43 protein-coding genes and 5 pseudogenes (2 of these 48 running past the window's edge) are annotated in these 57,671 nt (G+C 71.2%); 21 read left to right on the top strand and 27 right to left on the bottom strand.

From position 1 onward, the window contains the following. A protein-coding gene (locus tag E4N62_RS35020) for a serine/threonine-protein kinase (RefSeq protein WP_230220925.1) crosses the window boundary here: on the top strand, positions 1-987 show its end. 1,407 nt of this gene lie to the left of the window's left edge; the window shows 987 of its 2,394 coding nt (coding positions 1,408-2,394); its start codon lies beyond the left edge, outside the window; it ends in the stop codon at positions 985-987. Between the two features lie 157 nt (positions 988-1,144). On the opposite strand, the gene ilvD is transcribed toward E4N62_RS35020, so the two are convergent. From ilvD to E4N62_RS35000, 4 genes and pseudogenes are all read right to left on the bottom strand, one after another. Further along, positions 1,145-2,998 carry a dihydroxy-acid dehydratase gene (ilvD, locus tag E4N62_RS35015; protein WP_230220923.1) on the bottom strand — a complete coding sequence of 618 codons (1,854 nt, stop codon included), beginning with the start codon at positions 2,996-2,998 and terminating at the stop codon, positions 1,145-1,147. A gap of 173 nt (positions 2,999-3,171) precedes the next feature. Then, positions 3,172-3,657 carry a TetR family transcriptional regulator gene (locus tag E4N62_RS35010; protein WP_230220978.1) on the bottom strand — a complete coding sequence of 162 codons (486 nt, stop codon included), beginning with the start codon at positions 3,655-3,657 and terminating at the stop codon, positions 3,172-3,174. Positions 3,658-3,786: 129 nt separating this feature from the next. Beyond that, a pseudogene (locus E4N62_RS35005) lies at positions 3,787-4,605 on the bottom strand (sugar phosphate isomerase/epimerase family protein); the annotation flags it as partial. A gap of 189 nt (positions 4,606-4,794) precedes the next feature. Continuing rightward, positions 4,795-5,724 (bottom strand): Ppx/GppA phosphatase family protein, encoded by a 930-nt coding sequence (locus E4N62_RS35000; RefSeq protein WP_230220921.1) that lies wholly within the window; start codon positions 5,722-5,724, stop codon positions 4,795-4,797. 71 nt (positions 5,725-5,795) lie between these two features. Here E4N62_RS35000 and E4N62_RS34995 point away from each other — a divergent pair, with 71 nt between their 5' ends. Beyond that, a complete protein-coding gene (locus E4N62_RS34995; RefSeq protein ID WP_230220919.1) occupies positions 5,796-6,707 on the top strand; it encodes a hypothetical protein in 912 nt (303 codons plus the stop codon). 25 nt (positions 6,708-6,732) lie between these two features. Here E4N62_RS34995 and E4N62_RS48905 read toward each other — a convergent pair. Continuing rightward, a pseudogene (locus E4N62_RS48905) lies at positions 6,733-8,548 on the bottom strand (hypothetical protein). A gap of 249 nt (positions 8,549-8,797) precedes the next feature. On the opposite strand from E4N62_RS48905, the gene E4N62_RS34985 reads away from it, so the two are divergent. The 3 genes from E4N62_RS34985 to disA all read left to right on the top strand — a co-directional run bounded on the left by E4N62_RS34985 (position 8,798) and on the right by disA (position 13,083). Then, complete coding sequence (locus tag E4N62_RS34985) at positions 8,798-10,192, top strand: alpha/beta hydrolase (protein ID WP_230220917.1); 1,395 nt, start codon at positions 8,798-8,800, stop codon at positions 10,190-10,192. 275 nt (positions 10,193-10,467) lie between these two features. After that, positions 10,468-11,877 carry a DNA repair protein RadA gene (gene radA / locus E4N62_RS34980; RefSeq protein ID WP_230220915.1) on the top strand — a complete coding sequence of 470 codons (1,410 nt, stop codon included), beginning with the start codon at positions 10,468-10,470 and terminating at the stop codon, positions 11,875-11,877. An 81-nt stretch (positions 11,878-11,958) separates the two neighbouring features. Next, on the top strand, positions 11,959-13,083 hold the full coding sequence (gene disA / locus E4N62_RS34975; protein ID WP_045562654.1) for a DNA integrity scanning diadenylate cyclase DisA: 1,125 nt from the start codon (positions 11,959-11,961) through the stop codon (positions 13,081-13,083). Between the two features lie 132 nt (positions 13,084-13,215). On the opposite strand, the gene E4N62_RS34970 is transcribed toward disA, so the two are convergent. Continuing rightward, on the bottom strand, positions 13,216-14,067 hold the full coding sequence (locus E4N62_RS34970; RefSeq protein WP_230220913.1) for a hypothetical protein: 852 nt from the start codon (positions 14,065-14,067) through the stop codon (positions 13,216-13,218). Positions 14,068-14,383: 316 nt separating this feature from the next. On the opposite strand from E4N62_RS34970, the pseudogene E4N62_RS34965 reads away from it, so the two are divergent. From E4N62_RS34965 to cseC, 6 genes and pseudogenes are all read left to right on the top strand, one after another. Then, positions 14,384-15,499 (top strand): annotated as a pseudogene (locus E4N62_RS34965) (LLM class flavin-dependent oxidoreductase). Positions 15,500-15,690: 191 nt separating this feature from the next. Further along, positions 15,691-16,614: an A/G-specific adenine glycosylase gene (locus E4N62_RS34960; protein WP_230220911.1), complete on the top strand. Its 924-nt coding sequence runs from the start codon at positions 15,691-15,693 to the stop codon at positions 16,612-16,614. A gap of 308 nt (positions 16,615-16,922) precedes the next feature. Next, positions 16,923-17,474: a SigE family RNA polymerase sigma factor gene (locus tag E4N62_RS34955; RefSeq protein WP_230220909.1), complete on the top strand. Its 552-nt coding sequence runs from the start codon at positions 16,923-16,925 to the stop codon at positions 17,472-17,474. Then, positions 17,462-18,142 (top strand): hypothetical protein, encoded by a 681-nt coding sequence (locus E4N62_RS34950; RefSeq protein WP_230220907.1) that lies wholly within the window; start codon positions 17,462-17,464, stop codon positions 18,140-18,142. The genes E4N62_RS34955 and E4N62_RS34950 overlap by 13 nt, the downstream gene beginning before the upstream one ends. A 99-nt stretch (positions 18,143-18,241) precedes the next feature. After that, the gene (gene cseB, locus E4N62_RS34945; RefSeq protein WP_230220905.1) at positions 18,242-18,949 is read left to right on the top strand and encodes a two-component system response regulator CseB; all 708 of its coding nucleotides are present in this window, start codon (positions 18,242-18,244) and stop codon (positions 18,947-18,949) included. Beyond that, positions 18,838-20,427, top strand: coding sequence for a two-component system sensor histidine kinase CseC (cseC, locus tag E4N62_RS34940; protein ID WP_230220976.1), 1,590 nt, complete (start codon positions 18,838-18,840; stop codon positions 20,425-20,427). Before cseB ends, cseC begins: the two co-directional genes overlap by 112 nt. A 267-nt stretch (positions 20,428-20,694) precedes the next feature. On the opposite strand, the gene E4N62_RS34935 is transcribed toward cseC, so the two are convergent. Further along, positions 20,695-22,308: an MDR family MFS transporter gene (locus tag E4N62_RS34935; protein WP_230220902.1), complete on the bottom strand. Its 1,614-nt coding sequence runs from the start codon at positions 22,306-22,308 to the stop codon at positions 20,695-20,697. Between the two features lie 165 nt (positions 22,309-22,473). On the opposite strand from E4N62_RS34935, the gene E4N62_RS34930 reads away from it, so the two are divergent. Next, positions 22,474-23,094, top strand: a complete 621-nt coding sequence (locus E4N62_RS34930; RefSeq protein WP_230220900.1) for a TetR/AcrR family transcriptional regulator — start codon at positions 22,474-22,476, stop codon at positions 23,092-23,094. Between the two features lie 144 nt (positions 23,095-23,238). On the opposite strand, the gene E4N62_RS34925 is transcribed toward E4N62_RS34930, so the two are convergent. Together E4N62_RS34925 and E4N62_RS34920 are read right to left on the bottom strand one after the other, a co-directional pair. Continuing rightward, positions 23,239-23,841: a M23 family metallopeptidase gene (locus E4N62_RS34925; protein WP_230220898.1), complete on the bottom strand. Its 603-nt coding sequence runs from the start codon at positions 23,839-23,841 to the stop codon at positions 23,239-23,241. 455 nt (positions 23,842-24,296) lie between these two features. Further along, positions 24,297-26,822 (bottom strand): ATP-dependent Clp protease ATP-binding subunit, encoded by a 2,526-nt coding sequence (locus tag E4N62_RS34920; protein WP_184905063.1) that lies wholly within the window; start codon positions 26,820-26,822, stop codon positions 24,297-24,299. A gap of 430 nt (positions 26,823-27,252) precedes the next feature. Between E4N62_RS34920 and E4N62_RS34915 the strand changes: the two genes are divergently transcribed. Continuing rightward, positions 27,253-27,906, top strand: a complete 654-nt coding sequence (locus E4N62_RS34915; protein ID WP_230220896.1) for an SCO3374 family protein — start codon at positions 27,253-27,255, stop codon at positions 27,904-27,906. Here the strand turns inward: E4N62_RS34915 and E4N62_RS34910 are convergent. The 9 genes and pseudogenes from E4N62_RS34910 to rimP form a co-directional block, all read right to left on the bottom strand. Then, entirely contained in the window at positions 27,885-28,220 is a 336-nt protein-coding gene (locus E4N62_RS34910; RefSeq protein WP_033524724.1) for an Lsr2 family protein, read from the bottom strand. The two genes, E4N62_RS34915 and E4N62_RS34910, sit on opposite strands and share 22 nt — an antisense overlap. Before the next feature lie 280 nt (positions 28,221-28,500). Beyond that, on the bottom strand, positions 28,501-29,034 hold the full coding sequence (locus tag E4N62_RS34905; RefSeq protein ID WP_045562639.1) for an amino-acid N-acetyltransferase: 534 nt from the start codon (positions 29,032-29,034) through the stop codon (positions 28,501-28,503). 9 nt (positions 29,035-29,043) lie between these two features. Then, entirely contained in the window at positions 29,044-29,505 is a 462-nt protein-coding gene (locus tag E4N62_RS34900) for a BlaI/MecI/CopY family transcriptional regulator (protein WP_230220893.1), read from the bottom strand. Positions 29,506-29,633: 128 nt separating this feature from the next. Next, complete coding sequence (locus tag E4N62_RS34890) at positions 29,634-30,563, bottom strand: hypothetical protein (protein WP_374117133.1); 930 nt, start codon at positions 30,561-30,563, stop codon at positions 29,634-29,636. Between the two features lie 252 nt (positions 30,564-30,815). After that, positions 30,816-31,613 carry a type III pantothenate kinase gene (locus E4N62_RS34885; protein WP_230220889.1) on the bottom strand — a complete coding sequence of 266 codons (798 nt, stop codon included), beginning with the start codon at positions 31,611-31,613 and terminating at the stop codon, positions 30,816-30,818. A gap of 38 nt (positions 31,614-31,651) precedes the next feature. Next, a pseudogene (locus E4N62_RS48265) lies at positions 31,652-33,726 on the bottom strand (translation initiation factor IF-2); the annotation flags it as partial. A 147-nt stretch (positions 33,727-33,873) separates the two neighbouring features. After that, positions 33,874-34,170 (bottom strand): YlxR family protein, encoded by a 297-nt coding sequence (locus E4N62_RS34865; RefSeq protein ID WP_184899991.1) that lies wholly within the window; start codon positions 34,168-34,170, stop codon positions 33,874-33,876. A 134-nt stretch (positions 34,171-34,304) separates the two neighbouring features. Continuing rightward, positions 34,305-35,291 carry a transcription termination factor NusA gene (nusA, locus tag E4N62_RS34860; RefSeq protein ID WP_033527005.1) on the bottom strand — a complete coding sequence of 329 codons (987 nt, stop codon included), beginning with the start codon at positions 35,289-35,291 and terminating at the stop codon, positions 34,305-34,307. A gap of 2 nt (positions 35,292-35,293) precedes the next feature. Then, positions 35,294-35,812, bottom strand: coding sequence for a ribosome maturation factor RimP (rimP, locus tag E4N62_RS34855; RefSeq protein ID WP_184899989.1), 519 nt, complete (start codon positions 35,810-35,812; stop codon positions 35,294-35,296). 285 nt (positions 35,813-36,097) lie between these two features. Between rimP and E4N62_RS34850 the strand changes: the two are divergent. From E4N62_RS34850 to E4N62_RS34840, 3 genes and pseudogenes are all read left to right on the top strand, one after another. Further along, positions 36,098-36,621: pseudogene (locus tag E4N62_RS34850) on the top strand (hypothetical protein). Further along, positions 36,618-37,073, top strand: a complete 456-nt coding sequence (locus E4N62_RS34845; RefSeq protein ID WP_230220885.1) for a ferritin-like domain-containing protein — start codon at positions 36,618-36,620, stop codon at positions 37,071-37,073. The pseudogene E4N62_RS34850 and the gene E4N62_RS34845 overlap by 4 nt, the downstream one beginning before the upstream one ends. Positions 37,074-37,101: 28 nt before the next feature. Continuing rightward, entirely contained in the window at positions 37,102-38,034 is a 933-nt protein-coding gene (locus E4N62_RS34840; protein ID WP_230220883.1) for an aminoglycoside phosphotransferase family protein, read from the top strand. 113 nt (positions 38,035-38,147) lie between these two features. Here E4N62_RS34840 and E4N62_RS34835 read toward each other — a convergent pair whose 3' ends face one another. The 6 genes from E4N62_RS34835 to dxr form a co-directional block, all read right to left on the bottom strand. Next, positions 38,148-39,851 (bottom strand): proline--tRNA ligase, encoded by a 1,704-nt coding sequence (locus E4N62_RS34835; protein WP_184899983.1) that lies wholly within the window; start codon positions 39,849-39,851, stop codon positions 38,148-38,150. Positions 39,852-39,952: 101 nt separating this feature from the next. Beyond that, positions 39,953-40,483: a GNAT family N-acetyltransferase gene (locus E4N62_RS34830; protein WP_230220880.1), complete on the bottom strand. Its 531-nt coding sequence runs from the start codon at positions 40,481-40,483 to the stop codon at positions 39,953-39,955. Between the two features lie 130 nt (positions 40,484-40,613). Further along, positions 40,614-41,468 carry a GNAT family N-acetyltransferase gene (locus E4N62_RS34825; protein ID WP_230220878.1) on the bottom strand — a complete coding sequence of 285 codons (855 nt, stop codon included), beginning with the start codon at positions 41,466-41,468 and terminating at the stop codon, positions 40,614-40,616. A gap of 190 nt (positions 41,469-41,658) precedes the next feature. Next, entirely contained in the window at positions 41,659-42,816 is a 1,158-nt protein-coding gene (gene ispG, locus E4N62_RS34820) for a flavodoxin-dependent (E)-4-hydroxy-3-methylbut-2-enyl-diphosphate synthase (RefSeq protein WP_215449257.1), read from the bottom strand. A 152-nt stretch (positions 42,817-42,968) separates the two neighbouring features. After that, complete coding sequence (locus E4N62_RS34815) at positions 42,969-44,273, bottom strand: RIP metalloprotease (protein ID WP_230220876.1); 1,305 nt, start codon at positions 44,271-44,273, stop codon at positions 42,969-42,971. After that, on the bottom strand, positions 44,270-45,553 hold the full coding sequence (dxr, locus tag E4N62_RS34810; protein WP_230220874.1) for a 1-deoxy-D-xylulose-5-phosphate reductoisomerase: 1,284 nt from the start codon (positions 45,551-45,553) through the stop codon (positions 44,270-44,272). Before dxr ends, E4N62_RS34815 begins: the two co-directional genes overlap by 4 nt. A gap of 192 nt (positions 45,554-45,745) precedes the next feature. Between dxr and E4N62_RS34805 the strand changes: the two genes are divergently transcribed. Beyond that, positions 45,746-46,201, top strand: a complete 456-nt coding sequence (locus E4N62_RS34805) for a lamin tail domain-containing protein (protein WP_230220872.1) — start codon at positions 45,746-45,748, stop codon at positions 46,199-46,201. Positions 46,202-46,335: 134 nt separating this feature from the next. On the opposite strand, the gene E4N62_RS34800 is transcribed toward E4N62_RS34805, so the two are convergent. Continuing rightward, entirely contained in the window at positions 46,336-48,276 is a 1,941-nt protein-coding gene (locus tag E4N62_RS34800) for an acyl-CoA dehydrogenase family protein (protein WP_230220870.1), read from the bottom strand. A gap of 357 nt (positions 48,277-48,633) precedes the next feature. Between E4N62_RS34800 and E4N62_RS34795 the strand changes: the two genes are divergently transcribed. From E4N62_RS34795 to E4N62_RS34780, 4 genes are all read left to right on the top strand, one after another. Continuing rightward, positions 48,634-49,647 (top strand): LacI family DNA-binding transcriptional regulator, encoded by a 1,014-nt coding sequence (locus E4N62_RS34795; RefSeq protein WP_184899969.1) that lies wholly within the window; start codon positions 48,634-48,636, stop codon positions 49,645-49,647. An 87-nt stretch (positions 49,648-49,734) separates the two neighbouring features. Beyond that, complete coding sequence (locus tag E4N62_RS34790; RefSeq protein WP_230220868.1) at positions 49,735-51,786, top strand: glycoside hydrolase family 31 protein; 2,052 nt, start codon at positions 49,735-49,737, stop codon at positions 51,784-51,786. A gap of 274 nt (positions 51,787-52,060) precedes the next feature. Beyond that, positions 52,061-53,197: an AI-2E family transporter gene (locus E4N62_RS34785; RefSeq protein WP_230220866.1), complete on the top strand. Its 1,137-nt coding sequence runs from the start codon at positions 52,061-52,063 to the stop codon at positions 53,195-53,197. A 151-nt stretch (positions 53,198-53,348) separates the two neighbouring features. Continuing rightward, positions 53,349-54,536: a sulfotransferase gene (locus E4N62_RS34780; RefSeq protein ID WP_230220864.1), complete on the top strand. Its 1,188-nt coding sequence runs from the start codon at positions 53,349-53,351 to the stop codon at positions 54,534-54,536. A gap of 83 nt (positions 54,537-54,619) precedes the next feature. Here E4N62_RS34780 and E4N62_RS34775 read toward each other — a convergent pair whose 3' ends face one another. Together E4N62_RS34775 and E4N62_RS34770 are read right to left on the bottom strand one after the other, a co-directional pair. Further along, the gene (locus E4N62_RS34775) at positions 54,620-57,094 is read right to left on the bottom strand and encodes a CBM35 domain-containing protein (protein WP_230220862.1); all 2,475 of its coding nucleotides are present in this window, start codon (positions 57,092-57,094) and stop codon (positions 54,620-54,622) included. Between the two features lie 92 nt (positions 57,095-57,186). After that, positions 57,187-57,671: the end of a LacI family DNA-binding transcriptional regulator gene (locus E4N62_RS34770; protein WP_230220860.1), read on the bottom strand. Its footprint extends 700 nt past the window's final position; only the last 485 of its 1,185 coding nucleotides appear in the window; its start codon lies off the right edge, out of view; its stop codon occupies positions 57,187-57,189.

Below are 57,671 nucleotides of genomic sequence, written 5' to 3'. Positions count from 1 at the left end.
GCCGGGAAGCTGCTCTGCTCCCAGCCGGGGCTGGTCTCCGCGCTGGATCCGGCGGACGGCAGCGTGCTGTGGCGGCACACCGTCGAAGGCGTGGGCGCGCCGGGCACGGGTGCCCCGCCCGTCGAGGCCGGCGGGCTGGTGCACGTACTGACAGACCACAACCGCCGGGTCCAGGCGCTCGATCCGCACACCGGCAAGGCGCGGTGGGAGCGGGACCTCTCCGTGTACGGCGCCCAGCGGTTCGCGGGCGGCATGCTGCTGCTGACCTCAGCCGACGGAACGGTCACCGGGGTGGACGGCGCCACCGGCGACACCGTGTGGAGCCGCCGGATCCCGGGGCAGCCGGAGGCGTACTTCACGTCGTTCGACGGCGACCGGTCGGCCTACGTGGCGAGCGTCACCGGCGCGGGCACGGGGGCTCGGACCCGGGTCACCGCGGTGGACCCCGAGACGGGCGACGTGCGGTGGGACGCCCGGCTGGACGGTCAGCTGGAACCCGTGGGGGCCCAGGACGGCTCCCTCCTCTTCGCCGCGATCGGGGGCGCCTACCCCGACACGGTCGCCGTGGTCCGGTACGACCCCGGCACCGGGAAGACCGTCCGGGTCGAGCTGCCCGTACGGCTCGAACAGGCGCACGCGGTGGTGCGGGGTGATGTCGTGTACCTGCTGAGCGGCGCGAGCGGCGCGCTCGTGGCCGTCGACATGAAGGCCCGCGCGCAGGTGTGGCGGACCGAGACGGGGGTCGCGCGGAGTTCGACACCCGTCGTCGGCGACCGGTATGTGTACTTCACCTCGTCCGACGGCCGGGTGCTCGCGGTCGACGTGCGCAAGGGACGGATCAGCGGGGACACACCGGCACGGCTCGGCGAATCGGACCGCCTCACCGGCGCCCTGCCCCGGCCGGTGGTGATCGACGGCCGAGTCTGCGCGGGCGCGCTCGACGGGACCGTGCTCGGCCTGGACGGAACCGACCCGGCGAGCTGGTGAGACGGCGGCCGGCCCCACAAGCCGTACACGACCCGTACACGACCGAGGGCCGTCCCCACCGGGGAACGGCCCTCACTCGTACGGGACTCGTGCAGCCGTCGCTTTCGTACAGCCACAGCCGTCGTGCGGGACGGCGGACCGCGGACGGCGCCGGCCCTCAGCCCAGCTTGCTGACGTCCCGGACCGCGCCCTTGTCGGCGCTGGTGGCCATCGCGGCGTAGGCGCGCAGCGCGGCAGACACCTTGCGCTCCCGGTTCTTCGGGGCGTAGACGCCGTTCAGCGCCTGCTCGCGGCGGGCCAGTTCGGCGTCGTCGACCAGCAGCTCGATCGAACGGTTCGGGATGTCGATGCGGATGCGGTCGCCGTCCTCGACGAGGGCGATCGTGCCGCCGCCGGCCGCCTCGGGCGAGGCGTGGCCGATGGACAGTCCCGAGGTGCCGCCGGAGAAACGGCCGTCGGTGATCAGCGCGCAGGACTTGCCCAGGCCCCGGCCCTTGAGGTACGAGGTCGGGTAGAGCATCTCCTGCATGCCGGGGCCGCCCTTGGGGCCCTCGTAGCGGATGACGACGACGTCGCCCTCCTTGATCTCCTTCAGCAGGATCTTCTGGACGGCCTCCTCCTGCGACTCGCAGACGACCGCCGGGCCCTCGAAGGTCCAGATCGACTCGTCGACGCCTGCCGTCTTCACCACACAGCCGTCGACGGCGAGGTTGCCCTTGAGCACCGCCAGGCCGCCGTCCTTGGAGTAGGCGTGCTCGGCGGAGCGGATGCAGCCGCCCTCGGCGTCCTCGTCCAGGGCCTCCCAGCGCTCGGATGTGGAGAACGCCTCGGCGGAGCGGACGCAGCCGGGGGCCGCGTGCCACAGCTCGACGGCCTTGGGCGACGGGGAGCCCCCGCGCACGTCCCAGGTCTTCAGCCAGTCCGCGAGGGAGGGGCTGTGGACGGAGTTCACGTCCTCGTTGAGCAGGCCCGCGCGGTGCAGCTCACCCAGCAGGGCCGGGATGCCGCCGGCGCGGTGCACGTCCTCCATGTAGTACGTGCGGTCCTTGGCGACGTTCGGCGCGACCTTGGCCAGGCACGGCACGCGGCGCGAGACGGCGTCGATCTCGTTCAGGCCGAACGGGACGCCCGCCTCCTGGGCGGCGGCCAGCAGGTGCAGGATCGTGTTGGTGGAGCCACCCATGGCGATGTCGAGGGCCATCGCGTTCTCGAAGGCCGCGAAGTTCGCGATCGACCGCGGCAGGACCGTCTCGTCGTCCTGGTCGTAGTAGCGGCGGGTGATGTCCATGACCGTGCGGGCCGCGTCGATGTACAGCTGCTTGCGGGCCGTGTGCGTGGCCAGGACCGAGCCGTTGCCCGGGAGGGAGAGGCCGATGGCCTCGGTCAGGCAGTTCATCGAGTTGGCCGTGAACATGCCGGAGCAGGAGCCACAGGTCGGACAGGCGTTCTCCTCGATACGGAGGATGTCCTCGTCCGAGATCTTGTCGTTCACGGCGTCGGAGATCGCGTCGACCAGGTCGAGCGTGCGGACCGTGCCGTCGACGAGGGTGGCCCGGCCGGACTCCATGGGGCCGCCGGAGACGAAGACGGTCGGGATGTTGAGCCGCAGGGCGGCGTTCAGCATGCCCGGGGTGATCTTGTCGCAGTTGGAGATGCAGATCAGCGCGTCGGCGCAGTGGGCCTCGACCATGTACTCGACCGAGTCCGCGATCAGGTCGCGGGAGGGGAGGCTGTACAGCATGCCGCCGTGGCCCATCGCGATGCCGTCGTCCACGGCGATCGTGTTGAACTCGCGCGGGATGCCGCCGGCCTCGCGGATGGCCTCGCTGACGATCCGGCCCACCGGCTGGAGGTGGGTGTGGCCCGGCACGAACTCGGTGAAGGAGTTCGCGACCGCGATGATCGGCTTGCGGCCGATGTCCGCGCCCGGTACACCGGAGGCGCGCATAAGGGCGCGGGCGCCCGCCATGTTGCGGCCGTGGGTGACTGTGCGGGACCTCAGCTCGGGCATCGTCGCTCGCCTCGCTCCTTCGGAGAGTAATGACTGAAGTCGAGCGTACGCCGGTCATCCAGGGGATGGACACGATGACCGAAATATGGGACGCCCGTCTCGGTTTCCGAGTACGAGCCCGGCCCCGTTGCTCCTGCTCCCGTCGGCCCCACCCCTGCCCCTGCCCGCTGCCCCTAGGAGGGCGCGGTGAGGTGTGCCTGCACCACGGGAGCCACCCTTGCGATGATCTGCTCGGGATCCGCCGACGCCAACGGCTCCACCTTGATCACATACCGCAACATCGCGATGCCCACCAGCTGCGCGGCGGCCAGTTCCGCCCTCAGCTCCGCGTCCGGTACGTCCAGGCGGTCGGCGATGCGGCGGAGCACCTGCGTGGCGATGATGCGGCGGAAGACGGCGGCCGCGGCCTCGTTGTTCACGGCGGAACGGACGATCGCGAGCAGGGGCGCACGGGTCGCCGGGTTCTCCCAGACGCCGAAGACGAACCGGGTGAGCCGCTCGCCGGCATCGCCGAGCGGACCCTCTTCGACGGCCTGCGGAGCCTGCATGGCGGGGCCGAAGGAGAGGGTGATGGCGGCCTCGAACACCTGCTCCTTCGTGCCGAAGTAGTGGTGCACCAGGGCCGAGTCCACCCCGGCGGCCTTGGCGATGCCGCGTATGGACGCCTTGTCGTAGCCGCGCTCGGAGAACTCCTCGCGGGCCGCCGCCAGGATGCGGTCGCGGGCGGCGGGCGTGTCGGCCGATTCCGTACGGGAGGGCCGGCCCCTGCGGCGGGGGTGCCCGGGGTCACGGTCGGGGACCCGCGCGGCGGAGGCGAGATGCAGCCGGGTGAAGGCGAGCGCCTCCGCCAGGTCGGCCTCGCGCTCGGCGGCGGACATGGCGCGGCGAGTGTTGACCTCGATCACGACGTGACCGTCGAAACCGCTCAGGGCGAGACGTTCCAGCAGCTCGGCGCAGGGCTGGCTGCCGCGGCCGGGGACGAGGTGCTCGTCCTTGGCCGACCCCTTGCCGTCCGCCATGTGCACATGGCCGAGGCGGTCGCCCATGCGGTCGACCATGTCCAGGGCGTCGGTGCGGGAGGTCGCGGCGTGGCTGAGGTCGATCGTGAAGTGCCGGTAGTCGTCGTTCGTGACGTCCCAGTCGGGGGCGTACGCGAGCATCTCGCGGTCGCGGTAGCGCCAGGGGTACATGTTCTCGACGGCGAACCGGACGTCCGTCTCGTTCGCCATCCGCCAGATCCCGGTGACGAAGTCACGCGCGTACTGGCGCTGCCAGCGGAACGGGGGGTGCACGACGACCGTGCTCGCGCCGAGCTTCTCGGCGGCGGCCTGGGCGCGCTGGAGCTTGACCCACGGGTCGGTGGACCACACGCGCTGGGTGATCAGGAGACAGGGCGCGTGGACGGCGAGGATGGGGATCTGGTGGTAGTCGGAGAGGCGGCGCAGGGCCTCCAGGTCCTGGCTGACCGGGTCGGTCCAGACCATGACCTCCACGCCGTCGTACCCGAGGCGTGCGGCGATCTCGAAGGCCGTGGCCGTCGACTCCGGGTACACGGAGGCCGTGGACAGGGCGACCTTCGCGTCCGGGATCCGTACGGGTTCTGCCACGCGGCACAGCCTAACGGGGTGGGTTTGCTCGTGTGGGCCTGGGGCTGGTTGTCGGCCGGGGTTGCCAGCTGCTTGCCGGGGCGTGCGTACGAGGGTGGATTAGCTCGATCCCGGCTCTTCAGGGGCGCGGGGAACCGCGCGAGAAGCCCCACCGGACCCGCACCCGCCCACAAACCAGTCCTGCCTCCCCTACGCCGTCCCCATGTGATCCAACCGCCGCAGGATCACACCCTCCCGAAGCGCCCAGGGACAGATCTCCAGCGTCTCCACCTCGAACAGATCCATCGCGGCCTCCGCCACCAACGCCCCCGCGAGGAGCTGGTTGGCCCGCCCCTCGGACACGCCGGGCAGGGCGGCTCGTTGCGCGGTGGTCATACCGGCGAGCTTGGGAACCCAGGACTCCAACGCCTCGCGCTTGAGGTCGCGCTGGACGTAGAGGCCCTCGGCGGAGCGGGCGGCGCCGCCGATACGGGCGAGCTGCTTGAAGGTCTTGGACGTGGCGACGACGTGGTCGGGGGCCCCGAAGCGGCTGAACTCCCCGACCGTACGGGCGATCTGGGCCCGGACATGACGGCGCAGGGACCGGATGTCGTCGGGGTGGGCGGGTCCCGGGGAGCCAGCCGGCGGTGAGGCGGCCGGCCCCAGGGGCAGCGAGGCGGCGGCGTCGGGCTCCTCGTCTATGCCGTAGGCGATCTCCAGCGAGCCGCCGCCGATGTCGAGGACGAGGAGCTTGCCGGCCGACCAGCCGAACCACCGGCGGACGGCGAGGAAGGTCAGCCGGGCCTCCTCGGCGCCGGTGAGGACCTGGAGCTCCACGCCGGTCTCGTCCTTGACACGGGTGAGGACGTCGTCGGCGTTGCTGGCCTCACGCACAGCCGACGTGGCGAACGGGAGCAGCTCCTCGACTCCCTTGTCCTCGGCGGCCTGGAGCGCCTCGTGGACGACGGCTATGAGTTTGTCGACCCCTTCGGGGTCGATGGCCCCGGCCTCGTCGAGGAGTTGGGCAAGGCGCAGTTCCACCTTGTGCGAGTGCGCGGGCAGGGGGCGCGCGCCCGGGTGTGCGTCCACCACCAGCAGATGCACCGTGTTCGATCCCACGTCGAGGACACCGAGTCTCATGGGCGGAACGCTACTGCCAGCGGAGGCGTGCGCCGTCCTCGATGCGGCTTCGGGCGCCGTACCCTGGACGGGTGCCAAAGACGAAAAAGGCAAAGGCCGACAAGTCGGCAGCGGGAGCGGCGTCGGGGACGGCTGCGGCCGGCGGCTCTTCGCGGGCGAAGGCGGCGACCAGACCACCGAAGTCGACGAAGGGCTCGGCGGAGTCCACCGCACCGGACGAGAAGGGGCTCGATTTCGCGCGCGCGTGGGTGGAGTTCCCTGATCCGGCGGACGACGAGCAGGTCTTCCGCTGCGATCTGACATGGCTGACCTCTCGCTGGAACTGCGTCTTCGGCAGCGGCTGCCAGGGCATCCAGGCGGGCCGCGCGGCCGACGGGTGCTGCACCCTGGGTGCCCACTTCTCGGACGAGGACGACGAGAAGCGTGTCGCCGAACATGTGGCGAGGCTCACTCCGGAAATCTGGCAGTTCCACGATGTGGGCACGGAGACGGGCTGGGTCTCGAAGGACGAGGACGGCGACCGTCAGACCCGCCCGTACAAGGGGTCGTGCATCTTCCAGAACCGCCCGGGCTTCGCCGGGGGTGCGGGCTGCTCGCTGCACATCCTGGCGCTCCAGGAGGGGCGCGAGCCGCTGGAGACGAAGCCGGACGTCTGCTGGCAGTTGCCGATCCGCCGCACGTACGACTGGATCGACCGGCCCGACGACACACGGGTGCTCCAGGTGTCGATCGGCGAGTACGACCGTCGCGGCTGGGGCCCGGGCGGTCACGACCTGCACTGGTGGTGCACCTCGGCGACCTCGGCGCACGGCGCGGGCGACCCGGTGTTTGTCTCGTACCGCCCGGAGTTGATCGAGCTGATGGGCAAGGAGGGGTACGACCGCCTGGTCGAGCTGTGCGAACAGCGGCTGGCGTCCCGCCTGCCCCTGGTGGCACCGCACCCGGCGGATCCGACTGCTCCTGCGGAGCCTGCGGGCCGGTGAGCGGGTTGGCGGCGCCCCCGCCGGTCTACGGCCCCGGTGGCGGGTCGCCGCCTCCGTCGCCCGGTGGTGTCGTGGGGTCGCCCGGGTCCGTGGGGGCCGGGTCGGTCGGGGTCGGCGTGGGATCCGGCTGGGCCGGGCCGGTCGGCGTGGGGTCCGGGTCGGCGGTCGGCGGTGGGGCGGTGGGCCTCGGGGGCCCGGGTCCGGGACGGGCGCGGTGGGCCGGGGTCGACCGGCGGTGTCGGCGCCGGACCGTAGCCCTCGATCGTCACCACGGCGTCCGCCGGAGCCAGGTTCACCCGCGCGGTCCAGTACCCGGAGGGCTCGCTCAGCTGGTCGACGTACACCTTGATCGTCACAGACTCGCCGGGTTTCAGGGTGCCGGAGGACTGGCTGAGGTAGAGCCAGTCGGCGCCGGTGCGGGCGGACCAGCGGACGGGTGCGTCCCCGGTCGCTTCGAGGGTGATGAGGGTGGTGTCGCCGTCGTTCGCGGCGGTGATGGAGAGCGCGCCCCGCCCCTTGCCCTGGGTGACCTCCACGGACACGTCGTCCGACGCGTGCTTGCCTCGGCCGTGGCGGGCGTCGGACCTGTTCCGGGCGTTGCCGGCGGTCTGGTAGGCGTCGCCGCTGCCGTCGCCGACGGTGCCGTCGCCGTCGCCCTGCTCCTCGCCCGCGCTGACCGAACGGCCGTCGCCGCCCTCGCCGATGAGAGGGGCGCCCCGATAGGCGGCCCAGAGCGCGAAGACGGGCGCCGCGACCACGGTGGCGACGACGGTGGTGGTCACGGCCCGCGCGCGCAGCCGCTCCCGCCGGGCCGCACGGTCCCTCGGGTCCATGGGGAAGCCACGCCGGTCGAAGCGCGGGGCGCCGCCACGTGCGCGCGTGAGGTGGGCCATCGCGGGCCCCAGGGCGGCACGCGGCGCTTCGAGCACCGGCAGCGCGGCGGGCGTGACCGTGGTGCCGGGCCAGCGGCCGGGGACGGCGCGCTCGGCGGCGCGCCGGCAGACGGGGCAGTCGTCGACGTGCCGGACGAGTTCGCGGCGCAGGGTGGCGCCCAGGACGAGCTGATGGTCTCCGGTCAGCCGGGCGACGCTCGGACAGGCGCGGGTCTCGACGACCGCGAGGGCGGCACGGGTGCGCTCCACCTCGCAGGCGGCGGAGGCGAGCAGCTCCCGCGCGGCGGTCGGGTCCATGCCCAACACGGCGGCGACCTCGTGGGCGGTGAGCTGATGCCGTACGGCCAACTCCAGGGCCTCGCGCTGCTCGGGCGTGGTGCCGGCGGCCTCGGGCCAGGCGAGCAGGGCGAGTTCACGCCGTCGCTGCCGCTCCTCGTCCTCGGAGAGCGCGACGGCCCGGACGGCGGCGCTCTCGACGGCGCCCGCCTTCCCCGAGCGCCCCTTGTCCGGACGCTCTTTCTCCGAGCGCCCTTTCTCCGAGCGCCCTTTCTCCGAGCGGCCCTTGTCGGGATGCGTGTTGTCGGTCCCACCGCCGTGCCCCGGTGTGCGCGTGGAGGCATGCGCGGCCGGCCGCTTCTGCCGTACCTCGGCGAGCTTGCGCAGACATGCCCAGCGGGCCAGTGCGTACAGCCGGGCACGGCGGTCGTCGGCGGTGTCCGGCCCCCGGCGCCGCTCGGCGAGCGCGAGCACGTCGGCGAGCGCCGCGGTGGCCGCGTCACGGTCGCACAGCACGGACATGCAGTAGGTGAACAGGCCGTCCAGGTACGGCTCGTAGCGCGTCGACGGGTGCTGCGCCACCGCGCGCGCCGCGGCCCGATCGCGCGCCTCACGGTGCGCCCGGTGTGCGCCGGTGGTGCGGGTCGAGGTTTCCGGACTGATGCTCATCATTCATGGACGGTAGGCGCCCGGAACCAGCACCTTCTCGCCCCTTGAGCACATTTACTCCGTACGGGTGAAACGATCCCTCATAAGGGGACAGGAATCCCGCATTCCGCGGCGCACACGGAGCTTGGCCAAATGTTGTGCACTTAATTGACTGTCACTAGAAATTAGCCCTACCTTCCTCTCGGGAACCGAGTTACTGCCCAGTAAGAGCGAGCAACGTCCCCACCTCCGCGTCGACAGGAGCCCCACCCCATGGCCGTACGCACCCGACGCTCCACCCGCCGCTCCACCCGCCGCGCCCTCGCCGCCCTGGCCGCGACCGTGGTCCTCTCCCTGACCGGCGCCTCCGTCTCCGCCGCCGCCCCCCGGAGCGCCGCGCCCGCCGTCGAACGCCTCACCGGCACCCTCCCCGACGGCGCCGCCTGGATAGCGGACGTCCCCGAGAACTGGAACGGCACTCTGATCGTCTTCAGTCACGGCTTCGGCGTGACGGTGCCCCAGAACGCCCCCCGCGAGGCCGTACGCCTCCGCCTCCTCGAAGAGGGCTACGCCCTCACCGGCTCCTCCTACGACGTCAGCGAGACCCTCTGGGCCCTGGAGAGCGCGGAGCGCGACCAGGTCGCCACCGTCGCGGCGGTCACCGAGAGGATCGGCGAACCCACGCGCACGCTCTCCATCGGCCAGTCCATGGGCGGGCTGGTCAACGCCCGGCTGGCCCGCTCCGGCGCGGGCGGGATCGACGGCGCGCTGGGCCTGTGCGGTCTCGTGGCAGGAGCCAACGACCTGCACACCTACCAGCTCGACGCCGAGTACACGATCGCCCGGCTCCTGCTCCCCGACACTCCCGTGAAGCTGGTGGACTTCGCCTCCGAGGCGGAGGGCGCCACCACCGGCCGGCAGCTCACCGACGCCGTCGTCGCCGCCCAGAAGACCCCGCAGGGACGCGCCCGGATCGCCCTCGCCGCCGCCTACCTCAACCTGCCCGCCTGGGCGCCCGGCAAGGACCGCCCCGCCGCCGGCGACCGGGACGAACAGCAGGCCCAGCAGTACGCGTGGCTGGCCCAGGGCGTCCTCAATCGCGTCGAGCCCGCCCGCTTCCACGTCGAGAAGGCCCTCGGCGGCAACAACTCCGGGAACAAGGGCGTCGACTACGCGCGCGTGCTCGCGGGCTCCCAGCACGCACCCCTGGTCAAGGCCCTCTACAAGAAGGCCGGCCTCGACCTGCGCGCCGATCTGCGCGACCTGACCACCAACGCGAACATCACCGCCGACCCGGACGCCGTCGCCGCAGGCCTCCGCACGTCCTCCGCCGGCCAGGGCCTCGCCGTCCCCCTTCTCGACATCCACACCACCGCCGACGACCTCGTCCCCGTCGAGCAGGAGTCCCGCTTCGCCACCCGGGTCCGCGCCTCCGGCGACGCCGCGCAGCTCCGCCAGGCCTACGTCGAACGCCAGGGCCACTGCGCCTTCACCACCGCCGAGACGGTGGCCGCCCTGCACGCCCTGGAGTCCCGCCTGGACACCGGCCGCTGGGGCGCCTCGGCCACCCCGGCCGCCCTCCAGTCGGCGGCGACCGCCCTCGACCTCGACGGCGCGGCCTACATCCCGTACACCCCGGCCCAACTGACCATCGGCCGCCGCCCGTAGCGAACCGAGGATTCGCCGAGACGGCGAACCGGCCGCGAACGCGCGGAAGGGGCCGTGCCGGTGCGCAGCAGCCCGTCCCGCTCACAGCGGGCCCGGAGAACGGCTCGCCCTTGCCCCCGAGCAGTAGGGCAACACACGACGGGCTCTACGCACCGGCACGGCCCCGCCCACCCAAGCCGCCCCCGAACCCCACCGCAGCCCCTCCCAAGGCCCTCCCCACGCCCCCGTCCGGCCGACCGTCGAAGACTGTCAGTGCCCTCCGTTACGGTTCGTCCATGGCTGCCCGTACGAAGACCACGAAGGACCGCCCGTCCTACCGCTGCACGGAATGCGGCTGGCAGACGGCCAAGTGGCTGGGCCGCTGCCCCGAATGCCAGGCCTGGGGCACGGTCGAGGAGTACGGCACCCCGGCCGTCCGCACGACGTCCCCCGGCCGCGTCACCACCTCCGCCGTCCCCATCGCCCAGGTCGACGGCCGCCAGGCCACCGCCCGCTCCACCGGCGTCCCCGAGCTCGACCGCGTCCTCGGCGGCGGCCTCGTCCCCGGCGCCGTCGTCCTCCTCGCGGGAGAACCCGGCGTCGGCAAGTCCACCCTCCTCCTCGACGCCGCCGCCAAGTCCGCGAGCGCCGAGCACCCCACCCTGTACGTCACGGGCGAGGAGTCCGCCAGCCAGGTCCGCCTCCGCGCCGACCGCATCAACGCCCTGCACGACCACCTCTACCTCGCCGCCGAGACCGACCTCGCCGCCGTCCTCGGCCACTTGGACGCGGTCAAGCCGTCCCTGCTGATCCTCGACTCGGTCCAGACCGTCGCCTCGCCGGAGATCGACGGCGCCCCCGGCGGCATGGCCCAGGTCCGCGAGGTCGCCGGCGCACTGATCCGCGCCTCCAAGGATCGCGGCATGTCGACGCTCCTCGTGGGCCACGTCACCAAGGACGGCGCCATCGCGGGCCCCCGCCTCCTTGAGCACCTTGTCGATGTCGTCCTGCACTTCGAGGGCGACCGGCACGCCCGCCTCCGCCTGGTCCGCGGCGTCAAGAACCGCTACGGCGCCACGGACGAGGTCGGCTGCTTCGAGCTGCACGACGAGGGCATCACCGGCCTGACCGACCCCAGCGGCCTCTTCCTCACCCGCCGCGACGAACCCGTCCCCGGCACCTGCCTGACGGTCACGCTGGAGGGCCGCCGCCCCCTGGTCGCGGAAGTGCAGTCGCTCACAGTCGACTCGCAGCTCCCCTCCCCCCGCCGGACCACGTCCGGCCTGGAGACCTCCCGGGTCTCGATGATGCTCGCGGTCCTGGAGCAGCGCGGCCGCATCAGCGCCCTCGGCAAGCGGGACATCTACTCGGCGACGGTCGGCGGCGTGAAGCTGTCGGAGCCCGCCGCGGACCTCGCGATCGCCCTGGCGCTGGCCTCCGCGGCGAGCGACACCCCCCTGCCCAAGAACCTGGTGGCGATCGGCGAGGTGGGTCTCGCGGGCGAGGTCAGACGGGTCACCGGGGTGCAGCGCCGCCTGGCCGAAGCACACCGCCTCGGCTTCACGCACGCGCTCGTTCCGTCCGATCCCGGCAAGGTTCCTCCCGGTATGAAGGTCCTGGAAGTGGCCGACATGGGGGACGCGCTCCGGGTACTGCCCCGATCGCGTCGGCGAGAGGCCCCACGGGACGCGGAGGACCGCCGGTAGACTTTGCCCAGGTCTCGCCCGTCCGTACGAACCACGAGTGCGAAACGGGAGCGCCCCAGAACCTGCGACCGGAGGAGTGCAGTGGCAGCCAACGACCGGGCAGCAGCTCCCGGAAAGTCCGGTGGGAGCTCCGGTGCCGATGGCCTGATGCGCGCCTCACTGAGCGCCGTGGCCCCAGGCACGGCCCTGCGCGACGGGCTTGAACGGATTCTCCGCGGCAATACCGGCGGACTCATCGTGCTCGGCTTCGACAAGACCGTCGAGCCGATGTGTACCGGTGGTTTCGTCCTGGATGTCGAGTTCACGGCCACGCGCCTGCGTGAGCTGTGCAAGCTCGACGGCGGCATCGTGCTGTCCTCGGACCTGTCCAAGATCCTCCGGGCGGGTGTCCAGCTGGTCCCCGACCCGATGATCCCGACCGAGGAGACCGGCACCCGCCACCGTACGGCCGACCGCGTCAGCAAGCAGGTGGGCTTCCCCGTCGTCTCGGTCTCCCAGTCGATGCGCCTCATCGCGCTCTACGTCGACGGGCAGCGCCGCGTCCTGGAGGACTCGGCGGCGATCCTGTCCCGGGCGAACCAGGCCCTGGCGACCCTGGAGCGCTACAAGCTCCGCCTGGACGAGGTGGCGGGCACTCTCTCCGCGCTGGAGATCGAGGACCTGGTGACGGTCCGGGACGTCTCGGCGGTCGCCCAGCGACTGGAGATGGTCCGCCGTATCGCCACCGAAATCGCCGAATACGTGGTCGAACTGGGCACAGACGGCCGTCTTCTGGCCCTCCAGCTCGACGAACTGATCGCGGGCGTCGAACCGGAGCGCGAACTGGTGGTCAGGGACTACGTCCCCGAGCCCACCGCGAAGCGCTCCCGCACGGTGGACGAGGCCCTCCACGAACTCGACGCCCTCACCCACGCCGAGCTCCTCGAACTCCCCACGGTCGCCCGCGCCCTCGGCTACACCGGCTCCCCCGAGGGCATGGACTCGGCCGTCTCCCCGCGCGGCTTCCGCCTCCTCGCCAAGGTCCCGCGCCTGCCCGGCGCCATCATCGACCGCCTGGTGGAGCACTTCGGCGGCCTCCAGAAGCTGCTCGCCGCCAGCGTCGACGACCTCCAGACGGTCGACGGCGTGGGCGAGGCCCGCGCCCGCAGCGTCCGCGAGGGACTGTCCCGCCTGGCGGAGTCCTCCATCCTGGAACGCTACGTCTGACCGACCGCCTTCAGCCCACCCGGGCTCACCCGGCCCCGCCCGACCTCTGACCGTCAGCCAGCCCTTCGACCGTCAGCCCTTCGACCGTCAGCCCTCTGACCGTCAGCCCTGGACCGTCAGCCCTTCTGACCTTCAGTCCTTCTCCAGCACGAAGGACGTGCGAGCCGTGGCCAGCCCCGGCGCCTTCGCCTCGACGAGGTAGGTCCCGGCGGTGGCCGAACCGGCCGACGGAGTCGCGCAGTTGGGCGCGCTCGGGTCACGGTTCCACTCGACGGTGTACGTCACCCGGTCACCGGCCGGCACCTTGAACATCAGGCTGCCCGCCGTCTCGTGGCAGTCGTCGGACGCCCAGAACGCGTCGTCGTCATCGGCGTCGGCCGGGGTGATCGTCACCACCGTGTTGTCCGGGCCGAGATCGAGCTTGCAGTCGCCGCCGGAGGAGTTGCGGGCGATGAGTTCGAACGTGGGGTTCACCCCGGGTGCGTAGGCGTTACGCACGCTGCGCACGGTCAACTTCACGGCCCCGGCGGTGCAGTTGGGCAGGCTGGACCCCGCCGGGACCTGCTCGCCCGAGCTGCTGCCGTTCTTGCCGCCGTCGTCGGACGTACCGCCGCCCGCGGCACCGGATCCGGCACTCGTGTCCCCACCTCCGGAAGCCGAGCCGGAGCTCGAACCCGACCCCGAACCGTCGCCCGCCCCGGAGCCGGAACTGTCGCCCCCGGAGCTCGACTCGTCACCCGACTCGTCGCGTCCGCCCGGCGCTTCGCTGATCGCGGGACCGGAACCGGACGGCCCGGGAGTGATCGAGGTCGCGGGATTCTTTCCGTCGGGCCCACCCGCGTTGTTGTCGCCGTCCCCGCCCCCGCCGGTGACGACCCACACGACGAGGATCGCGAGCAGACCGACGACGGTCAGCAGAACGGCCCTCCGGCGCCAGTAGATGGTGGAGGGAAGCGGCCCGATCGGATTGCGCAGAGATCCCACGGCGCAAACTGTACGAGAGATCCGGCACTTCGCTGGCCCCACCCGCCGCCCGAAACCTCAACTTTTCCGGATCATCATCCCGGTCGTTCCCGTGATCGCCCCGACGGGGCGCCCCATGATCGCGGTGCGTGATCACAGAGCCCGTACGGGCACGTTCCGTGACCGGACCCACGCGACACGAACAGCACCAACTCCGCAGTCCGCCAAGCCCGTTCAGGGAAGCCTCCCCGAGCCCGAGTCCACTCGCCGCCTCCCTCGGCCCACCTGCCACAATCGCCCCCACCACCGAAGCGCGCCGCAGGACTTGGAGAGGACGATGACCGGGCCCGAGACCGTGGAGAACGGCGCCGGCGCACCGGCGTCGAAGCCGCTGCGGAAGCTGGGGTTCCTGACCATCGGACTGTTCGACGAGGCCGACCCGCGCCGGGGCCACGAATCCACGCTGGAGATCATCGAACTGGGCGAGCGGCTCGGTTTCGACAGCGCGTGGCTGCGCCACCGTCATCTGCAGTACGGCATCTCCTCCCCCGTCGCGGTCATGGCGGCCGCCTCGCAGCGCACGAGCCGTATCGACCTGGGCACCGCTGTCATCCCGTTGGGCTGGGAGAACCCGCTGCGGCTCGCCGAGGACCTGGCCACGGTCGACCTCCTGTCCGGCGGCCGGGTCAACCCGGGGGTCAGCGTCGGACCGCCGATGCACTACGACACCGTCAAGCCGGCGCTCTCCCCGGACACCGCCGACGCGGAGGACTTCGGCTTCGAACGGGTCCGTCGGCTCCTTGGCTTCGTACGCGGCGAGGCGGCCACGGACTTCAGCGGCACCGAGGGGTTCGAGGTCTTCTCCGACCGGGTCCAGCCGCACTCCCCCGGGCTGGGCGCCCGGATGTGGTACGGCGGCGGCAGCCTGCGGTCGGCGCGGTGGGCCGGCGAGAACGGGATGAACTTCCTGACCAGCAGCGTGGTGAAGGCGGAGCCGACGGAGGGTGGCGGCGGAGCCGACGGAGGGGTGGCGGCGGAGCCGGGGGCGGCGGCCGCCTCCGGGACAGTGGACTTCGCCGAGATCCAGCGCTCGCAGATCCGGGAGTTCCGGGCGCACCACCCCGACGGCGAGCGGGCCGGGTCTCCCAGGGACTCGTCGTCATCCCGACCGACTCGGCGAGTGCGGAGCAGCGCGCCAAGTACGAGGCGTACGCGGCGAAGCGGTTGCCCCGGACCACGGCGCCGCAGGGGGCGGGGCGGGTTCTGTTCGCGCCGGACCTGGTGGGCACGTCCGCGGAGATCGCCGAGCGGTTGCGGGCGCACGCCGGGTTCCGCGAGGTCGACGAGGTGGCGTTCGCGCTGCCGTTCACGTTCGAGCACGAGGACTATGTGCAGATCCTGACGGACATCGCGACGAAGTTGGGGGGCGTTGGGGTGGGAGCGGGTGGGCTGACGTGCCGCCGAAGAGCTCGGGGGTCTGGTACGTCGGCGAGTGCGGCTCCGGTGGGGCTTCGCGCCCCTGAAAAGCAGGGGCGGGGGAACTGCGCGAGAAGCCCCACCGGGCCCGCCACCCGGCCGACCCACCCCAGACACCCCCACCAGAACCCGCCCCCACCACCCCCGCATGGCAGGATCGACCGTGCCATGACTGCACCCACGAAACCCCAGAGCAGCCCTGCCGACGTAACCCCCACCCCCACCGCCCTGCACACCCCGGTGATCGCCTGGTTCGAGACGCACGCCCGTGACCTGCCCTGGCGGCGACCGGAGGCCGGTCCCTGGGGGGTGATGGTCAGCGAGTTCATGCTCCAGCAGACACCGGTCAACCGTGTACTGCCCGTCTACGAGCAGTGGTTGGCGCGCTGGCCCCGCCCGGCGGACCTCGCGAAGGAACCCCCGGGCGAGGCGGTGCGCGCCTGGGGCCGACTCGGCTACCCGCGCCGCGCGCTACGGCTGCACGGCGCCGCGGTGGCCATAACGGAACGGCACGGCGGAGACGTACCCCGTGATCACGCGCAATTGCTCGCGCTGCCGGGCATCGGCGAGTACACGGCCGCGGCGGTGGCCTCGTTCGCGTACGGACAGCGGCACGCCGTGCTCGACACGAACGTGCGGCGGGTCTTCGCCCGCGCGGTGAGCGGCACGCAGTACCCGCCGAACGCGACCACGGCCGCCGAGCGGAAGCTGGCCCGGGCCCTGCTGCCCGAGGACGACGGGACGGCGTCCCGGTGGGCGGCCGCGTCGATGGAGTTGGGCGCGCTGGTGTGCACGGCGAAGAACGAGACGTGCGGGCGCTGCCCGATCGCCGGACAGTGCGCCTGGCGGCTGGCCGGGAAGCCCGCGCACGAGGGCCCGGCGCGGCGCGGACAGACGTACGCCGGTACCGACCGTCAGGTCCGCGGCAAGCTGCTCGCCGTCCTGCGGGACGCGATCGCGCCGGTGCCCCAGGCGGTTCTCGACCGGGTGTGGGACGAGCCGGTGCAGCGTGCCCGCGCCCTGGACGGGCTGGTCTCCGACGGACTGGTGGAACCCCTCCCCGGCGGCCTCTACCGCCTCCCCCTCACCTGACCCTCCGGTGTCGCCGACGGGGTAAACCGGCCCATCTGCACCCCAAAACCCACCCCGCTTTACCCCGTTCCTACTTTCGTTACACAACCGACGGACAGCCGAGCGTTCTCCGCAGGCTGCCTCGGACGTCTCCGTGACAACCCCTCCGTAGCTTCATTGGCGTACCGCAGGAACCCGCGAAACGAACCGGCGGATCCCGCGGAACGAGCGACACGCACCGCGCGACACACCGCGCGGCACGAAGCGGCGGACAACCGGCACCGCGCGACAGCGCGGACGTCGGAAACGGGGAACGGAGGCGGTTGATCATGGCGCACGGCGAGGTGCTCGAATTCGAGGAGTACGTCCGTACCCGGCAGGACGCGCTGCTGCGCAGCGCCCGCCGGCTCGTGCCGGACCCGGTGGACGCCCAGGATCTGCTGCAGACGGCGCTGGCGCGGACGTTCGGCCGCTGGGACGGCATCGCGGACAAGCGGCTGGCCGACGCCTATCTGCGCCGGGTCATGATCAACACGCGGACCGAGTGGTGGCGGGCCCGGAAGCTGGAGGAGGTCCCGACCGAGCAGCTGCCGGACGCCTGCGTCGAGGACTCCACCGAGCAGCACGCGGACCGCGCCCTCCTGATGGACATCATGAAGGTGCTGGCACCCAAGCAGCGCAGTGTCGTGGTGCTGCGACACTGGGAGCAGATGTCCACGGAGGAGACGGCCGCCGCCCTCGGCATGTCGGCCGGCACGGTCAAGAGCACGCTGCACCGTGCGCTGGCCCGGCTCCGCGAGGAGTTGGAGTCGCGAAACCACGAAGAGCGCGCCGCCCGTGCGCTCGAAGCGAGCGAGGAGCAGGAGCGTTGCGCGGCCTGAGCACAGCGGCCGGCCCCCGTCCGGGGGTCAGGCAGGGCACGAAGGCGGTGATCACGGCGGTGACCGTGCTCGCCGCCCTCGCCCTTTCCGTGTCCGCCTGCGGCACGGGCGGCACCGGTGCCCGGGACGAGGGGCCGGCCGACAGCGACTCCCTCGCGGCGGGCGCGGCCACCCCGTCCGTCTCCGGTTCGGCGGAGGCCGAGGACGACCATCCGAGCGTCGACGAGATCGTCCGGCTGGTCCGCGCGGACCCGGAGGTCAGCAAGGCGGTCAAGAGCGATCTGCGGCCGTGTGTGGCCGACGAGTACCCGGTGGACGTGACGTACGGGGACCTGACCGGCGCCTCGTCCGACGACCTCGTGGTGAATGTGATGACCTGCGCGGACGCCGTCGGTGTGGCGTCGTACGTGTACCGCGCGGAGAAGGAGGGGGCGTACCGGAGCGTCTTCCGGTCCGAACAGCCGCCCGTCTACGCGGAGATAGACCGGGGCGACCTCCTCGTCACCCGGCAGCTGTACGAGAATGGCGACCCGTCGTCGTACCCGTCCAGCGAGGAAGTGGCCACCTATCGCTGGATCAAGGACGACTTCGTCCAGCGCTCCAGCACACGCACCGAGTACAGCAGCGCCGTGGGCGGCACGGAGTCGGCGACACCCGAGCCGAGCTGAGCCCCTCTGGTCACGGCGATCCCGACCGACCGAACACGACGGTCGGGACCGTCCCGAACGTTGCGACCCACTTCGACCGAGAGCGAGCGAGATCACCGGATGGCAGAGCAGACCCACGTCCTGTTCGTCGAGGACGACGACGTCATCCGCGAGGCCACCCAACTCGCCCTGGAGCGGGACGGCTTCGCGGTCACGGCCATGCCCGACGGGCTGTCGGGGCTGGAGGCGTTCCGCGCGAACCGGCCCGACATCGCCCTCCTCGACGTCATGGTGCCGGGTCTGGACGGGGTCTCCCTGTGCCGCCGCATCCGGGACGAGTCGACCGTCCCGGTGATCATGCTCTCCGCGCGCGCCGACTCCATCGACGTGGTGCTGGGGCTGGAGGCGGGCGCCGACGACTACGTGACCAAGCCGTTCGACGGCGCGGTCCTGGTCGCCCGGATCCGCGCGGTGCTGCGCCGCTTCGGCCACGCGAGCGGCGGCGACGCCAAGGCGGAGGAGGCCGGGTCGGCGGGCACCGGCGGGGTGCTCACCTTCGGTGAACTGGAGGTCGACACCGAGGGCATGGAGGTACGGAGGTCGGGGGAACCGGTGGCGCTGACGCCGACCGAGATGCGGCTGCTGCTGGAGTTCTCGTCCGCCCCCGGCACGGTGCTCTCCCGCGACAAGCTGCTCGAACGCGTGTGGGACTACGGCTGGGGCGGGGACACCCGGGTCGTCGACGTCCATGTCCAGCGGCTGCGCGCGAAGATCGGCCAGGACCGGATCGACACGGTCCGCGGCTTCGGCTACAAGCTCAAGGCCTGAGCGGGGACGGGGCCGAGATGGAGTCGAGGGGCATACGGGCAGGGCGGGCTCCGGAGGCGTCACGTGTCGTCGGCCGCCCGTCCGCTGCGGGGCCCGCCTCGGGTACGCGACCCGTGGCAGGCGGGGGGCCGGCCGTCGGCACCGGGCTCGCTTCGGGCATCCGGACGGGGCTGCGCTGGCAGTTGAGCGCGGCGATCGCCCTGGTGGGCGCGCTGGTGGCGGTCGCGCTGAGCCTGGTCGTGCACAACGCGGCACGGGTCTCGATGCTCGACAACGCGCGCGACCTCGCCGACGAGCGCATCCAGGTCGCCCAGCGCATGTACGAGTCGGGCCGCCCGTTGAAGTCGGGCGCCTTCGGCGTGAAGATCGACGACCCCGAGATCCCTGGGGACCTGCTGGCCAAGGTCAGGGAGGGCCGCAGGGCCACCTACGTCTCCGAGGGCGAGAACGGGGTGCCCGACATCTGGGCGGCGGTCCCGCTGAAGGACAAGCGTGTCCTGTCGCTCCACACCGACTTCACCGACCACAGCTCGGCGGTGATGCGGGACCTCGACCAGGCCCTGCTGATCGGCTCGATCGCGGTCGTCTTCGGCGGCTCGGCCCTCGGCGTCCTGATCGGCGGCCAGATGTCCCGCCGGCTGCGCAAGGCGGCGGCCGCCGCGCACCAGGTGGCCAAGGGCGAGTCGGACGTACGGGTGCAGGACGCGATCGGCGGTGTCGTCCGCGACGAGACCGCCGAGCTGGCGCGGGCCGTGGACGCCATGGCCGACACCCTGCGGCAGCGCATCGAGGCGGAGCGCCGGGTGACGGCGGACATCGCGCACGAGCTGCGTACGCCGGTGACCGGGCTGCTGACGGCGGCGGAGCTGCTGCCGCCGGGCCGCCCCTCCGAGCTGGTCCGCGACCGGGCGCAGGCGATGCGCACGCTCGTCGAGGACGTGCTGGAGGTGGCCCGCCTCGACGGGGCCTCCGAGCGGGCCGAGTTGCAGGACATCATGCTGGGTGAGTTCGTGGCCCGGCGGGTGGCGGCGAAGAACGCGGACGTGCGGGTGCAGGTCGTGCACGAGTCGGAGGTGACGACCGACCCCCGCCGTCTCGAGCGGGTCCTGCTGAACCTGCTGGCCAACGCGGCGAAGCACGGCCGACCGCCGATCGAGGTGTCCGTCGAGGGCCGCGTCATCCGGGTCCGCGACCATGGCCCCGGGTTCCCGGAGGAGCTTCTCGCGGACGGACCCCGCCGTTTCCGTACCGGGGCCTCCGACCGGGCCGGCCAGGGGCACGGGCTCGGCCTGACGATCGCCGCGGGTCAGGCGCGTGTCCTCGGCGCGCGTCTCACCTTCCGCAACGTCCGCCCGCCGGGTTCCCCGGACACGGTCCCGGCCGAGGGGGCGGTCGCGGTCCTGTGGCTCCCGGAACACGCCCCGACGAACACGGGGAGCTACCCGATGCTGCCGATGTCGAACGACGGGGCGGGGTGACCGGGGCGGGTTGGTTCGGGGCGGGTTGTTCGGGGTCAGTTGTCCGGGTGCGGGCCGGTGGGGCTTCTCGCGCAGTTCCCCGCGCCCCTGGAAGATCAGGCCCTGCGGGCCTGAAAGACCACGGCCCCGCGGGCCTGAAAAGCACGGGGCTCAGCCCCTGCTTTTCAGGGGCGCGGGGAACTGCGCGAGAAGCCCCACGCACCCGCACCCGCCAACGAACAGAACCCCCCGAGCTCAACCGCGAACTCAGAGGGCCCACCCACACCATCAGACGGCGGCAGCCGCCTCCTTCGCCCCAGCGTCCCCGGCCGCCCCGCCCTCACCGGAGGCACCCGCAGACCCCGGCCCCCGCAACGGCACCTCCTTCACGAACACCGCCGCCACCAACGCCACCACGGAGACGACCGCCCCCAGCAGGAACGCCGAGTGCGTCCCGGCGGAGACCGCGTACTGGTACGCCTCCCGCGCGGCCTCCGGCAGCTTCGCCAGACTCGCCGCGTCCAGCTGCGCCGACTGCTCGGTCACCTCGGACCCCAGCGCCCCGGCCCGCTCGGCCATCACGTCCTGCACTCGGCTGTTGAACAGCGCACCCATGATCGCGACCCCGAAGGACGACCCGAGGGTCCGGGACAGCGTGGTCGTGGACGACGCCACCCCCATGTCCTTCATCTCGACGCTGTTCTGCGCGACCAGCATGGTGATCTGCATCAGACATCCCATACCGGCGCCCAGCACGGCCATGTACAACCCGGACGTCACCCGGCTCGTCCCGGTGTCCATCTGCGCCAGCAGGAACAGCCCCACGATCATCAGGACGCTCCCGACCACGGGGAAGACCTTGTAGCGGCCGCTGTTCGTGGTCACCCGCCCGGCCACCATCGACACCGCGAGCATCGCCCCCAGCATCGGCAGCAGCAACAGCCCGGAGTTCGTCGCGGACGCGCCCTGCACCGACTGCTGGTACAGCGGCAGGAACAGCACCGCGCCGAACATCACGAAGCCGGTGAAGAACCCGATCAGGGACATCAGCGTGAAGTTCCGGCTGCGGAAGATGTGCAGCGGGATCACCGGCTCGGCCGCCCGCTTCTGCACGAACACGAACCCGACCAGCGAGGTCACCCCGAGCGCGATCAGCTCCATGATGACGGCCGAGCCCCAGGCGTACTCGGTGCCGCCCCACGTGGTGACCAGCACGATCGCCGTGATGCCGACGGTCAGCAGGCCCGCGCCCAGATAGTCGATGTTCCGCGCCGACCGCCCCTCGCGCGACGGCTTCGGCAGATGCAGCACGGCGCTGACGGCGATGAGCGCCACGACTCCGAGCGGCAGGTTGATGTAGAAGGACCAGCGCCAGCCCCAGTGGTCCGTGATGGACCCGCCCACCAGCGGCCCGGCGATCATGGCGAGGGCCATCACCCCGGCTATCATGCCCTGGTACTTTCCGCGCTCCCGGGGCGGTATCAGGTCGCCGATGATCGCCATGACACCGACCATCAGTCCGCCGGCGCCGAGTCCCTGCACCGCGCGGAACCCGATGAGCTGGCCCATGTCCTGGGCCATGCCACTCAGCGCCGACCCGATCAGGAAGATCACGATCGAGGTCATGAAGACCCGCTTGCGGCCGTAGAGGTCGCCGAGCTTGCCCCAGATGGGCGTGGAGGCGGCGGTCGCGAGCGTGTAGGCGGTGACGACCCACGAGAGGTGTTCGAGCCCGCCCAGCTCGCCCACGATCGTCGGCATCGCGGTGCCGATGATCATGTTGTCGAGCATCGCGAGCAGCATGGCGATCATGAGCGCGAGCAGCACCACCCGCACACTGCGCGACTGCGGCCCGTCCGCCTCGGCCTCACCACTCGCCTCGTTCTTCTTCTCCGCATCCATCGCGGTCCTCCACTCCCCCGGAGCTCCCGTGCACTTACTTGCCGACCGGCTAGTTGTCTACACTTGGGGAAGCTAGGCCCCTAACTAGCCGGGCGTCAAGTAAGTTCGACGCGCTTGGCCGAGGCTTGACCGACCCGGGCCGTCCGAGCGGCGAGGAGTACGAGGATGAGCGGCACGACACGGGACGCGACGGGCCCGACGAGCCCGACACCTAAGCGGCAGCGTCGCGGCGACACCCGCCAGCGCATCCAGGACGTCGCCCTCGAACTCTTCGCCGAGCAGGGCTACGAGAAGACCTCGCTGCGGGAGATCGCCGAACGCCTCGATGTGACGAAGGCGGCGCTGTACTACCACTTCAAGACCAAGGAGGACATCCTCATCGGTCTCTTCCAGGACTTGCAGCGCCCGATCGACGAACTGATCGAATGGGCGGGCACCCAGCCGCGGACCCTCGACACCAAGCGGGAGATCCTGCGCCGCTACAGCCTGGCCCTGGCCGATGTCGCCCCCCTCTTCCGCTTCATGCAGGAGAACCAGGCGACGGTCCGCGAGCTGAGCGTCGGCGAGACGTTCAAGGACCGCATGATCCGGCTGATCGACACCATCAAGGAACCGGACGCCGCCCTGACCGACCAGGTCCGCTGCACGAGCGCCCTGTTCACCATGCACGCCGGCATGTTCGTCCTCAGGGACCTCGAAGGCGACCCCGAGGAGAAGCGCAAGGCCGTCCTGGAGGTCGCGATCGACCTGGTGACCCAGGCACACGCCGGCACCCCACACTCGTGAGGGCCCTCGCATCGGGGTAGTACCCCCAGCGCCCTCGGGTTCAACGACTACTACGCCGACATCCCGATGTGCGGCACGGGCCAGGACTACGGCCCGTGCTGACCGGCTCGTCCTGACCGGCCCGGACCCTCAGGCCCGGGCGGATCAGACGCTGACGCCCTTGGTCCGCAGGAAGGCGACCGGGTCGATGGCCGAGCCGTAGTTCGCGGTCGTACGGATCTCGAAGTGCAGGTGCGGCCCGCTGGAGTTACCGGTGTTGCCGGAGAGGGCTATGCGCTGCCCGGTCTTGACGACCTGGCCGACCTTCACGTTCACCTTGGACAGGTGGGCGTATTGCGAGAACGTGCCGTTGCCGTGCTTGATGACCACGGCGTTGCCGTACGCCGGGCCGTCACCGGCGCCGTTGCCGCCGGCCTTCACGACGGTGCCGCCGTGCGCGGCGGCGACGGCCGTACCGCTCTTGACGGCGAAGTCCTGGCCGCTGTGCTTCGCGGACCACATGTTGCCGGCCTGGGCGAACCGCGCGCTCAGCTTGTAGCCCTTGACGGGGCTGACCCAGGAGGCGGCCTTCTTGGCGGCGGCGGTCTGGACGGTGGCGGTGCCGGCGCTCGCGGCCTGAGCACCACCGGCGGCGGCCGCGACCCCGGCCCCCAGCACGCCCGAGACACTCACACCCACGGCCGCCACGGCGGCACGGACACGGAGCTGGGACATACGGGAACGGGGAGTGCGAACACGCTGCGACATGGAGTACCTCACGGGAGACGGAGACAGGGAACGTGCCTCGACGGACACGAATCCCACCCGGCACGCATCTGCGCCGCCGAACGGGACGACACATTGGTACCCCGACCCCCCGAAACCCCCCAAACGTGTGATCTACGACTGAACGTCGTAGCTCTACAGAAATACCTCCTCTCATTGACACCCACCCCCAAACCACCCCTCACCTGCACAGCACGACCTGAATCCCTCACCTCGAGACCCTAATGTCCGTTTTGCCCGTCAGGCATCCGCCACTATTCCACCTAGTACCGGACAAATAACCTGTGCGGCACGTCACCGGTACCGGCCGGAAAGAACTCGGGAATGTGACGCCGACTACGAGGCCCGCATCACTCATTTCCGACACGAAAAAGGGGCTGCCCCGGGACCGAAGTCCCGGGGCAGCCCCTTCTGCTCGCTCAGGCCGAGCGCAGCGGTTACGCGTCCTTGCTCAGGTTCGGCCCCGCACCGCCGGCCGCCTGCTCGATCGGCGGGACGTCCGGCAGCGCCGACTTCTCCTCACCCCGGAAGGTGAAGGTCTGCGTCTCGCCCTCGCCCTCGGTGTCCACGACCACGATGTGGCCGGGGCGCAGCTCGCCGAAGAGGATCTTCTCGGAGAGGGTGTCCTCGATCTCGCGCTGAATGGTCCGGCGCAGCGGCCGGGCGCCCAGCACGGGGTCGTATCCCTTCTTGGACAGCAGCTCCTTGGCGGACTGGGAGAGCTCGATGCCCATGTCCCGGTCCTTGAGGCGCTCGTCGACCTTGCCGACCATCAGGTCGACGATCTTGAGGATGTCCTCCTGGCTCAGCTGCGGGAAGACGACCACGTCGTCGACACGGTTGAGGAACTCGGGCCGGAAGTGCTGCTTGAGCTCGTCCGAGACCTTGTTCTTCATACGCTCGTAGTTGGTCTTCTTGTCGCCCGAGGCCGCGAAGCCCAGGTTGAAGCCCTTGGAGATGTCCCGGGTGCCGAGGTTGGTCGTCATGATGATGACCGTGTTCTTGAAGTCCACGACCCGGCCCTGGGAGTCGGTCAGACGACCGTCCTCCAGGATCTGCAGCAGCGAGTTGAAGATGTCCGGGTGGGCCTTCTCGACCTCGTCGAAGAGGACGACGGAGAACGGCTTGCGGCGGACCTTCTCGGTCAGCTGGCCGCCCTCCTCGTAGCCCACGTATCCGGGCGGGGAGCCGAAGAGACGCGAGACCGTGTGCTTCTCGCTGAACTCCGACATGTCGAGGGAGATCAGCGCGTCCTCGTCGCCGAAGAGGAACTCGGCCAGCGCCTTGGACAGCTCGGTCTTACCGACACCGGACGGGCCGGCGAAGATGAACGAACCACCGGGACGCTTGGGGTCCTTCAGACCGGCACGCGTACGGCGGATCGCCTTCGACAGCGCCTTGACGGCGTCGACCTGGCCGATGACCCGCTTGTGGAGCTCGTCCTCCATGCGCAGCAGACGCGAGGACTCCTCCTCGGTCAGCTTGAAGACCGGGATGCCGGTGGCGGTCGCGAGGACCTCGGCGATCAGCTCGCCGTCCACCTCGGCGACGACGTCCATGTCGCCGGCCTTCCACTCCTTCTCCCGCTTGGCCTTGGCGGCCAGGAGCTGCTTCTCCTTGTCGCGGAGGGAGGCGGCCTTCTCGAAGTCCTGCGAGTCGATCGCGGACTCCTTGTCCCGGCGGACACCGGCGATCTTCTCGTCGAACTCGCGGAGGTCCGGCGGCGCGGTCATCCGGCGGATGCGCATCCGGGAACCGGCCTCGTCGATCAGGTCGATCGCCTTGTCCGGCAGGAAGCGGTCCGAGATGTACCGGTCGGCGAGCGTCGCCGCCTGCACCAGGGCCTCGTCCGTGATCGAGACGCGGTGGTGGGCCTCGTACCGGTCGCGCAGACCCTTGAGGATCTCGATGGTGTGCGGGAGCGAGGGCTCGGCGACCTGGATGGGCTGGAAGCGGCGCTCCAGGGCCGCGTCCTTCTCCAGGTGCTTGCGGTACTCGTCCAGGGTGGTGGCACCGATGGTCTGCAGCTCACCGCGGGCCAGCATCGGCTTCAGGATCGAAGCGGCGTCGATGGCGCCCTCGGCGGCACCCGCACCGACCAGCGTGTGCAGCTCGTCGATGAACAGGATGATGTCGCCGCGGGTGCGGATCTCCTTGAGCACCTTCTTCAGGCGCTCCTCGAAGTCACCGCGGTAGCGGGAGCCGGCGACCAGCGCGCCGAGGTCGAGGGTGTAGAGGTGCTTGTCCTTGAGGGTCTCGGGCACCTCGCCCTTGACGATGGCCTGGGCGAGGCCCTCGACGACGGCGGTCTTGCCGACGCCGGGCTCACCGATCAGGACCGGGTTGTTCTTGGTACGGCGGGACAGCACCTGCATGACCCGCTCGATCTCCTTCTCGCGCCCGATGACCGGGTCGAGCTTGGACTCACGAGCGGCCTGGGTGAGGTTCCGGCCGAACTGGTCGAGGACCAGGGACGTCGAGGGGGTGCCCTCGGCGGGGCCGCCGGCGGTGGCGGTCTCCTTGCCCTGGTAACCGGAGAGCAGCTGGATGACCTGCTGCCGCACCCGGTTGAGATCTGCGCCCAGCTTGACCAGGACCTGGGCGGCGACGCCCTCGCCCTCACGGATCAGGCCGAGCAGGATGTGCTCCGTGCCGATGTAGTTGTGGCCCAGCTGAAGGGCCTCGCGGAGCGACAGCTCCAGGACCTTCTTGGCACGGGGGGTGAAGGGGATGTGGCCGGACGGAGCCTGCTGCCCCTGCCCGATGATCTCCTCCACCTGCTGGCGGACCGCCTCGAGCGAAATCCCGAGGCTCTCCAGGGCCTTAGCGGCGACACCCTCACCCTCGTGGATCAGGCCCAGGAGGATGTGCTCGGTGCCGATGTAGTTGTGGTTGAGCATCCGGGCTTCTTCCTGAGCCAGGACGACAACCCGCCGCGCGCGGTCGGTGAACCTCTCGAACATCGTTAATCGCTCCTCAGAGCGGTCAGGCAGTGAGGGGACGCTCCCCTCGCTGTCCTTCCGCAGCTTAGTCCCGCAAGCGGGGACCGCTCATTCCAACTGCCGACACCGTCCTTGGCCTCCTGACCCCGAACGCCGACATCTGCTCCAACCCGATGGTGCGAGACGATGTTCCCGCAGGCCAGGCAGTTACCCCCACCATCAGTACGCCGATGGCGAACGTGAGACGGCCTTTCCTGCGTGTCGCCCCCTCCCACTAGGGATGTCTTACCCGTAGGGACTGACACTCCATGCCGGATGCACCGGTTCCCTCCGCTAAGGGCGAACATCCTTGCGCCACCGCACACTGTGGAACGCCCCCTTTCCCGGCACTCCTCGCAACCGCGCCGACACCCAGCGTAACTCTGGGCCCCTTCGCCCTGTTGCTCCTGACATGGCCATCGTCCCCCTTCCCCGCCGACCGCTCGACCCGAGCGCCTCCTCGGCCGTCGCCCCGCGCGATGTCCCCGGTGCGGACCCGTGCGACGCGGTGCGGTGGTGGTACGAGAACGATCTCGGCTGGGCGACCGTGCCCGGGACGCCCGTACACCTCATTACGGGCCTGCGCTTCGATGTACTCGACGTACCGATGGAAGCGGGGGTCGCGGCGCTTCGACATCTGGGGCCGGTGCGCGGCCCGGGTTCCCCGGTGGCGCTGCGCGGCGGGCGGATGCTGCTGCTGGTCGCGGCGGGGAGCGCGGAGGAGGTGCCGGGATTGTTGCGGTGGCTGGACTGGGGCGGCCTCGACCTGGACCTCACTGCCGTCGGAACGGGCGGTCACATGGTGGCGCCGGAGCCCCGGGCGGAACCGGTGGGCGTGGGGGCGTGGGCGGGGAGGCCGGTTCACAGGGGCCGCCGAGTGGGTGCGGCCCCCGAGCCGGGGTGCGAGGTCGAACCCTCGCTGCCGAGCATGTCGGCGTTGGGGGGCGGTGGGGGCGCCCCCGACCTCGTGCGAGTGGTGGACACGGTGGCGACGCACTGCCACCGCGTCCGGCTGCGGCGCGCGAGCACCGGGCCGTCGGAATCTCAGCCGTTGGCCTTCTCGTAGGCCTCGCGGATGGAGGCGGGGACCCGACCGCGGTCGTTGACCTCGTAACCGTTCTCCTTCGCCCAGGCACGGATGGCCGCGGTGTCCTGGCTGCCGCCGGAAGCGGCACGGGCCTTGCCACGCCCACCCGCAGCGCGGCCACCGGTACGCCGGCCACCCTTGACGTAGGGGTCGAGAAGGCCGCGAAGCTTGTCCGCGTTGGCGGTCGTGAGGTCGATCTCGTACGTCTTGCCGTCCAGCGCGAACGTCACGGTCTCGTCCGCCTCGCCGCCGTCGAGGTCGTCGACAAGAAGGACCTGAACCTTCTGTGCCACCGGATTTCCTTTCATCGAAAACTTCAGGGCCGAGGGCTGCGGCGAGCGCCGCTGTTTCGCGTCCCCTGTTATATGCAGTACTGCAGTACGTCGGAAAGCAAACCGCTTTTCCAGGAAAAACACAAACCCCTGGGAGAGACCGAGGAGAGGCCGGGGAGAGAGTCCGGAGAGGACGAGGAGCCCGGGGAAGACCGGAAACATGCGCGTTTCGGACATAGGCCCCGTGGGCAAGGCGACCCTCGGTGGAACGTTCCTCACCGGAATTGGTCTCCGCCGACGATCACAGATGCAGAAGCATCCGGCTGTTGCCCAAGGTGTTCGGTTTCACTCGTTCGAGACCGAGGAACTCCGCGACGCCCTCGTCATAGGAACGCAGCAGCTCCGCGTAGACATCGGTGTCGACGGGAGTCTCACCGATCTCCACGAAGCCGTGCTTGGCGAAGAACTCGACTTCGAAGGTCAGACAGAAAACGCGTCGAACACCCAGCCAGCGAGCGGTGTGCAGCAACTTCTCGAGCAACTGGTGACCGACGCCGAGCCCCTTGGCGTCCGGGTTCACCGCGAGAGTGCGGACTTCCGCGAGGTCTTCCCACATGACGTGCAGCGCGCCGCAGCCGACGACCTGGGCGTTGTCGTCCCGTTCCGCGACCCAGAACTCCTGGATGTCCTCGTAAAGCGTGACCGTCGCTTTGTCGAGCAGGATGCGGCGCTGGACGTAGGAGTCGAGCAGGTCGCGCACGTGCGGGACATCGCTGGTCCGAGCCCGCCTGACGGTGATGGCTTTTGCGGTGGCTTCGGGACTCGTTGCTGGCATGAGCGGACGCTATCGCCCGGGGAGATCCGGTGATTCGCCGGGGGTGCCCTGTGTTTCGCCGGACGATTCGACGGATTCGCCGGCGGTTTCAACAGGGGTTTCGAGGACGGGGGCGGCGGGCGCGGCGGCTTCGGGTTTGCCGGGGCCCGGGCCCTGCACGATGCGTACGGCGTCGGTGAGCGCCTGTCGCTGTTCCTCGCTCATCATCCCGAAGAAGGCGACGAGGGCGGCGGCGGGGTTGTCGCTCTGCGACCAGGCTTCGTTCATGAGTGCGGCCGCGTAGGCGGCGCGCGTGGAGACGGCCTCATATCGATAGGCCCGGCCCTCCGCCTCCCGGCGCACCCAGCCCTTCTGATGGAGATTGTCCAGAACGGTCATCACGGTGGTGTACGCGATGGACCGTTCCTGCTGAAGGTCTTCCAGGACTTCCCGAACTGTCACCGGGCGGTTCCACTTCCACACCCGCGTCATGACGGCGTCTTCGAGTTCTCCCAATGGGCGAGGCACAGTTCCGCACACTATCCGGAGCGGGGGAACAAAAAGGGCGTACGACTCGAAAAACACACGAGTCGTACGCCGATGGGGCGGGGCGATACGCGTCAGGCGCCGGTGGTCCGGGAGTCGCCGCCGGCCTGGCGGGTGTTCTCTGCGCGGGCGAGGGCCGCGTCGACCACCGCGTCCTCCTTGGCCTTGTTGGGACCGCCCTGGGTCTTCACGATCACCCTGATGACGCTGATGAACAGCACGGCCATCACGAAGGGGGGCAGCAGCGCGGAGACGTAGTCCATGTGTCCAGGGTAGCCAGGGCTAGACGGCGGCCAACTGCTGGGGCGGGTTCGCGGGCGGGGCGGGCGGCTTCCGCTTGGGCGGGAAGACCTCGCCGGGGGTGGGGACGGGCCGGCGGGCCGGGCGCGGGGCGTCGGGGCGGGGCACCGGGCCGGGCTTGTCGGCGGGCTCGGCCGGCTCCGCGGGCAGGACGGCCGGGCGGGCTTCGGCCGGGCGGGCTCTCCGGCGGCGCGCGTGTGGCTGTCCCGCGCCGCCAGACCGCCCGAGAGTGCGGTGAGCCGGAGCCGTGAGCGGCCGGAGGCGGAGCGCGAGGCGGGGACGACGACGGCCGAGACGGCCGCGCGCCCCTCGAAACGGGCGCGCACGTCCTGGGCGGCGAGCGGGCGGCAGCGCTCCAGGAGCGATGCGGCGGCGGGGTTGCCGCGCAGGGCGCGCAGCGCGGCGAGGTCGTCCGGGTGGGGGCGGTACCCGGTGTCCAGGGCCTGCGTCAGGAGTGCCGCGTAGCCCGTGACGGTGCCGGGGAGCGCGGCGCGGTACCGGGCGAGGTCGGCCAGCAGGAAGGCCCTCAGACGGGCGTCCTCGCGGGCCGCCTCGTCGACGGACTCGGCGAGCCGGAGGCAGTCCTGCACCTCCTCCGCCGAGACGGGACTGGGGTTGAGGGCGAGGGCGAGGGCACGGCGGAGCACACGCAGCTCCTCAGCGCCGAACGCCATGCCGCCGCGGGTTCCGTGGGGCGTGGGCATGCGGCGACGATACGCGCTAATCAGACAAAACGGATGTGATGAGGGCGTGGCGCCGACGGTTCCACCCGGGTGGGGGCGCGAGGGGTGCGTTTCGGGTGCGGGTGGGTGGGGGTTTCTCGCGCAGTTCCCGCGCCCTGAAGAGCAGGGGCTGCGCCCGTGCTTTCACCCCGAAGGGCCGTAGGCCTCTTTCAGGGCGCGGGAACTGCGCGACCAGCCCCACCCACCCGCACCCGACGAACACCCCTCAGGCGCTCACAGTCGCGACACGTTCCGCTCGTACACCAGCCGGAGCCCGATCAGCGTCAGCCACGGCTCGTGTTCGTCGATCACCGAGGACTCGCCCAGCACCATCGGTGCCAGCCCGCCCGTCGCGATGACCGTCACGTCCGCGGGGTCGTCGGCGAGTTCGCGGACCATGCGGCTGACGACGCCGTCGACCTGCCCGGCGAACCCGTACACGATCCCGGACTGCATCGCCTCGACCGTGTTCTTGCCGATGACGCTGCGGGGCCGGGCGACCTCGATCTTGCGGAGCTGTGCGCCCTTGACGCCGAGCGCCTCGACGGAGATCTCGATACCGGGTGCGATGACACCGCCGACGTACTCGCCGCGCGCGCTGACCGCGTCGAACGTCGTCGCCGTACCGAAGTCCACGACGACGGCCGGCCCGCCGTACAGCTCGACGGCGGCGACGGCGTTGATGATGCGGTCGGCGCCGACCTCCTTCGGGTTGTCCGTGAGGATCGGAACGCCCGTCTTCACGCCGGGCTCGACGAGGACGGCGGGGACGTCGCCGTAGTAGCGGCGGGTCACCTCGCGCAGCTCGTGCAGCACCGACGGGACGGTGGCGCAGATCGCGATGCCGTCGATGCCGTCGCCGAGCTCCTCGCCGAGCAGCGGGTATGCCCATGAGGCCCTGGAGGAGGACGGCCAGTTCGTCGGCGGTGCGGCGCGAGTCCGTGGAGATGTGCGCCGGTGTTCGACGATGTCCTCGCCGTCGAACAGTCCGAGGACGGTGTGGGTGTTGCCCACGTCGATCGTCAGCAGCATGACCGGCCCCGTCCTACTCGGCCGCGGCAGGTCGGGCGGGCGTCCGCGGTGAGAACCACGGCCTCCAGCGGCTGTCGATGTTGAGACCCTGCTTGGCGGAGATGTCGACGAACATGGTGTCGCCGCCGTACTCCTCGGCCACCAGACCGTACTCGGTCAGCTGACCGCGCACCTTGGTCGGGTCCGCGCCCTCGACGTCGATCTTGTTGACCGCGACGACGATCGGGACGTCGGCCGCCTTGGCGTGGTTGAGCGCCTCGACCGTCTGCGGCATGACGCCGTCGTTGGCCGCGACGACCAGGATCGCGATGTCGGTCGACTTCGCACCACGGGCACGCATGGCGGTGAACGCCTCGTGACCCGGGGTGTCGATGAAGGTGATCCTGCGCTCTTCGTCGTTGACCTGGGTGGCGACCTGGTACGCGCCGATGTGCTGCGTGATACCGCCGGCCTCGCCCGCGACGACGTTCGTCTTGCGGATGGTGTCCAGCAGTCGGGTCTTACCGTGGTCGACGTGACCCATGACGGTCACGACCGGCGGACGCGCGACGAGGAACTCCTCGCCACCCTCGTCCTCGCCGAACTCGATGTCGAAGGACTCGAGCAGCTCGCGGTCCTCCTCCTCCGGGCTGACGATCTCGACGACGTAGTTCATCTCGCCGGCGAGCAGCTGGAGGGTCTCGTCGGAGACGGACTGCGTGGCGGTGACCATCTCGCCGAGGTTCATCATCACGGCGACGAGCGACGCCGGGTTGGCGTTGATCTTCTCCGCGAAGTCGGTGAGGGACGCACCGCGCGACAGGCGGACGGACTGTCCGTTGCCGCGAGGCAGCATCACGCCGCCGACCGACGGGGCCTGCATGGCCTCGTACTCCTGGCGCCTCTGCCGCTTCGACTTGCGACCGCGACGCGCGGGACCACCGGGACGACCGAAGGCGCCCTGCGTGCCACCACGGGCACCCGGACCACCTGGACGACCACCGAAGCCGGGACGGCCACCGCCGCTTACACCCGGACCACCGGGACGACCGGCGAAACCGCCGCCACCACCGGGAGCACCCGGACGACCGGCGAAACCGCCACCGCCGCCACCGGGACGACCGGCGAAACCGCCGCCGCCACCGGGACGACCGCCGCCACCGCCACCGGGACGACCACCGCCACCGGGACCGCGGCCACCGGGGCCACCGCCGCCGGGACGCGGGCCGAAGCAGCCGGACGCTGCGGCATCATGCCGGGTTCGGACGGGGCCGCCGGGGCCGCCGCCGGGACGGGGACCGCCGCCCTGCGGACGAGGCATGCCGCCGGGTCGGACGGGCGCCGCCCGGAGCCTGCGGACGGGGACCGCCGGCACCCTGCGGACGGGGCGCCTGGCCGGGAGCCGCGGGACGCGGACCGCCCTGGGCACCGCCGGGGCCGCCCTGGCCGCCGTGTCCACCAGGTCGAGGCGCACCGCCGGGACGGGGCCCTGCGGGCGACCCATGCCGGTGGAGCCACCGGAGGTGAAGGGGTTGTTACCGGGACGCGGACCCGCGGGACGGGCACCGCCCGGCTTGGGCGCACCGGCGCCGGGACGGCCACCACCGGGGCGCGGGGCCTGGCCGCCACGCTCCTGGCCGGGACCGCTCGGGCGCTGCTGGCCACCGGGACGCGGCGCACCCGGGCCCGGACGGGCGCCCGGACGCGGGGTCGACGAGGGGCGGCCGGAGCCGACGGGGGTGCCTGGAACTCGGGCACGCTCGGGGCCGGGGAGGCCAGAGCGGGCTTCGGCGTCGGCGGCAGGGCCGGGCGTCGGGCGCGGACCCGGGGCCGGAGCGGCGGGCCGCTCGGCGGCGGGCGGCTTCGGCGCGGCCGGACCGGGACGGGGCGCGGCCGGACGTGCGGCCTGCGCGGGAGAAGGGGCCGCCGGACGTGCCGGGGCGGCCTTGCGCGGGGCGGGCTTGCCGCCGCCGCTGCCCTGCTGGAGGGCGTCGGTCAGTTTGCGTACAACGGGCGCCTCGATCGTCGAGGACGCCGAACGGACGAATTCACCGAGCTCTTGGAGCTTGGCCATGACGACCTTGCTCTCAACCCCGAACTCCTTGGCGAGTTCGTATACCCGGACCTTAGCCACTTCGCTCCTTTTTAGGTCCGGGTGCATCCGGACCGTCGCTACTTCATGGGCGTACTCATCGCGTGCTCATCGAGTGCTCATCGCAATCTCGACCTACTTCCAACTCGCGGGGTACCAGGGCCGCACGGAGGTTCCGTGCGACACGTCTTACGGTGTTGCCTGCTCGGCAACTGTTGTCTGCTCCACGTATCGGCGCAACGCCTTTGTGTCGAGCGCTCCCGGGGCGCGCAGCGCCCGTGTGAACGCCCGGCGGCGTACGCCCAGGTCGAGACAGACCTGAACGGGGTGTACGTACGCACCCCGGCCGGGCAGCGTACCGCGAGGATCGGGGACGCATTCGTCCTCGATCGCCACGACGCGCAGCAGTTCGGTCTTGGTCGATCGCTGCCTGCACCCCACACAGGTGCGTTCAGGGCATGCGCGGGCGCGCGTCCGGCCAGACACTGCTAAGTCTACCTCCCCGCAGCGACCTCACCCCTTTGGGGCAAGAATCGAACACTTGCCGCACGTATAACTGACGTGATCTAAGCGACCTGCGGCTTGGATCTGTTCCCCGACCGCTCGGACGACTGCGACGACTACTCGGACGGCTGTTCGGTGTCCGGTCGGATGTCGATCCGCCAGCCGGTGAGACGGGCGGCGAGGCGGGCGTTCTGGCCCTCCTTGCCGATCGCCAGCGACAGCTGGTAGTCGGGCACCGTCACGCGCGCGGAGCGGGCCGCGAGGTCCACCACGTCGACCTTGGAGACCCGGGCCGGTGAGAGCGCGTTCGCCACCATCTCCGCCGGGTCGTCCGACCAGTCGACGATGTCGATCTTCTCGCCGTTCAGCTCGCCCATGACATTGCGCACCCGGCCGCCCATCGGGCCGATGCAGGCGCCCTTGGCGTTCAGACCGCTGCGGGTCGAGCGGACGGCGATCTTCGTGCGGTGTCCCGCCTCCCGGGCGATGGCGGCGATCTCGACGGACCCGTCGGCGATCTCCGGCACCTCCAGGGCGAAGAGCTTCTTCACCAGGTTCGGGTGGGTGCGCGAGAGCGTCACGGAGGGGCCGCGCACACCCTTCGCCACCCGTACGACGTACGACCGGAGCCGCATGCCGTGCTGGTAGGTCTCGCCGGGGACCTGCTCCTGCACGGGCAGGATGGCCTCCAGCTTGCCGATGTCGACGAGCACGTTCTTCGGGTCGCGGCCCTGCTGGACCACGCCGGTGACGATGTCGCCCTCGCGCCCGGCGTACTCACCGAGCGTGGCGTCGTCCTCGGCGTCCCGCAGCCGCTGCAGGATCACCTGTTTGGCGGTGGTGGCGGCGATGCGCCCGAAGTCCGACGGTGTGTCGTCGAACGCGCGTGCCTCCTGCCCCTCCTCCAGGTCCTCGGGGTCCTCCTTCGCCCACACGGTCACATGGCCGGTCTCCCGGTTGAGCTCCACGCGCGCGTGGCGGCGGCTTCCCTCGGTGCGGTGGTAGGCGATGAGGAGGGCCGCCTCGATCGCCTCGACGAGCAGGTCGAAGGAGATCTCCTTCTCCCGCACCAAGCCCCTGAGGGCACTCATGTCGATGTCCACGGCTACGCCTCCTCCTCTTCCGTCATGTCCTTCTGGTCCTTCTTGTCCTTGCGGTTGAACTCGACCTGGACGCGGGCCCTGTCGATCTCCGCGAAGGCGAGCCGGCGAGTGGTGGCCTTGCGGCCCTTCACCCCGGGCACTTCGAGGTCGAGGCCGTCGTCGTCCACGGTCAGGATTCTGGCGATCAGTTCCCCGTCCTCACGGAGCGCGAACTTCACCAGACGGTCCACGGCACGGCGGTAGTGACGGTGTTCGGTGAGGGCGCGCTCGGCGCCCGGCGTACCGACTTCCAGGGTGTACTCCGCCTGGCCCATCGCGTCCGTCTCGTCCAGCTTGGCCGAGAGGGCGCGGCTAACGTCGGCGACGGTGTCCAGATCGGCGCCCTCGTCCGAGTCGACGACCACCCGCAGCACCCGCTTGCGTCCGACCGAGTCCACTGCGATCTCTTCGAGATCCAGGCCCTGGGAGCGTACGAGCGGTTCCAGCAGTTCTCGCAGCCTCTCGCTCTGGGTGGTGCTCATCCGGGTGACTCCTCGGCCGCGTGTGCTGTTGTGGGTAGGGCGCGTGTCAGGTCAAAGGGTAGCCGCTCCACTGGGGTGTTGCCGTCCGCCTCCGAGCTCGGGTGGCGTAGTCCGTGCGGCGCGTGCGGGTTGTCCGTGGCTCGGCGCGCCGTTCCCCGCGCCCCTTCCGGGGCGCGGCCGGGTAACGTGATCACACCGCTCTTTTGTTCGTACGACCCCCCGAGGACGTCTGCCGTGTCGTTCAGCCTGTCGTCGCGTGCCCCCTCGGGGCCGCGCAGAAGGAGTTTGCTGGTCGGGGCCGCCGGTGTGGGGCTGCTCGCCGGGTGCTCGTCCGGGGGTGAGGGGTCCGACGGCGGGAGTGGCAGCTCGGAGCTGGAGCGGGCGCGCGCTCGTGCGGCGCGGGACAGCGAAGGGCTCGTGGAGCGGTACGACCTCGTGCTCGCCGCCCATCCGGACCTGGCCGCGCTGCTGACCCCGCTGCGGGCGGAGGTCGTACGGCACGCCGAGGCGTTCGGGGGCGCGAAGGGGCGGGCGCGGGTGAGGCGAGCGCCTCCCCGTCCGGCTCGCCGTCCTCCTCGGATGCGCCGTCCCCGTCCGGTACGCCGTCCTCGTCCGCCTCGGCTTCCTCCGCCCCCGTGCCCGACGACCCCCGGGCCGCACTCACCGAGCTGGCCGCCGCCGAGCGGGCGCTCGCCGACAAGCGGGCCAAGGCGTTGCTGCGGGTGCCGGGTGAGGTGGCGCGGCTGATGGCCTCGGTGGCGGCGGCGGGCGCCGGGCACGCGTACATGTTGACGGAGGGTGCGAAGTGAGCAGCGGGGAGCTGAAGGCGGTACAGGCGGCGCTCGGGGCCGAGCACGCCGCCGTGTACGGCTACGGCGTCGTCGGCGGGAAGATCGGTGAGGCGCGCCGGCGCGAGGCACGGGAGGCGTACGACGCGCACCGGGCCCGCCGGGACGAGCTCACCCGGGCCGTACGGGACCTGGGCGGCAAGCCCGCCGTGGCGGCCGCCGGGTACGCGTTGCCGTTCCAGGTGGCCGATTCCGAGTCCGCCGTGCGGCTCGCCGCAGAGCTGGAGGTGCGGGTGGCGGGCGTCTACTCCGATCTCGTGCGGGCGGCCGAGGGCGACCGTCGCGCCACGGCCACCGAGGCGCTGCGGGAGGCGGCGGTGCGTGCGGTGCGGTGGCGGGGCGCAAGCGTAGCCTTCCCTGGTCTCGCCGAGCGGACGGCCGCCGCCGGCCCGTCGGCGACACCGCACACCTGATCACGCTCCGGAAGGGAACGACTCGCCCATGGCGCGCATGGCCTTCGAGGACTTCGAACCGCCGCGGCGGCTGGTGCGAGCGCTCGCCGAGACCCGTCGGCCGGACGGCGGGGACGGGATCGGCGAGTGGCTGGAAAGACTCCCCGCGCTGGCCCAACAGGCCGTGGATCTCCGCGAGTTGACGGTCGAACGCGTACAGGCCCCAGGTGGCCGGAGCAGTCTGGTGCTCCTGGTGCGGCTCATCGACGGCACGCCCGCCGTGCTCAAGCTGGCGCCCGAGCGGGCCCGGCCGGAGGGCGAGCGGGCCGCGCTCGCGCACTGGGACGGGCGGGGAGCCGTTCAGTTGCTGAACCCCGGGGACAGTCATGGCGTGCTGCTGCTGGAGCGGCTGCACCCCGATCTGTCGGTGCGGTCGCTGCCCGAGGCGAAGGCGCTGCTGGAGGCCGCGGCGACCCTGCGCCGACTGTGGGTCGAGCCGCCCGAGGCGCATGTCTTCGAGACCGTGTCCGAGCGGACGGGCCGGCAGGCGGAGGCCGTGCGGGCGGGCGCCGAGGAGGACCCCGAGGTGCGGGGGCTGGTCGACGCGGCTCTCGGGGTCCGTGCGGAGCTGCTGGAGTCCGCGCCGGAGGAGCGGTTGCTGCACGGGACGTTCCGGCAGAGCAAGGTGCTCGCCGGGGAGCGGTTGCCGTGGCTGGCTGTGGGGCCGGATCCGGTGGTGGGTGAGTGCGCGTTCGATCTGGCCCGGTTGGTGCGCGATCGCGTGGAGGATCTGATCGCCTCGCCGTCGGGGGCGGCGATCACTCGGCGGCGGGTGCGGAAACTGGCCGAGTCGCTGGACGTGGATCAGGAGCGGCTGCGGGGGTGGACGTTGTTCCGGGCCGTGGAGTCGGGGGTGCGGGCCCGGCGGGTGGGGCGACCGCGGGACGCCGAACTGTTGCTGGAGTTCGCCGGGTGGCTTTGACCGGGTCCGTCGACACAGCCCGGCGCCCCTGGGGGTGCCGTCCGGTTTCCCCGACCGTAGTGGCGTTCTGTCACGCCCCACGGTCGGGGAACGGTCCGGGGGAGCGAGGTTGCTCAGACCGTCAGGCGGGCGATCGCCTCGTCGACCGTCAGCTCCTCGCGCTCGCCGGTGCGGCGGTCCTTCAGCTCCAGGACGCCTTCGGCGGAGCGGCGGCCGGCGACCAGGATCTTCGGTACGCCGATCAGCTCGGAGTCGGTGAACTTCACGCCCGGGGAGACACCCGCACGGTCGTCGACCAGGACGCGGAGGCCGGCGGCCCGCAGCTTCTCGGAGACGTCGAGGGCCAGTTCGGTCTGGAGGGCCTTGCCCGCGGCGACGACGTGGACGTCGGCCGGGGCGACCTCGGCCGGCCAGCACAGGCCCTTGTCGTCGGCGGACTGTTCGGCGAGGGCGGCGACCGCGCGGGAGACGCCGATGCCGTAGGAGCCCATGGTGACGCGGACGGGCTTGCCGTTCTGGCCGAGGACGTCGAGCTTGAGGGCGTCGGCGTACTTGCGGCCGAGCTGGAAGATGTGGCCGATCTCGATGGCGCGGTCCAGCCTGAGGCCGGTGCCGCAGTTCGGGCAGGGGTCGCCCTCCTGGACCACCACGACGTCGACGTACTCGGCGACCTCGAAGTCCCGGCCCGCGACGACGTTCTTGGCGTGCGTGCCGGGCTTGTTGGCGCCGGTGATCCAGGCGGTGCCCGGGGCGACGCGCGGGTCGGCGATGTACGTGACCTTCTCGCCGAGGCCCTGCGGGCCGACATAGCCGCGGACCAGGTCGGGGCGGCCTGCGAAGTCCGCCTCGGTGACCATCTCGACGACCGCCGGGGCGAAGTGCGCCTCGACCTTGCCCATGTCGACCTCGCGGTCACCGGGGACGCCGACGGCGACGATCTCGCCGTCGACCTTGACGAGGAGGTTCTTCAGCGTGGCGGAGGCCTCGACGCCCAGGTGCGCGGCGAGGGTCTCGATGGTCGGGGTGTCCGGGGTCGGGATCTCTTCGAGGGCGGGTACGTCGCCCGCGTCCACCGGCTTCAGTTCGAAGGTGATCGCCTCGGTGTTGGCCGCGAAGTCGCACGCCGGGCAGTCCGCGAAGGTGTCCTCGCCGGCGCCCGCCGGGGCGAGGAACTCCTCCGACTTCGAGCCGCCCATCGCGCCGGCCGTGGCGGCACAGATGCGGTAGTCGAGGCCGAGGCGCTCGAACACCTTCTGGTACGCCTGGCGGTGCAGGGCGTACGACTGGGCCAGGCCCTCGTCCTCGGTGTCGAAGGAGTACGAGTCCTTCATCAGGAACTCACGGCCGCGCAGGATGCCGGCGCGGGGGCGGGCCTCGTCACGGAACTTGGTCTGGATCTGGTAGAGGATCACCGGCAGGTCCTTGTAGGAGGACGCCTGGTCCTTCACGATCAGCGTGAAGATCTCCTCGTGGGTGGGGCCGAGGAGGTAGTCGCCGCCCTTGCGGTCCTTCAGGCGGAACAGCTCCGGACCGTACTCGTCCCAGCGGCCGGTCGCCTCGTACGGCTCCTTCGGCAGCAGGGCGGGGAGCAGCACCTCCTGGGCGCCGATCGCGTCCATCTCCTCGCGGACGATGCGCTCCACGTTGGCGAGGACCTTCTTGCCGAGCGGCAGCCAGGTCCACACACCGGCTGCGGTGCGGCGGACGTAACCGGCGCGGACGAGAAGCTTGTGGCTGAGCACCTCGGCGTCCGCGGGGTCGTCGCGCAGCGTCTTCGCCATCAACTGGGACATGCGCTGGACCGGTGCGTTCGCCATGGTTGTCGTACTCCTGCCGGGGTTTGGTTGATGGCAGGAGGTTAGCCGGGGGGCGGGTGCCCGTGGAAATCCGGTGGTGGCGATGGAGGTCGGCGGGTCGGCTACCTGCGACGCAGGGGCAGGGGGGCGCCCATCACGGCGTAGGGCATGGGGGCGCTGGGGAAGACGACCCGGCGGGCGAGGTCGGTGTAGCCGAGGGAGTGGTAGAGGCCGCGGGCGGGACTGTCGATGTCGATCGCGGAGAGGATCGAACGGGGTTCGACGGCGCTGTCGGTGATGGTGGTGATCAGGGCGCGGCCGACGCCGTGGTTCTGGTGGCGCGGGTGGACGTGCAGTTCGGTGATGACGAAGGAGTCGTCCAGCCAGTGGTCGTGGCCGAGGGCGCGGAGGTAGGGCTCTACGACGGTGGACCACCAGTGGGTGCGGTCGTTGGGCATGCCGTAGACGAAGCCGACGAGGCGGCCTCCGGCCGTGGCGCCGAGGGCTCTGGCCCCCGGGTACGTCATGTGGCGGAGGACGATCTGGCGGCGGACCGCGACCTCGTCGGGGCCCAGGCCGAAGGCTACGGCTTGTACGGCTAGGGCCTCGTCTACGTGGGCGGGGAGGTCCAAGGGGCCGATGACGAGGTCCATGTTGCGGATGCTACAGGGGGGTTCGGGTTGTGTGCGGGGTGCGGGTTGGATGTGGCTGGTCGCGCCCACGCGGCGGAGCCGCATGGGAAATACGGTCCCGCGCCCCTGACTCTGCTGCAGCCGACCTGTCTCAGAACAGCACGCTCATCAAAGCGCCCACCTCTTGGAAACCCACTCGCTGGTACGTGCGCCTCGCCGCCGTGTTGAAGTCGTTGACGTAGAGGCTGACCAGCGGGGCCACGTCGGCCAGGGCGTAGCGGAGGACCGCTGCCATGCCGGGGGCCGCGAGGCCCTGGCCCCGGTATTCGGGGGCGACCCAGACGCCCTGGATCTGGCAGGCATGGGGGGTGGCGGCGCCGATCTCGGCCTTGAAGACGACGCGGCCGTCGGCGCCGAGGCGCGCGAAGGAGCGGCCGGAGCCCACCAGTTCGGCGACCCGGGCCTGGTAGAGGAGGCCTCCGTCGCCGGCCAGCGGGGAGACGCCGACCTCCTCGGTGAACATGGCGACGCACGCCGGCATGATCGTGTCCATCTCGTCCTTGCGGATCCGGCGGACGTACGGGTCGGGGGTGACCTCGGCGGGGTCGGGCAGCCGGTCGGTGACCATGAGGGGCTGGTGCGAGCGGACCTCGCGGGCCGGGCCCCAGCTGGGTTCGAGGAGGCGCCAGAGCTGGGCGGTGGGCTCGGCGGGGCCGACGACCGAGGAGCAGCGGCGGCCGGCCCGGCGGGCGCGGTCGGCGAAGGCGCGCACGGCGCGGGGGGTGGCGCAGATGGGGACGAGGTTGGCGCCGGCGTAGCAGAGGGAGGTCAGGGCGCCGTCCTCGTACCAGCCCCACATCTCGCCGCCCAGCCGCCACGGGTCCAGCCCGGCGACCTGGACGCGGGAGGTCACGAAGGCGTTCGCGACGGGGTCTCGGTCCAGGACGGCGAGTGCGGCGTCCAGGTCACTCGGTTCGAGGACCCTGGTGGTGGTCTGGGTCAACACGTACGGGGGCCTCACCCTGGGGTCTGCGCTGGTCTCCGCACGATACCCTGCCGGGCTGTGCCGAGCGCCTCATAGCTCGGGGGCTACTGTGCTTTGGCGGGTGCGGGTGCTTCGTGGCTTGTCGCGCAGTTCCCCGCGCCCCTGAAGACGGCCCTGACGGGCCTGTCCTCAGAAGACGCCATGGTCCTCCTCAGCCCGCTACCGCCACCGTCGGTTCGCCGGAGGCCACGCCGTCCGCCTCCATCTGTTCGGCGATCTTCATCGCTTCCTCGATGAGGGTCTCGACGATCTTGGACTCGGGGACGGTCTTGATGACCTCGCCCTTGACGAAGATCTGGCCCTTGCCGTTGCCGGAGGCGACGCCGAGGTCGGCCTCGCGGGCCTCGCCGGGGCCGTTGACGACGCAGCCCATGACGGCGACGCGGAGGGGGACCTCCATGCCGGTGAGGCCGGCGGTGACTTCCTCGGCGAGCTTGTAGACGTCGACCTGGGCGCGGCCGCAGGAGGGGCAGGAGACGATCTCCAGGCGGCGCGGCTTGAGGTTCAGCGACTCCAGGATCTGGTTGCCGACCTTGATCTCCTCGACCGGCGGGGCCGAGAGAGAGACGCGGATCGTGTCGCCGATGCCCTCGGAGAGGAGCGCGCCGAAGGCCACCGCGGACTTGATGGTGCCCTGGAAGGCGGGGCCCGCCTCCGTGACGCCGAGGTGGAGGGGGTAGTCGCACTGGGCGGCGAGCTGGCGGTAGGCGTTGACCATGACGACCGGGTCGTTGTGCTTGACCGAGATCTTGATGTCGCGGAAGCCGTGCTCCTCGAAGAGGGATGCCTCCCACAGGGCGGACTCGACCAGCGCCTCGGGGGTGGCCTTGCCGTACTTCTGGAGGAGGCGGCGGTCGAGGGAGCCCGCGTTGACGCCGATGCGGATCGGGGTGCCGTGGTCCTTGGCCGCCGCCGCGATCTCCTTGACCTTGTCGTCGAACTGCTTGATGTTGCCCGGGTTGACGCGGACGGCGGCGCAGCCGGCCTCGATCGCGGCGAAGACGTACTTCGGCTGGAAGTGGATGTCGGCGATGACCGGGATCTGCGACTTCCTGGCGATCACCGGCAGCGCGTCGGCGTCGTCCTGCGTGGGGCAGGCGACCCGGACGATCTGGCAGCCGGAGGCCGTCAGCTCGGCGATCTGCTGGAGCGTGGCGCCGATGTCGGACGTACGCGTGGTCGTCATGGACTGGACCGACACCGGTGCGTCTCCGCCCACCGCCACGGACCCGACCTGGATCTGCCGGCTCTTCCGGCGCTCGGCGAGCTTGGTCGGAACGGACGGCATGCCGAGAGAAATCGCAGTCATCTGCTGTGCAACCCCAAGTTGTGGATCAGGATCGGGTCCCGGTACGGGCGGGCTCCAGGCTTCGAGATTACGGCACCGGCACGGACCCGGGCACATCACCGTCCGGCCGGGCCCACCGCGGAGTGTGCCCGGCCGTCGTGAACCGCGGGTGGCTAGGAGATGCGCACCGGGTTCACGAGGTCCGCGATCAGGACCAGGAGGGTGAAGCAGACGAAGATGCCGGCCACGACGTAGGCGACGGGCATCAGCTTCGCCACGTCGAACGGGCCCGGGTCGGGCCTGCGCAGCAGCTTCGCCGCGTTCCGGCGCAGCGACTCCCACAGGGCGCCCGCGATGTGGCCGCCGTCGAGCGGGAGCAGCGGGAGCATGTTGAACAGGAAGAGGGAGAGGTTGAAGCCGGCCAGCAGGATGAGGAAGCTGGCGAGCTGCTGGGTGGGGGGGATGTCCATGGTGAAGATCTCGCCGCCGACGCGGGCCGCGCCGACCACGCCCATGGGCGAGTCGGCCTCGCGCTCGCCGTCGCCGAAGGTGGCGTCCCACAGGGCGGGGACCTTGGACGGCAGGGCGAGCAGGGCCTCGACGCCGTTCTCCATCATGTCGCCCATGCGGTCGACCGATTCGCCGAAGGAGAGCGGGACGATGCCGGAGGCGGGCGTGAAGCCGAACCAGCCGGCGGAGACGTACTTGTCCTCGACGTAGCCGCCGTTGCCGTCGGTCTTGCTGACCTGGTTCTTGACCAGGGTGGCGGTGAGGTCGAGCTGCTTGCCGTCGCGGTCGACGGTGACGGTGACCTGCTTGCCGGGGTTGGAGCGGATGTCGGACTGCAGGGCGGCCCAGTCGTCGACGGGCTCGCCGTTGAACGCGACGATCTTGTCACCCGGCTTCAGGCCCGCGGCCTTGGCGGGGGCCTCGGCGTCGTCGGAGCGGCACTTGGAGCGGTTCTCGCTGGCCTCGATGACGCAGTCCGAGACCTTGCTGACGGTGGTGGTCTGGGTCTGGGCGCCGAAGGTCATCATCACGCCGACGAAGATCACGACGGCCAGGACCAGGTTCATGAAGGGGCCGGCGAACATGACGATGACGCGCTTCCAGGGCTTGCGCGTATAGAACAGCCGCTTCTCGTCGCCGGGCTGGAGCTCCTCGAAGGAGGCCGCGCGGGCGTCCTCGATCATCACGCGCCAGGGGGAGGTCGAGCGGCTCTCGATCCGGCCGTCCTCGCCGGGCGGGATCATGCCGATCATGCGGATGTAGCCGCCGAGCGGGATCGCCTTGACGCCGTACTCGGTCTCGCCCTTCTTCTTCGACCAGAGGGTGGGGCCGAAGCCCACCATGAACTGGGGCACGCGCACGCCGAAGAGCTTGGCGGTCGAGAAGTGGCCCAGCTCGTGCCACGCGATCGAGAACGCCAGGCCGATCACGAAGACCACTATGCCGAGGATGAACATCAGGGTCGTCATGCACGGGCCTCCGCGGTCGTCCGCTCGGTGGGGTTGCCTGTCGAGGTGGTCGGTGTGGTGAGTTCGCGGGCCCTGGCGCGTGCCCAGGTCTCCGCTTCGAGGACGTCCGCCACGGTCAGGGAAGTTCCCGCGGCGGGGGTGCCGTGCTCCCGCACGACCCGCGTGACGGTCTCCATGATCGCGTCGAAGCGGAGGCCCCCGTGCAGGAACGCGTCGACGCACTCCTCGTTCGCCGCATTGAACACCGCCGGGGCGGTGCCCGCGAGCTCTCCCACGTGCCGGGCGAGCCCGACCGACGGGAACGCGTCGTTGTCGAGGGGGAAGAACTCCCAGGTGGAGGCCTTGCTCCAGTCGAAGGCGGGCGCCGCGTCGGGGACGCGCTGCGGCCAGCCGAGGCCGATGGCGATGGGGCCCCGCATGTCGGGGGGCGTCGCCTGGGCCATCGTCGATCCGTCTGTGAACTCAACCATCGAGTGGACATACGACTGGGGGTGCACGACGACCTCAATGCGGTCGAAGGGAATGTCGTAGAGCAGGTGGGCCTCGATGACCTCCAGGCCCTTGTTGACCAGGGTCGCGGAGTTGACCGTGATGACCGGGCCCATGGCCCAGGTGGGGTGCGCGAGGGCGTCGGCGGGCCTCACGCCGGCCAGCTCCGCCTTCGTACGGCCGCGGAACGGGCCCCCGGAGGCGGTGACGACCAGCTTGCGCACGTCGGCGCGGGTGCCGGAGGCGAGGGCCTGGAAGAGCGCGGCGTGCTCGGAGTCGACCGGGATGATCTGGCCCGGCTTCGCCACGGCCTTCACCAGCGGGCCGCCGACGATGAGCGACTCCTTGTTGGCGAGCGCGAGGGTGCGGCCCGCCTCCAGGGCGGCGAGGGTCGGCGCGAGGCCGATGGAGCCGGTGATGCCGTTGAGCACGGTGTGGCAGTCGGAGGCGGCGACGTGGGTGGCGGCGTCCGGGCCGGCGAGGATCTCGGGCAGCGGCTCCCCCGCGCCGTACGCCGTGGCCAGGGCCTCGCGCAGGGCAGGTACGGCGTCCTCGCGGGCGACGGCGACGGTCCGCACGCGCAGGCGGTGCGCCTGCTCGGCCAGCAGGTCCACCCTCCCTCCGGCGGCGGAGAGCCCGGTGACGCGGAAGCGGTCCGGGTTGCGCAGGACGAGGTCGATGGCCTGGGTGCCGATCGAGCCGGTCGATCCGAGGATCACTACGTCCCGTACGCCGTCGACCGGGTCGTAGACGAGATGCGGATCGGCGAGAGGGGCTGGACTGTCGCTCATCCCCCCATTGTGGCCGCATCCGGTGTCCAGCTGGACCGCGCGTCCCCATGATGACCCGCTTCGTGCCGTCTGTGGTTGACGGGGCCGTTTCTCCGTTTGTGAAGTACACGTGAAGGCGGGGTGATATGACTTTTCCCCTGTTGATCGGATTGTCGGATCAACAGATCGCGAACGAGGACCCTGGGGGGATCCATGCACAAGCGCATACGCGCTGCCCTGCCCGCGCTCGCCGGAGCCGTCGCCCTCACCGGCACGCTGCTCAGCAGCCCGGCCGAGGCCGCGGGCGGGGTGATCATCTACCGCGTGTACTTCGACAGCCCTGGCAAGGACACGCGTTCCAACACGAGCCTCAACGGTGAGTGGGTGCAGATCAAGAACACGGGCTCGTCGGCGATCTCGCTGAAGGGGTGGGTGCTGAAGGACCCCGACAACCACAAGTACACGTTCCCGAACGTCAAGATCGGAGCGAAGAAGTACATCAAGGTGCGTACGGGGTCGGGCACGGACACGAGCGCGACCAAGTTCCAGAACCGCAAGGCCTATGTGTGGAACAACACGAGCGACACGGCGACGTTGTCCAAGGCGAGCGGGACGAAGGTCGATTCCTGTTCCTGGACGACTCGGGACGCCAGCGACAAGTATTGCTAGCCGCGCGCCTTTCGGGGTGCCGCGCCCTGCCGTCGGGCGGGTGCGGGGCCGTGGGGGCTGGTCGCGCGGTTCCCCGCGCCCCTGAAGACGGCCCTGCGGGCCGATCTTCATGAGGCGCGGGGCGGCGTGTCAGGTCACTGGATGCGGCGGTGGACGTTCTCCTTCTCGCTTTCGCCCGGGGTCGCGTCCGCGATCCAGGGGCCCTCGCCCGAGGGGTCGATCACGCCCTCCTCCAGCCATGCGTAGGCACCGCCCAGGACGCCCTTGACCACCTTGTGGTCGATGTCGTCGGTGTTGGTCCACAGGCGGCCGAAGAGTTCCTCGACGCGGATGCGGGACTGGCGGCAGAAGGTGTCGGCCAGTTGGTAGGCCTCGCGCCCGTGGTCGGTGGTGGTGCGGAGCAGTTCCGCCCGGACGACGGCCGCGCTCATCGCGAAGAGTTCGGCGCCGATGTCGACGATCCGGCCCAGGAACCCTTGCTTGGTCTCCATCCGGCCCTGCCAGCGGGACATGGCGTAGAACGTGGAGCGGGCGAGCTTGCGGGCGCCTCGTTCGACGTAACGCAGGTGGGTCGCCAGGTCGGGGTGGCCAGCCGGGTGGAAGTCGCCGTAGGTGCGCGGGAGTTGGCCCGGCCCGGCGACCAGTTTCGGCAGCCACTTGGCGTAGAAGACGCCCGCGTTCGCGCCCGCCTTCGCCTTGTCGGACAGGGACTTCTCCGGGTCGATGAGGTCGCCGGCCACGGTGAGGTGGGCGTCGACGGCCTCGCGGGCGATCAGCAGATGCATGATCTCCGTGGAGCCCTCGAAGATCCGGTTGATGCGCAGGTCGCGCAGCATCTGCTCGGCGGGGACGGCCCGTTCGCCGCGGGCCCGGAGGGAGTCGGCGGTCTCGAAGCCCCGGCCGCCGCGGATCTGGACCAGCTCGTCGGCGATCTTCCAGCCCATCTCGGAGGCGAAGAGCTTCGCGAGGGCGCCCTCGATACGGATGTCGTTGCGGTCCTCGTCGGCCATCTGGGACGAGAGGTCCAATACGGCTTCGAGGGCGAAGGTGGTCGCCGCGATGAAGGAGATCTTCTGGCCGACCGCCTCGTGGTGGGCGACCGGCTTGCCCCACTGCTCACGGGCCGCCGACCACTCCCGGGCGATCTTCAGGCACCACTTGCCGGCGGCCACGCAGGACGCGGGCAGGGAGAGCCGACCGGTGTTGAGGGTGGTCAAGGCGATCTTCAGGCCCGCACCCTCGGGGCCGATGCGGTTCGCGGCGGGGACCCGGACCTGGTGGAAGCGGGTGACGCCGTTCTCGATGCCGCGCAGGCCCATGAAGGCGTTGCGGTTCTCCACGGTGACGCCGGGCGAGTCGGTCTCCACGACGAAGGCGGTGATACCGCCCTTGTGGCCCTCGGACTTCGGCACGCGTGCCATGACGACCAGGAGGTCGGCGACCACGCCGTTGGTGGTCCAGAGCTTCACGCCGTCGAGGACGTAGTCGTCGCCGTCCGGCACGGCCGAGGTGGCCAGTCGGGCGGGGTCGGAGCCGACGTCGGGCTCGGTGAGGAGGAAGGCACTGATGTCGGTGCGGGCGCAGCGCGGGAGGAACTTCTCCTTCTGCTCGGGGGTGCCGAACAGTTTCAGCGGCTGCGGTACGCCGATCGACTGATGCGCCGAGAGCAGGACGCCGATGGCCGGGCTGGCCGAGCCGGCCAGGGCCAGCGCCTTGTTGTAGTACACCTGGGTGAGGCCGAGACCGCCGTACTTGGGGTCGATCTTCATGCCGAGGGCGCCGAGTTCCTTGAGGCCGTTGATCACCTCGTCGGGGATCCGGGCCTCGCGCTCGATCAGGGCCCCGTCGACCTTGGTCTCACAGAAGGCGCGGAGCTTGGTCAGGAACTGCTCGCCGCGCCGGACGGCCTCGTCGGTGGGGAGCGGGTGGGGGTGGATGAGGTCGAGGCGGAACCGGCCCAGGAACAGCTCCTTGGCGAAGCTGGGCTTGCGCCAGGCCTGCTCCCGGGCGGCCTCCGCCACCTGGCGGGCCTCACGTTCTGTGACGACGGGCTTCTTGAGGGGTGGGGCGGACATGAGGCTCACCTCGCCGCGAATCGGGATCTCGTACCGGTGGGTACCTGATTGGTTACCGATGGGTGCTACTCGATCGTTGGTACCCGATCCGGGACGACCCCGCCACCCCTCGCGTTCTAAGCTGGGGGCGACAACAGCGCCCTGAAGGGGCGCGGGGAACTGCGCGAGAAGCCCCACGGACCCGCGGTCGCCACCCCACACACCCCCACCCCACCCTTGGGCGCCGAGCGAATAATCGAAGCGCTTCGACAACCTATGGACACCCACCCACCGCCGAGCTACTGTCGAGCCACCCTCACTCGCCCTTGTTCAGAGCTAGCGCGCTGTCGAAGCGCTTAAACACCCTTGGAGAGCTGGATGGTCACCCTCGCCGAGGTCGCCCAGCACGCCGGAGTCTCGGCGAGCACGGTGAGCTATGTCCTCAGCGGCAAGCGGTCCATCTCCGCCGGCACCCGGCAGCGGGTCGAGCGGAGCATCCAGGAGCTCGGCTACCACCCGAACGCGGGGGCCCGCGCCCTGGCGAGCAACAGGTCGAACATCGTCGCCCTGATGGTCCCGCTGCGTACCGACATGTACGTCCCGGTGATGATGGAGATCGCCATCGCGGTGGCCACCACGGCGCGTACGTACGGCTACGACGTGCTGCTGCTCACCGGCGAGGAGGGCCCGGACGCGGTGCGCCGGGTCACGGGCAGCGGGCTCGCCGACGCGATGATCCTGATGGACGTGGAGCTCGACGACGAGCGGCTGCCGCTGCTGCGCGACACCGACCAGCCCTCCGTGCTCATCGGGCTGCCCGCCGACACCAGCGGTCTGACCTGCGTCGACCTCGACTTCGGGGCGACGGGCGCGCTGTGCGTGGAGCATCTGGCGATGCTCGGCCACCGCGACATCGCCGTCATCGGCGAGGCCCCCGCGGTGTACGAGCGGCACACCGGTTTCGCCGAGCGCACCCTCGACGGACTGCGGTCCCGCGCGCGGGAGTTGGGCCTGCGCGTGCTGCACCGGCCCTGCGAGGGCGGCTACGACGCGATGGCCGCGACCCTGGCCCGGATCTTCGACGAACGGCCCGGCACCACGGGGATCGTCGTGCAGAACGAGTCGGCGGTGGAGCCGCTGCTCGCGCTGCTGCGGCAGCAGGGGCGCGCGGTGCCGGAGGACGTCTCGGTGATCGCGGTCTGCCCGGACCAGGTCGCCGTACAGGCATCGGTGCGGCTGACGTCCGTGGCCATCCCCGCCCAGGAGATGGGCCGCCGGGCCGTGGAGCAGCTGATCGCCAAGCTGGAGGGCCGGGACACCGACGAAGTGGTGCTCCTCGCCCCCGAGTTGACGGTCCGCGCGAGCACGGGGCCGCTGTCCCCCACCGGCTGAGCCGACGGCGTACACGAGCCGGGGCCGTACTCAAGCCACCGCCCGCCTCGATTCCTCCCTTCACTCCTCCCTTCCAGGAGACCTCACGTGAATCAGCCTGCCGAGCACCAGACCCCGACGGGTGCGGTCAGCCTCGCCCAGTCCTCCCCCACCGTCGGCACGTTCCGTGAGCGGGACGGTGCCCTGGAGTGGAGCGGACGTCAGGAGACCCTGCGGATCGAGCCCTGGGGCCCGGACGCGGTCCGGGTCCGGGCCCGCCTCGGCGGCCCGGTGCTCGACGGGCCGCCGGGCGCCCTGCTCGACGAGCCGGAGTCCACCGAGAGCAGCGTCAAGATCGAGGACGGGCTCGGGCGGCTGACCGTCGGCGCGCTCACCGTCGAGGTGAACGCGGAGGGCTTGGTCCGTTACAGCCGCACGGCCGACGGGAGCGAGCTGCTGTCGGAGGCCCGCGCCCACTTCTGGTGGCCCGGCCCGCGCCTCTACACGGCCGTCGGCAACGGGTACCACCGCCTGGAGCAGCGGTTCGCAGCGTACGACGACGAGAAGCTGTACGGCCTCGGGCAGCACCAGCACGGGCGGCTCGACCAGAAGGGGCTGGTCCTCGACCTGGTGCAGCGCAACGCGGAGGTCGGCATCCCGGTGCTGACCTCCAGCCGGGGCTACACCCTGCTGTGGAACAACCCGGCGATCGGCCGTGTCGAACTGGCCGGCAACGGCACCCGCTGGGTCGCGGACTCGGCCCGGCAGATCGACTACTGGATCACCGCGGGCGATCCGGCCGACGCGCAGCGCCGCTACAGCGCGGCGACGGGCCGTACGCCGATGCTGCCCGAGTGGGCGGCCGGGTTCTGGCAGTGCAAGCTGCGCTACCGCACGCAGGACGAACTCCTCGCGGTGGCACGGGAGTACAAGCGGCGGGGCCTGCCCATCGACGTCATCGTGTGCGACTTCTTCCACTGGACGCATCTGGGCGAGTGGACGTTCGACCTCGACGAGTGGCCCGATCCGGCGGCCATGGTGCGGGAGCTGGACGAGCTGGGCATCAAGCTGGTGGTGTCCGTGTGGCCGTCGGTGTCGCCGCTGAGCGAGAACCACCCGGTGATGGAGCAGCGCGGGTACTTCATCGGTACGCAGTACGGCCCGATGGCGCACGCCGACTGGCCGGACAAGGAGGTCGCGTCGACGGTCCAGGTGGCCTTCTACGACGCGACGAACCCCGAGGCCCGTGAGTTCGTGTGGTCGCGGGTGAAGGAGAACTACCTGGACCGGTACGGCATCGACGCGTTCTGGCTGGACGCCTGCGAGCCGGAGCTCAAGCCGGGTTTCCAGGAGAACCTGCGCTACTGGGCGGGGCCCGGTCTGGAGGTCGGCAACATCTATCCGGCCGAGAGCGCGCGCACCTTCTACGAGGGGCTGCGGGAGGCCGGCCGGGAGGAGATCGTCTCCCTCAACCGGTCGGCGTGGGCGGGCAGTCAGCGGTGGGGGGCCGCGCTGTGGTCCGGTGACATCGGCACGGACTTCCCGACCCTGCGGCGGCAGATCGCGGCGGGGCTCAACACGGCGTTGTCGGGCATCCCGTGGTGGAACACGGACATCGGCGGCTTCCACGGGGGCGACCCCGACGATCCGGCGTACCGCGAGGTGATGGTCCGCTGGTTCCAGTTCGGGGCGTTCTCGCCGTTGATGCGACTGCACGGGTTCCGGGAGCCCGGGATGCCGCTGGGGCCGGACATGACCGGCGGACCCAACGAGGTGTGGTCGTACGGGGAGGAGGCCGGGGCGATCCTGGAGGCGTATCTGCGGCTCCGGGAGCGGCTGAAGCCGTATGTGCTGCGGGTGATGCGGGAGGCCCACGAGGAGGGGCTGCCGGTGATGCGGCCGCTGTTCCTGGAGTTCCCCGAGGACGAGCGGGCCTGGTCCGTGGACGACGCGTATCTGTTCGGGCGGGATGTGCTGGTGGCGCCGGTGCTGGAGGCGGAAGCGAGGGTCTGGACGACCTACCTTCCGGCAGGGGCGCGGTGGACGGACGCGTGGACCGGGGAGACGTACGAGGGGGGTGCGACCGTGACCGTCGACGCGCCGCTGGAGCGGATCCCGGTGTTCCTGCGGGACGGGGTGGCCCTGCCGATCGCCGAGTAGGCCCGCGACGCGGTGAGATGGCGGGGGTCTCCCGGCACGCGGGGCGTTCGTCGGCCGGGTCTAGGCTATGGCGCCACGGCCATCCCATGATCCTCAGGGGGTGTGCGCGACCTCCGAGTGAGTGGAGATGACAGTGAACAGCCGTACGGGAGACTCTCGCGCAGTACGCGGGGGACGGCCTGGTCGCAGGGGTGGCGGGCCCGCGCGCAGACCGGTGCATCGGACGCGTACGACGATACGTACCACGGGCGGGTACGCCGGGCACGGCGGGTACGTGGAGGTGCCGGCGGCGGTCGCGGCGCCCGCGGAGCCGGTCGCGCCCGGGTTCCTGCCGGGGCCCGCGCGGCACATCGCCGTGTGGAGCGCGCTCACCCTGCTGGTGACGGGTGTCGTGTACGTGGGCGTGTGGATCTGTGTGACGTTCCAGACGGCGGTCACGCCGCTGCTGATCGCGCTGCTCGGTACCGCTCTGCTCGGCCCGCTGTACCGGCGGCTGGTGGCGATGCGGTTCAACAGGTCCCTCGCCGCCGGGCTGACCTGCGCGGCCGTGCTCGTGGTGATGGGCGGGGCCGCGTACATCGTGGCCGCCGCGCTGATCGACACCGGCGACCAGATCATCTCCTCGCTCAGGGACGCGGCGAAGTCGCTCAGCGACGAGTTCGGCCTGGCGGGGACGTCGTTGGACGACCTCGCGAAGAACGCCAAGGAGCTGCTGTCGAAGTTCGGCGGCACCGCGGCCTCGGGGGTGCTCTCCGGGGTCAGCGCGGTCAGTGGGTTCGTGGCCAGCGCGGTCCTGGCGATGCTGCTGATGTTCTTCTTCCTGCGGGACTCCGACAAGGCGGTCGCCTCCCTGCACTCGCTCGCGCCGCGCGGCTCCGGTGACACCCTGGAGGTGATGGCCCGGCGCGCGTTCCGGGCGATCGAGGGCTATATGCGGGGGACGACGCTCATCGCGTTCATCGACGGTGCCCTGATCGCCGTCGGCCTGCTGATCCTCCAGGTGCCGGGCGCGGTGGGGCTCGGCGCGCTGGTGTTCGTCGGCGCGTACATCCCGTACCTCGGCGCGTTCCTGTCCGGCGCGGTGGCGATCCTCGTCGCGTTCGCGGACCGGGGCCTGGTCACGGCGCTGTGGGCGGTCGGCGTCGTCTTCGCGGTGCAGCTGATCGAGGGGAACGTGCTCCAGCCGATGATCCACAGCCGGACCGTGCAGATGCACCCGGCGGCGATCCTGCTGGCCCTGACCGCGGGTGCCTCCATCGCCGGCATCCTCGGCATGCTCCTCGCGGTGCCGCTCGTGGCGGCGGCCAGCGGGGTGCTGTCGGAGCTGCGGGAGCGGTACGGGGACGGACAGGGGCAGGGACAGGGACAGGGACAGGGACAGGGGGTGAGCGTCCCGGCAGGGCGGACATGACGGGACGGTTCCGGGGCCCGTTTGCGGGGCCCCGGAACCACCCGCGGGCGCACGGCGACATGTTCCGGGGACCACTCCCCGTTTATGCTGGGGTCCCAGCCGGTCCGACGAGACGCGTGCCGTCCGTCGCTCTCCCGGAAAGGACACTCCCGTGCCCTCCACCCCGTCGGCCCTCACCGTGGCCAACCTCCTGCTGCGGCCCACGCTCCGTTCCCGTCGCGACCCGGACCGGGTCTTCGCGAGGATCCTCGACGGGGCCGGATGGGCCGAGGGCGAGGAGGAGTTCCTGGCAGGCTTTCGGTCACTGCTGCGCGACTGGGCGGGCGACCCGGGCCTGTCCCCCGTCGGCTGGCAGTCGGCGCAGGCCCATGTGCGCCGGCATCTCACCAACCGGGCCCGCGTCCGGCGGCTGATCGCCGAGAACCCGGCCATCGAGGAGGAGCCCGTCGAGCGGCCGGTGTTCGTGGTGGGTCTGCCGCGCACGGCCACCACGCTCGCCCACGGCGTTCTCTCGCTCTCCGACGACCATCGGTCCCCGCGGCTGTGGGAGTTGCTCGCCCCCGGCCTCGAACCGTCGCCCGAGCAGCGGCGCAAGGCGATCACCTCGGCGCGCCGGATGCTCGACGGCACCCATCGGCTCGCTCCGCGCTTCCGTGAGATCCACCCCATGACCGCCGAGGGCCCCGAGGAGGACACGTTCCTTCTGCCGCACGCCCTGGTGCCGCTGTCCCAGGCCCAGCTGCCGCGCTACCACGCCTGGCAGTTCGAGCGGGACTTCGTCCCCGACTACCGCCACCTCAAGCAGGTCTTCCAGGTGCTCCAGTACGGCCGGCAGCGCCGTCGCTGGATCCTGAAGTCCCCCTTCCACACCGGCAACCTCGACGCCCTGTTCGCCGTGTTCCCGGACGCCACGCTCGTGTGGACGCACCGTGATCCGGTGACCGCCGTCGCCTCGTTCTGCAGCCTGGTCGAGGTGGGCATGGCCCTCTCCCGCCGCACGGTCGACCCGCACCACCTCGGTGCCACCTGGCTGGACCTGCTGAGCCGGTCGGTACGGCGGGGTCTCGCCGCCCGCGCCGGCCTCCCCCGCGAGGCCGTGGTCGACGTGCCGTACGCATGGCTCGGCTCCGATCCGGCCACGGGGGTGCCGAAGCTGTACGACGCCGTCGGCGCCCGCTGGACCGACGCCGACGCCGCCCGGCTGCCCCAGGTCACCACCGGGCTCAAGGGCTCCCGCCCCCACCGCTACGACCTGGCCCGCTACGGCCTGACCCGCGAGGGCGTCGAGGCCGAGTTCACGGAGTACGACGCGCTGCGGGCCGAGGTCGACCGCGCCTGACGCGCGAAGGCCCCCGGCCCCCGGCCCCCGGCCGTCGGCGGTCGCCGACGCCCGGGGGCCACAGGCGCCCCTTCCCGATGGAGCTAGCCGACGACCCGGCCCACCTCGATCCGGTCGATGTTCGGCGCCCAGGCGCTCGCGTTGCCGAAGGTCACCTTGTTGGACCCCTCCCTCAGGTCGACGGGGACGCCCACGGTCCAGTAGTCGTCCCAGCCCCAGGTGTTCTTGAAGGTGACCGTGCGCGGTTCGCCGTCCCCGACCGTGATGTCCGCCGTGCGGGACATGATGTCGGTGTTGTAGGCGTGGCCGTTGTCGCGGCGGTCGTTGTGGGCGTAGTGGACGACCAGGACGTACCGGCCGGCGGTGGGGGCGTCCACCGTGAACTCGGCGGTGGAGTCCGCACCGTTGCCGAGCCGGCTGATGTACGAACCGGCCGAGGCGTGGGCGGAGTCGACGAGCTCGGCCCCGCCGGCGAGGGTGGCCGTGGCGCCGTCGTACGCCAGGGTCCCGGTGGTCGAACCCGCGCCCGAGACGTCGAGGGAGCGCACGGCCGTGTGCTTGGCGGTCGCGGTGATCCGGTTGTTGCCCGCGACCAGGTAGAGCCGCAGCGGCCGGTCGGGCACCGCCGCCACCGACTGCCCGTGCAGGGCGAGCCGCACCGGCGCCGACGCCCGGGACACCACCCGGTAGTAGCCGTCGCGCGGGGCGTACACGTCGAAGACCGCCTTGTCCCCGGAGCGCAGCACGAGCGCGCCGGTTGCGACACCGGCCGAGGAGGAGTAGTCGTACGACGGCTTACCGCTGATGTCCGCGAGCGTGGCCTCGTAGGAGGCGGCGGGCTCGCCGGTGCGGACGGTGAGGTCGATCCGGTCGAGGGTGACCTCGGTGTCGCCCTTGGCGAGGGTCAGTTGATGGGTGCCTGCCGTCAGGCGGAGGGTGAGGTCCTTCTTGGCGCGGTAGGTCCAGTTCTCGGTGGAGGGGTAGGTGACCGTGACCGGTTCGCCGCCGTCGACGGTCAGCTTCTGGGTGGCCGGGGTCCCGGACTGGTTGCCGTAGAGGATCGCCAGGTCGTACGTGCCGTTCTCGGGGACGGAGACGGTGAAGTCGACCTTGCTGGTGGGCTGGTTGAGGGAGCCGACGTCCTTGGTGCCGGAGGCCGCGTAGCCGTTGGCGTTGGCGACAGTGCCCTGGGTGTAGACCTTGCCGTCGGTGATCGCGGCGTCCTCGGCCTCGTAGGAGGCGCTCCAGGGGACGGCGGGTGTGGTCGGGGTGCCGGTGCCGCCCGGGGTCAGGACGACGCGGTAGGCCGACATCTTGTGCAGGCCGCGCAGCGGGACGGTGACCGTGCCGTCGTCCGCGATCCGCACCTTCGTGCGGGACAGGACGCGCGGGGCGGCGTGCTGTCCCTCATAGCCGGACCAGGCGGCCTCGGCGACGGTCGCGGTGACCGTGCGCCCGAAGAGGGACCGGGGGACCTTCTGGACCACGACGTCCGCGTCGCCGGCGGAGCCGCCGAGCAGGACCTGGGCCTGACGGCGGGAGGTGTCGAGGGAGGCGAGGCCCTGGAGGGTGTCGATGGTGTTCGCGCGCGGCGGGGTGACCTTGACGGTGTTCCCGGTCAGACCCGCGTACCAGCGGAAGAACCACCAGCCGCCGTTGGGGATGTTGGAGCGGACGACGTTGCCGTCCATGTTGCCGGCCGCGTCCCAGTAGGCCTGGTTGGCGTACACCTTGTTGCGCTCGAACATCGAGACCCACTGGACGAGTTGGCCCGGGACGGAGAGGTCGCGGCGGTTTGCGTACTCGTCGATGTTGATCTTCAGGGGGGCCACGCCCGCCGCCCGCTCCAGTGCACGGTAGTCGTCGTAGTGCCCCTGGAAGTCGCGGAGCGAGCCCGAACCCAGTTCGTGCCAGGTCATCACCTGCGGCAGGACGTTCTCGCGCTTGGCGAAGGCGAGGAAGTCCCGCAGCAGGCGGGTGTGGTAGCCGGCCTCGTTGGGGCCGGCGATGCGCGCGTCGGGGTCGATCGCGCGGATGCGCTCGTGGACCGTCTTCCAGTCCCGGAAGAACCGGTCGCGGTTGATCTCGTACTGGGCCTGGTCGGCGACGTCGAGCTTGTACCAGATCTGGTCGGGCTCGTTGAACGGGATGTAGACGAAGCGGTCGCGGTTCGGGTCGGCCGAGACCTCCTTGACGATCCTGTCGACCTTGGGGAGGTAGTCGTCGATGCCGAGGTCCTCGTACGGCCACTTGGCGTAGATGTCCTGCATCATCACGTTGATCTCGCCGCCGCCGTTGCGGAAGAACGACCTGGAGACGGTGAGCGCGTCGCCGTTGGGGTGCTGGGCGCCGCCCTCCGGCTTCTGCGAGATGCTGGTGATCTTCAGCGGGGCGAGGGCCGCGTCGCTGGGCACCCCGTCGTCGCTGAGCCCGTACAGCGCGCCGTTGGCGCCGTGCATCACCGGGCCCTCGGAGGCGGAGAGGTCGACGGTGAGGCGCTGCGGATCGGCGGCCGCGGCGGCGGCCGGTCCGGTGGCGGGGAGGGTGCTGCCTGCCATGACGGTGACTCCAAGTAATGCTGTGAGCAGGGCGGTTCTCGTTCGGGACCTGGTGCGGTGCTGGCTGCGGGCTCTCGTGCGGGTGGGGGTGATCACGCGGCTGGACCTCCGGTCATGTGACGGCTCCACTGGTGATTCCGGACACGATCTGGGGGGATCGGAGAGCTCGGTCGGAGTGTGTGGTCGGAGAGCTGGGTGACGTCGCGCGGGGCGGGAGGGCCGAGCAGGGTGGTGCTGGGGGTCAGGGCTTCGCGGGCGGGGCCCGACGCCTCCCGCACCACCAGTTCCGGTACGGAGACGGGGTGCGGGGCGATCTGCGCGGACTCCTCGACGACCCCGTGCAGCAGAGCGAACGCGGCCCGCCCGAGGCCGGTGAAGTCCAGCCGGACCGTCGTGAGGGACGGGGTCAGATAGGCGGAGTGCGGGGCGTCGTCGAACCCGGCGACGCTCACCTCCCCCGGCACCGACCGCCCGGCCTCGTGCAGCGCGCGCAGCACGCCGAGCGCGAGGTCGTCGTTGCCGCAGAGGATCGCGGTGACCGCAGGGTCCCCGGCCAGCCGGTGGCCGGCCGCGTGAC

The sequence above is a fragment of the Streptomyces sp. MNU76 genome (genome assembly GCF_020982545.1).
In the GTDB taxonomy this organism is placed as follows: Bacteria; Actinomycetota; Actinomycetes; order Streptomycetales; family Streptomycetaceae; genus Streptomyces.
This window is presented reverse-complemented; position numbering and strand designations above follow the sequence as displayed.

Bases quoted from the DNA above. Each gene is read 5' to 3' on its own strand.
- ilvD (WP_230220923.1), bottom strand. From the start codon at position 2,998: ATGCCCGAGCTGAGGTCCCGCACAGTCACCCACGGCCGCAACATGGCG.
- E4N62_RS35000 (WP_230220921.1), bottom strand. From the start codon at position 5,724: ATGAGACTCGGTGTCCTCGACGTGGGATCGAACACGGTGCATCTGCTG.
- E4N62_RS34985 (WP_230220917.1), top strand. From the start codon at position 8,798: ATGGCCGTACGCACCCGACGCTCCACCCGCCGCTCCACCCGCCGCGCC.
- radA (WP_230220915.1), top strand. From the start codon at position 10,468: ATGGCTGCCCGTACGAAGACCACGAAGGACCGCCCGTCCTACCGCTGC.
- E4N62_RS34960 (WP_230220911.1), top strand. From the start codon at position 15,691: ATGACTGCACCCACGAAACCCCAGAGCAGCCCTGCCGACGTAACCCCC.
- E4N62_RS34955 (WP_230220909.1), top strand. From the start codon at position 16,923: ATGGCGCACGGCGAGGTGCTCGAATTCGAGGAGTACGTCCGTACCCGG.
- cseB (WP_230220905.1), top strand. From the start codon at position 18,242: ATGGCAGAGCAGACCCACGTCCTGTTCGTCGAGGACGACGACGTCATC.
- E4N62_RS34935 (WP_230220902.1), bottom strand. From the start codon at position 22,308: ATGGATGCGGAGAAGAAGAACGAGGCGAGTGGTGAGGCCGAGGCGGAC.
- E4N62_RS34930 (WP_230220900.1), top strand. From the start codon at position 22,474: ATGAGCGGCACGACACGGGACGCGACGGGCCCGACGAGCCCGACACCT.
- E4N62_RS34925 (WP_230220898.1), bottom strand. From the start codon at position 23,841: ATGTCGCAGCGTGTTCGCACTCCCCGTTCCCGTATGTCCCAGCTCCGT.
- E4N62_RS34920 (WP_184905063.1), bottom strand. From the start codon at position 26,822: ATGTTCGAGAGGTTCACCGACCGCGCGCGGCGGGTTGTCGTCCTGGCT.
- E4N62_RS34915 (WP_230220896.1), top strand. From the start codon at position 27,253: ATGGCCATCGTCCCCCTTCCCCGCCGACCGCTCGACCCGAGCGCCTCC.
- E4N62_RS34905 (WP_045562639.1), bottom strand. From the start codon at position 29,034: ATGCCAGCAACGAGTCCCGAAGCCACCGCAAAAGCCATCACCGTCAGG.
- E4N62_RS34900 (WP_230220893.1), bottom strand. From the start codon at position 29,505: ATGACGCGGGTGTGGAAGTGGAACCGCCCGGTGACAGTTCGGGAAGTC.
- E4N62_RS34890 (WP_374117133.1), bottom strand. From the start codon at position 30,563: ATGCCCACGCCCCACGGAACCCGCGGCGGCATGGCGTTCGGCGCTGAG.
- E4N62_RS34885 (WP_230220889.1), bottom strand. From the start codon at position 31,613: ATGCTGCTGACGATCGACGTGGGCAACACCCACACCGTCCTCGGACTG.
- rimP (WP_184899989.1), bottom strand. From the start codon at position 35,812: ATGAGCACCACCCAGAGCGAGAGGCTGCGAGAACTGCTGGAACCGCTC.
- E4N62_RS34840 (WP_230220883.1), top strand. From the start codon at position 37,102: ATGGCGCGCATGGCCTTCGAGGACTTCGAACCGCCGCGGCGGCTGGTG.
- E4N62_RS34835 (WP_184899983.1), bottom strand. From the start codon at position 39,851: ATGGCGAACGCACCGGTCCAGCGCATGTCCCAGTTGATGGCGAAGACG.
- E4N62_RS34830 (WP_230220880.1), bottom strand. From the start codon at position 40,483: ATGGACCTCGTCATCGGCCCCTTGGACCTCCCCGCCCACGTAGACGAG.
- ispG (WP_215449257.1), bottom strand. From the start codon at position 42,816: ATGACTGCGATTTCTCTCGGCATGCCGTCCGTTCCGACCAAGCTCGCC.
- E4N62_RS34815 (WP_230220876.1), bottom strand. From the start codon at position 44,273: ATGACGACCCTGATGTTCATCCTCGGCATAGTGGTCTTCGTGATCGGC.
- dxr (WP_230220874.1), bottom strand. From the start codon at position 45,553: ATGAGCGACAGTCCAGCCCCTCTCGCCGATCCGCATCTCGTCTACGAC.
- E4N62_RS34805 (WP_230220872.1), top strand. From the start codon at position 45,746: ATGCACAAGCGCATACGCGCTGCCCTGCCCGCGCTCGCCGGAGCCGTC.
- E4N62_RS34800 (WP_230220870.1), bottom strand. From the start codon at position 48,276: ATGTCCGCCCCACCCCTCAAGAAGCCCGTCGTCACAGAACGTGAGGCC.
- E4N62_RS34795 (WP_184899969.1), top strand. From the start codon at position 48,634: ATGGTCACCCTCGCCGAGGTCGCCCAGCACGCCGGAGTCTCGGCGAGC.
- E4N62_RS34775 (WP_230220862.1), bottom strand. From the start codon at position 57,094: ATGGCAGGCAGCACCCTCCCCGCCACCGGACCGGCCGCCGCCGCGGCC.